General features: G+C 69.1%; 54 protein-coding genes (2 of these 54 only partly in view). 25 read left to right on the top strand and 29 right to left on the bottom strand.

Annotated elements, in window-relative coordinates; all coding sequences use genetic code 11:
- Both trpA and PW734_04770 read right to left on the bottom strand, forming a co-directional pair.
- Positions 1-295: the 5' end (the start) of a tryptophan synthase subunit alpha gene (gene trpA / locus PW734_04775; protein ID MDE1170516.1), read on the bottom strand. Its footprint begins 1253 nt before the window's first position; 295 of the gene's 1548 nt are visible here — the first part of the coding sequence; the start codon lies at positions 293-295; its stop codon lies off the left edge, out of view.
- Entirely contained in the window at positions 292-474 is a 183-nt protein-coding gene (locus PW734_04770; protein ID MDE1170515.1) for a CPXCG motif-containing cysteine-rich protein, read from the bottom strand. Before PW734_04770 ends, trpA begins: the two co-directional genes overlap by 4 nt.
- Before the next feature lie 26 nt (positions 475-500).
- Between PW734_04770 and PW734_04765 the strand changes: the two genes are divergently transcribed.
- The 3 genes from PW734_04765 to PW734_04755 all read left to right on the top strand — a co-directional run bounded on the left by PW734_04765 (position 501) and on the right by PW734_04755 (position 4526).
- The gene (locus tag PW734_04765; protein MDE1170514.1) at positions 501-1775 is read left to right on the top strand and encodes a glycosyltransferase; all 1275 of its coding nucleotides are present in this window, start codon (positions 501-503) and stop codon (positions 1773-1775) included.
- An 884-nt stretch (positions 1776-2659) separates the two neighbouring features.
- Positions 2660-3475 carry a flagellin gene (locus tag PW734_04760; protein ID MDE1170513.1) on the top strand — a complete coding sequence of 272 codons (816 nt, stop codon included), beginning with the start codon at positions 2660-2662 and terminating at the stop codon, positions 3473-3475.
- Between the two features lie 235 nt (positions 3476-3710).
- Positions 3711-4526: a flagellin gene (locus PW734_04755; GenBank protein ID MDE1170512.1), complete on the top strand. Its 816-nt coding sequence runs from the start codon at positions 3711-3713 to the stop codon at positions 4524-4526.
- Between the two features lie 62 nt (positions 4527-4588).
- Here PW734_04755 and PW734_04750 read toward each other — a convergent pair whose 3' ends face one another.
- The 4 genes from PW734_04750 to PW734_04735 are packed head-to-tail and all read right to left on the bottom strand — an operon-like array spanning position 4589 to position 11122.
- Positions 4589-6358 (bottom strand): tetratricopeptide repeat-containing glycosyltransferase family protein, encoded by a 1770-nt coding sequence (locus PW734_04750; GenBank protein MDE1170511.1) that lies wholly within the window; start codon positions 6356-6358, stop codon positions 4589-4591.
- Complete coding sequence (locus tag PW734_04745) at positions 6355-8073, bottom strand: glycosyltransferase (protein ID MDE1170510.1); 1719 nt, start codon at positions 8071-8073, stop codon at positions 6355-6357. The genes PW734_04750 and PW734_04745 overlap by 4 nt, the downstream gene beginning before the upstream one ends.
- Positions 8070-9551, bottom strand: a complete 1482-nt coding sequence (locus tag PW734_04740) for a tetratricopeptide repeat protein (GenBank protein MDE1170509.1) — start codon at positions 9549-9551, stop codon at positions 8070-8072. The genes PW734_04745 and PW734_04740 overlap by 4 nt, the downstream gene beginning before the upstream one ends.
- On the bottom strand, positions 9548-11122 hold the full coding sequence (locus tag PW734_04735; protein ID MDE1170508.1) for a tetratricopeptide repeat-containing glycosyltransferase family protein: 1575 nt from the start codon (positions 11120-11122) through the stop codon (positions 9548-9550). The genes PW734_04740 and PW734_04735 overlap by 4 nt, the downstream gene beginning before the upstream one ends.
- A 48-nt stretch (positions 11123-11170) precedes the next feature.
- On the opposite strand from PW734_04735, the gene PW734_04730 reads away from it, so the two are divergent.
- Both PW734_04730 and PW734_04725 read left to right on the top strand, forming a co-directional pair.
- Positions 11171-11572: a translation initiation factor gene (locus tag PW734_04730; protein MDE1170507.1), complete on the top strand. Its 402-nt coding sequence runs from the start codon at positions 11171-11173 to the stop codon at positions 11570-11572.
- A complete protein-coding gene (locus tag PW734_04725; GenBank protein MDE1170506.1) occupies positions 11569-12030 on the top strand; it encodes a hypothetical protein in 462 nt (153 codons plus the stop codon). The genes PW734_04730 and PW734_04725 overlap by 4 nt, the downstream gene beginning before the upstream one ends.
- A gap of 19 nt (positions 12031-12049) precedes the next feature.
- On the opposite strand, the gene argA is transcribed toward PW734_04725, so the two are convergent.
- Genes argA through PW734_04700 form a run of 5 tightly spaced genes read right to left on the bottom strand, consistent with a single transcriptional unit; the run spans position 12050 to position 19099 of the window.
- Positions 12050-13327 carry an amino-acid N-acetyltransferase gene (gene argA / locus PW734_04720; protein ID MDE1170505.1) on the bottom strand — a complete coding sequence of 426 codons (1278 nt, stop codon included), beginning with the start codon at positions 13325-13327 and terminating at the stop codon, positions 12050-12052.
- Positions 13324-14223 (bottom strand): 4-hydroxythreonine-4-phosphate dehydrogenase PdxA, encoded by a 900-nt coding sequence (locus PW734_04715; GenBank protein MDE1170504.1) that lies wholly within the window; start codon positions 14221-14223, stop codon positions 13324-13326. The genes argA and PW734_04715 overlap by 4 nt, the downstream gene beginning before the upstream one ends.
- A 1-nt stretch (position 14224) precedes the next feature.
- Complete coding sequence (locus PW734_04710) at positions 14225-15211, bottom strand: peptidylprolyl isomerase (protein ID MDE1170503.1); 987 nt, start codon at positions 15209-15211, stop codon at positions 14225-14227.
- Complete coding sequence (gene mfd, locus PW734_04705; GenBank protein MDE1170502.1) at positions 15190-18342, bottom strand: transcription-repair coupling factor; 3153 nt, start codon at positions 18340-18342, stop codon at positions 15190-15192. Before mfd ends, PW734_04710 begins: the two co-directional genes overlap by 22 nt.
- A gap of 22 nt (positions 18343-18364) precedes the next feature.
- Complete coding sequence (locus PW734_04700) at positions 18365-19099, bottom strand: hypothetical protein (GenBank protein ID MDE1170501.1); 735 nt, start codon at positions 19097-19099, stop codon at positions 18365-18367.
- 81 nt (positions 19100-19180) lie between these two features.
- Between PW734_04700 and PW734_04695 the strand changes: the two genes are divergently transcribed.
- A complete protein-coding gene (locus PW734_04695) occupies positions 19181-19837 on the top strand; it encodes a phosphopantothenoylcysteine decarboxylase (GenBank protein MDE1170500.1) in 657 nt (218 codons plus the stop codon).
- Here PW734_04695 and PW734_04690 read toward each other — a convergent pair.
- From PW734_04690 to PW734_04680, 3 genes are all read right to left on the bottom strand, one after another.
- Positions 19834-20187, bottom strand: a complete 354-nt coding sequence (locus PW734_04690; protein MDE1170499.1) for a hypothetical protein — start codon at positions 20185-20187, stop codon at positions 19834-19836. The two genes, PW734_04695 and PW734_04690, sit on opposite strands and share 4 nt — an antisense overlap.
- A 110-nt stretch (positions 20188-20297) precedes the next feature.
- A complete protein-coding gene (locus tag PW734_04685) occupies positions 20298-21041 on the bottom strand; it encodes a hypothetical protein (protein ID MDE1170498.1) in 744 nt (247 codons plus the stop codon).
- Complete coding sequence (locus tag PW734_04680; GenBank protein MDE1170497.1) at positions 21007-22308, bottom strand: response regulator; 1302 nt, start codon at positions 22306-22308, stop codon at positions 21007-21009. Before PW734_04680 ends, PW734_04685 begins: the two co-directional genes overlap by 35 nt.
- Positions 22309-22418: 110 nt before the next feature.
- On the opposite strand from PW734_04680, the gene gltB reads away from it, so the two are divergent.
- From gltB to PW734_04655, 5 genes are read left to right on the top strand one after another with little or no spacing between them, the layout of a single operon-like run.
- Positions 22419-26990 carry a glutamate synthase large subunit gene (gene gltB, locus PW734_04675; protein MDE1170496.1) on the top strand — a complete coding sequence of 1524 codons (4572 nt, stop codon included), beginning with the start codon at positions 22419-22421 and terminating at the stop codon, positions 26988-26990.
- Between the two features lie 6 nt (positions 26991-26996).
- The gene (locus PW734_04670; GenBank protein ID MDE1170495.1) at positions 26997-27743 is read left to right on the top strand and encodes a hypothetical protein; all 747 of its coding nucleotides are present in this window, start codon (positions 26997-26999) and stop codon (positions 27741-27743) included.
- The gene (locus tag PW734_04665) at positions 27740-28171 is read left to right on the top strand and encodes an ACT domain-containing protein (GenBank protein ID MDE1170494.1); all 432 of its coding nucleotides are present in this window, start codon (positions 27740-27742) and stop codon (positions 28169-28171) included. Before PW734_04670 ends, PW734_04665 begins: the two co-directional genes overlap by 4 nt.
- A gap of 32 nt (positions 28172-28203) precedes the next feature.
- Positions 28204-29193 carry an ABC transporter transmembrane domain-containing protein gene (locus tag PW734_04660; protein MDE1170493.1) on the top strand — a complete coding sequence of 330 codons (990 nt, stop codon included), beginning with the start codon at positions 28204-28206 and terminating at the stop codon, positions 29191-29193.
- Complete coding sequence (locus PW734_04655; protein ID MDE1170492.1) at positions 29094-29945, top strand: ATP-binding cassette domain-containing protein; 852 nt, start codon at positions 29094-29096, stop codon at positions 29943-29945. Before PW734_04660 ends, PW734_04655 begins: the two co-directional genes overlap by 100 nt.
- Positions 29946-30480: 535 nt before the next feature.
- Here the strand turns inward: PW734_04655 and lgt are convergent.
- From lgt to rpsT, 4 genes are all read right to left on the bottom strand, one after another.
- Positions 30481-31293 (bottom strand): prolipoprotein diacylglyceryl transferase, encoded by an 813-nt coding sequence (gene lgt / locus PW734_04650; protein MDE1170491.1) that lies wholly within the window; start codon positions 31291-31293, stop codon positions 30481-30483.
- A gap of 46 nt (positions 31294-31339) precedes the next feature.
- Positions 31340-31480 (bottom strand): hypothetical protein, encoded by a 141-nt coding sequence (locus PW734_04645; GenBank protein MDE1170490.1) that lies wholly within the window; start codon positions 31478-31480, stop codon positions 31340-31342.
- Positions 31481-31586: 106 nt separating this feature from the next.
- Positions 31587-31772 (bottom strand): hypothetical protein, encoded by a 186-nt coding sequence (locus PW734_04640; protein MDE1170489.1) that lies wholly within the window; start codon positions 31770-31772, stop codon positions 31587-31589.
- A gap of 4 nt (positions 31773-31776) precedes the next feature.
- Positions 31777-32127: a 30S ribosomal protein S20 gene (gene rpsT / locus PW734_04635; protein ID MDE1170488.1), complete on the bottom strand. Its 351-nt coding sequence runs from the start codon at positions 32125-32127 to the stop codon at positions 31777-31779.
- Positions 32128-32183: 56 nt separating this feature from the next.
- On the opposite strand from rpsT, the gene PW734_04630 reads away from it, so the two are divergent.
- Together PW734_04630 and argS are read left to right on the top strand one after the other, a co-directional pair.
- A complete protein-coding gene (locus PW734_04630; protein ID MDE1170487.1) occupies positions 32184-32930 on the top strand; it encodes a hypothetical protein in 747 nt (248 codons plus the stop codon).
- A complete protein-coding gene (argS, locus tag PW734_04625; GenBank protein MDE1170486.1) occupies positions 32927-34672 on the top strand; it encodes an arginine--tRNA ligase in 1746 nt (581 codons plus the stop codon). The genes PW734_04630 and argS overlap by 4 nt, the downstream gene beginning before the upstream one ends.
- Positions 34673-34690: 18 nt before the next feature.
- Here the strand turns inward: argS and fliS are convergent, their stop codons facing one another.
- From fliS to fliD, 3 genes are all read right to left on the bottom strand, one after another.
- A complete protein-coding gene (gene fliS / locus PW734_04620; protein ID MDE1170485.1) occupies positions 34691-35101 on the bottom strand; it encodes a flagellar export chaperone FliS in 411 nt (136 codons plus the stop codon).
- A gap of 18 nt (positions 35102-35119) precedes the next feature.
- Positions 35120-35728, bottom strand: coding sequence for a hypothetical protein (locus PW734_04615; GenBank protein MDE1170484.1), 609 nt, complete (start codon positions 35726-35728; stop codon positions 35120-35122).
- Between the two features lie 74 nt (positions 35729-35802).
- Entirely contained in the window at positions 35803-37800 is a 1998-nt protein-coding gene (fliD, locus tag PW734_04610; protein MDE1170483.1) for a flagellar filament capping protein FliD, read from the bottom strand.
- A 181-nt stretch (positions 37801-37981) separates the two neighbouring features.
- On the opposite strand from fliD, the gene PW734_04605 reads away from it, so the two are divergent.
- Positions 37982-38344 (top strand): iron-sulfur cluster assembly accessory protein, encoded by a 363-nt coding sequence (locus tag PW734_04605; protein MDE1170482.1) that lies wholly within the window; start codon positions 37982-37984, stop codon positions 38342-38344.
- Here PW734_04605 and PW734_04600 read toward each other — a convergent pair.
- Genes PW734_04600 through PW734_04580 form a run of 5 tightly spaced genes read right to left on the bottom strand, consistent with a single transcriptional unit; the run spans position 38341 to position 42248 of the window.
- Complete coding sequence (locus PW734_04600; protein ID MDE1170481.1) at positions 38341-39744, bottom strand: proton-conducting transporter membrane subunit; 1404 nt, start codon at positions 39742-39744, stop codon at positions 38341-38343. The genes PW734_04605 and PW734_04600 overlap by 4 nt on opposite strands.
- Entirely contained in the window at positions 39741-41216 is a 1476-nt protein-coding gene (locus PW734_04595; GenBank protein ID MDE1170480.1) for a proton-conducting transporter membrane subunit, read from the bottom strand. Before PW734_04595 ends, PW734_04600 begins: the two co-directional genes overlap by 4 nt.
- Positions 41216-41488 (bottom strand): hypothetical protein, encoded by a 273-nt coding sequence (locus tag PW734_04590; GenBank protein MDE1170479.1) that lies wholly within the window; start codon positions 41486-41488, stop codon positions 41216-41218. Before PW734_04590 ends, PW734_04595 begins: the two co-directional genes overlap by 1 nt.
- A 5-nt stretch (positions 41489-41493) precedes the next feature.
- Positions 41494-41790: an NADH-quinone oxidoreductase subunit K gene (locus PW734_04585; protein ID MDE1170478.1), complete on the bottom strand. Its 297-nt coding sequence runs from the start codon at positions 41788-41790 to the stop codon at positions 41494-41496.
- Positions 41787-42248, bottom strand: coding sequence for a hypothetical protein (locus PW734_04580; protein MDE1170477.1), 462 nt, complete (start codon positions 42246-42248; stop codon positions 41787-41789). The genes PW734_04585 and PW734_04580 overlap by 4 nt, the downstream gene beginning before the upstream one ends.
- Positions 42249-42347: 99 nt before the next feature.
- On the opposite strand from PW734_04580, the gene PW734_04575 reads away from it, so the two are divergent.
- The 10 genes from PW734_04575 to PW734_04530 are packed head-to-tail and all read left to right on the top strand — an operon-like array spanning position 42348 to position 53614.
- Positions 42348-43385, top strand: a complete 1038-nt coding sequence (locus PW734_04575; GenBank protein ID MDE1170476.1) for an aldo/keto reductase — start codon at positions 42348-42350, stop codon at positions 43383-43385.
- 37 nt (positions 43386-43422) lie between these two features.
- The gene (locus tag PW734_04570; protein MDE1170475.1) at positions 43423-45309 is read left to right on the top strand and encodes an ATP-binding protein; all 1887 of its coding nucleotides are present in this window, start codon (positions 43423-43425) and stop codon (positions 45307-45309) included.
- Complete coding sequence (locus tag PW734_04565; protein ID MDE1170474.1) at positions 45306-45749, top strand: response regulator; 444 nt, start codon at positions 45306-45308, stop codon at positions 45747-45749. The genes PW734_04570 and PW734_04565 overlap by 4 nt, the downstream gene beginning before the upstream one ends.
- A gap of 20 nt (positions 45750-45769) precedes the next feature.
- The gene (locus PW734_04560; GenBank protein ID MDE1170473.1) at positions 45770-47386 is read left to right on the top strand and encodes a response regulator; all 1617 of its coding nucleotides are present in this window, start codon (positions 45770-45772) and stop codon (positions 47384-47386) included.
- Positions 47383-48792 carry a PilT/PilU family type 4a pilus ATPase gene (locus PW734_04555; protein MDE1170472.1) on the top strand — a complete coding sequence of 470 codons (1410 nt, stop codon included), beginning with the start codon at positions 47383-47385 and terminating at the stop codon, positions 48790-48792. The genes PW734_04560 and PW734_04555 overlap by 4 nt, the downstream gene beginning before the upstream one ends.
- A gap of 1 nt (position 48793) precedes the next feature.
- Complete coding sequence (locus PW734_04550; GenBank protein MDE1170471.1) at positions 48794-49864, top strand: type IV pilus twitching motility protein PilT; 1071 nt, start codon at positions 48794-48796, stop codon at positions 49862-49864.
- Positions 49865-49869: 5 nt separating this feature from the next.
- A complete protein-coding gene (gene trpD, locus PW734_04545; protein ID MDE1170470.1) occupies positions 49870-50877 on the top strand; it encodes an anthranilate phosphoribosyltransferase in 1008 nt (335 codons plus the stop codon).
- 9 nt (positions 50878-50886) lie between these two features.
- Positions 50887-51813: a YihY/virulence factor BrkB family protein gene (locus PW734_04540; GenBank protein MDE1170469.1), complete on the top strand. Its 927-nt coding sequence runs from the start codon at positions 50887-50889 to the stop codon at positions 51811-51813.
- A gap of 36 nt (positions 51814-51849) precedes the next feature.
- A complete protein-coding gene (gene sufT, locus PW734_04535) occupies positions 51850-52386 on the top strand; it encodes a putative Fe-S cluster assembly protein SufT (GenBank protein MDE1170468.1) in 537 nt (178 codons plus the stop codon).
- 4 nt (positions 52387-52390) lie between these two features.
- Complete coding sequence (locus tag PW734_04530) at positions 52391-53614, top strand: tetratricopeptide repeat protein (protein MDE1170467.1); 1224 nt, start codon at positions 52391-52393, stop codon at positions 53612-53614.
- Here PW734_04530 and PW734_04525 read toward each other — a convergent pair.
- Positions 53592-54284, bottom strand: a complete 693-nt coding sequence (locus PW734_04525; GenBank protein ID MDE1170466.1) for a glycosyltransferase family 2 protein — start codon at positions 54282-54284, stop codon at positions 53592-53594. The genes PW734_04530 and PW734_04525 overlap by 23 nt on opposite strands.
- A 68-nt stretch (positions 54285-54352) precedes the next feature.
- On the opposite strand from PW734_04525, the gene PW734_04520 reads away from it, so the two are divergent.
- Positions 54353-54895, top strand: a complete 543-nt coding sequence (locus PW734_04520; GenBank protein MDE1170465.1) for a Fur family transcriptional regulator — start codon at positions 54353-54355, stop codon at positions 54893-54895.
- Between the two features lie 7 nt (positions 54896-54902).
- On the opposite strand, the gene PW734_04515 is transcribed toward PW734_04520, so the two are convergent.
- Positions 54903-55421, bottom strand: a complete 519-nt coding sequence (locus tag PW734_04515; GenBank protein MDE1170464.1) for a YdbL family protein — start codon at positions 55419-55421, stop codon at positions 54903-54905.
- 4 nt (positions 55422-55425) lie between these two features.
- A protein-coding gene (locus PW734_04510; GenBank protein MDE1170463.1) for a hypothetical protein crosses the window boundary here: on the bottom strand, positions 55426-56575 show its 3' portion. 548 nt of this gene lie beyond the right edge of the window; the window shows 1150 of its 1698 coding nt (coding positions 549-1698); the start codon falls outside the window, past its right edge; the stop codon is at positions 55426-55428.

Here is a 56575-nt window from a genome sequence, read left to right as displayed (position 1 = left end):
CCAAGCGGTCGGCCCCCACCTGGTCCCGCCGCCGATAGCGGATGGGGATGCCCAGCTCGGCCCGGCCGCTCAGGACGCGGAGCCGCTTGCCGAAGGCGCGGGCGAAATGGGCCGTCTTCGCCGGGACGACGCTGCTGAGGAGGAGCGGCACCCCCGGATGGCGGCGGGCCAGGGCGCGGGCCCAGGCCAGGGTCAGGCGCGGCGTGGGATGGCTGCGGACAGCCCCCACCTTTTCCGGGGTGGAGAGGGCGTATTTCGTAAAGGAGTTGCTGACGTCGACGACCAGGAACTTCATAGCGGGCGGACCTCCGTCCCGTCCAGGCGGCCCGGCTCCGCGCAGGAAAAGGACAGCTCCATCGGGCGGCAGCAGACGGCGCAGTCCTCCACCGTCGTGTAATCGCCCTCGGACGTGTCGGCCACCGTCGTGAAGACGGCGCCGCAATGGGGGCACTCGATTTGGACTTCGACCAACATGGGGCTTTGATCCTATATATAAACGCGTGACGGCTCAAAAGCCCGAAAAGCTGCGCTTTCTCTCCCTGCAGCCGCTGGAGGGGCTCCGCCACCTGGCTTTGGAGCAGTGGAACACCGCCCTGCGCAAGGCCGGGCACGAGGTGGAGGAACGGGCCCTGCGCCACCCCAACGTCCCGCCGGAGGAAACGGAGGCCGCCCTGGCCGCCTGGATCGCCCGCCACCGCCCGGCGGCCCTCTTCACCGCCAGCGCCCTTTCCTTCACCCGGCCCGGCTTTTTCTCCCGCCCGGAGATCCGGGAGGTGCCGACCGCCGCCTTCTGGTTCGACGACCCCTACCGCCCCGTCCAGCGCTGGGCGGGCTCCCCCGGCTTCCTCGACGCGCTGCGGCTTCCGCAGGTCCGCCACTTCGTCTGGGACGGCTATTGGCGCGCCTGGCTGGCGGACCGGCACGGCGTCCCCTCCCTGCCGGTCCACCTGGCCGCCGATCCGGAGGAGTTCCACCCCCTGCCGCCCCATCCGGGAGAGGAAAACCTGGCCGTCTTCATCGGCACCCTGGCCGATCCGCTCCACCTGGCGGGCCTGGAACGGCGGCTTCCCCCGGTCCTCTCCAAGCTGGCCCGCCAGCTCCGCGCCGCCCTGGCGGAAGCCCCCGGCCTGGGCGGCGGCAACCCTTTCTCCCTCCTGGAACAGCTCGCCGCCGCCCTGCCGGAGCGCCTCCGCGCCGAGGCCGCCGGCCTGGAGGCCCGCGATCCCGACGCCGTCCTGCGCCTGCGGGGTCTGGCCTGGATGCTGGGGAAGAACGAGGTCCGCCTCCGCATGCTCCGGGCGGCCCGGCAGGTCGCCCCCGTCCTCCTGCTCTGCGGCAACGTGGAGAACACCCAGGCGGACGAGGCCGCCCTCCGCTCCCTTTTGCCCGGCGGCCCCCACCCCCTCCACGTGGAAGACACCGCCGCCTGGAACGGCCGGGGCCTGGCCCCCCTTTACGCCCGGGGCGCCGTCCACCTCCAGGCCACCGATCCCCAATCGGTCGACGGCGGCATCCCCTTCCGCGTCTTTCAGACGACGGCCTGCGCCCGCCCCCTTTTGACCGACGTGAAGCCGGAACTCCTCGAATGCTTCGCGGAGGGAACAGAGATCGCCTGCTACCGCTCCCCGGAAGAATTCCAGGCACGCCTGGCCCGCCTGCTGGCCGCGCCCCGGGAGCGGGAGACCCTGGCCCGGGCGGGGCACGCCCGCTTCCGGGCCGCCCACACCTGGAATCACCGGGTCGAACAGGTTCTACCGGCGCTCGGGATTTTTTGAGCCTCTGCGAAATTCTACTCAAGTCGGCCCTCCCGGGGGCCGAAGCAAAATGTAGAACCGACAGGAAGTCGGTGAGGCCGCCGGAGCCCGGAATCCGGCAAAGCCTGGAATGATTCCAGCCTGGCCGAAAGATTCGGACAGAAAGAAAAGGAGGTCTTACGGCAGTTCTTGCCACGAAGCGCGGTTTCCCAAAACCGCCCGCCACCTGAAACGCGTGGCCCCTGCCTCCCCGATGGCATCCCTCTAATCCTGTCATGGCCCAGCCCGGCTCTGCCGCGCTGCCCCATGCCTAAGCCCCCCACCTCGGCCTCCCCGGCCGAAACCTCCTTGTTCCGCCAGGAAAAGGACGGTTCCGCAGGAAGCGGTTGACGCAAGCCCCCCTTAAAAGGCCAGGCGTCCTCCACGCTCCAGGACCTTCGATCCGCGATCCCCGCCGGCGGCGCACCCGCCGCAGGCCTGGGCCGCGCCCTCGCAGGACCTGGCCGCGCTCTAAGAACGCCCGCGCCCCAAAGCCGCCTTGCGCCATGGATGGCACCCCCCGCACCGACTCCCGGTCCGGCGGCGGAAATCCCACCGCACCTCGATCCCGCAGGGGATCGAAACCGGTTCTTCCCGCATAAAAACGGGGAACGGACCGGTTCCGCAGCAGGAACGTGGCAGACGCTCCGGCCCAGCGGCTTCGGCTTAAAATCCGGACGCCGAAGGCCCCGTCGTGCCTTTTTTCATTTTTTTCTAAAGTCTCCCCCCCCGGCCGCCGATGTAAGGAGTAAGCAGTCGATAGGATGTCGGCTGAAGGCGGCCGGAGCCTCGAATCCGGCGAAAGGCCGGGAAGAAATTCCCGGTGCCGCCCGAATGAATCGGACGGAACTTAGGAGTAATAGTATATGGCAGTCATTACGACGAACATCGCGGCCACCCAGGCCACGTATTACCTCAACAAGAACAACACCGCGTTGACCCAGTCGCTGTCCGAGCTTTCCTCGGGCTCCCGCCTGGCGATCCCTAGCAACGACGCGGCGGGCCTGGCGGTCAGCGGCAATCTCACCGCTTCCATCAGCCGCCTCAACGCGGGTGTGAACGGGGTGAACGCCTTGGTGGGCGCCGCGCAGACCCTGGACGGCTTCCTGTCGACCATCCAGACGGAGTTGACCCGCATGTCGGAACTGGCCCAGGAGGCGACCAACGGCGCCTTCGGCACGACCGACCTGGCCAACTACGACGTGGAGTTCCAGAACCTGCAGAGCCAGATCAGCGCCATCGCCTCCAACGCGGGCTTCGACGGCACCGCGCTGTTCACCACGGGCAGCATCGGGGTCTCCATCGACTCCCAAGGCCACATGGACAGCATGGCGCTGACCACGGTGGGTAACGCGACCAGCCTGGGCTTGGGCACCTACTCGGTGAGCACCACGTCCCTGGCCACCGCCGCCCTCACCGCCGTCAACGCGGCCCTGACCTGCATCACGACCCGGCGCGCGAAGGTGAACGCGGACATCTCCAAGTTCAACTTCTACAGCCAGAACATGCAGACGGAAGCGACCAACCTGACCGCGGCCAACAGCGCCATCGCCGACCTTGACGTGGCGGCCGCCTCCACGCAGGTGTCCAAGTACAACATCATGGTCCAGTCCGCCACGGCGGCTCTGTCCCAGGCTAACAGTGTGCAGAAGAATGTGTTAACCCTGATCCAGAACCTCTAATCCCGGGCAGTTCCCCTCGCCGGCCGCCCCTCCCCCTGACGGGGGGAGGGGTGCGGCGGGGTTTCGCGTGGCGTTGAATTTTTGAAAAAAAACCTCAAGTCGCTGCCATCTCCTTCCGAAAAACGTAATACGGACTGACAGGAAGTCGGTCGGGGCTGCCGAAGCCCGGAATTCGGCGAGTCTGGAATGATTCCAGCGCCCGGGGCCCTCCCTGGGAATACGGAAAAGGAGTTCTATGGCAGTTATCTCCACGAATATCGCGGCCACGCAGGCCACGTATTACCTCAACAAGAACAACAACGCGCTGACGCAATCCCTTTCGCAGCTCTCTTCGGGCTCTCGACTGTCGGTTGCCAGCGCGGACGCAGCGGGTCTGGCAGTGAGCGGAAATCTCTCCGCCCAGATCACCCGCCTGAATGCGGGCGTTAATGGCGTGAACGCGGTCGTTTCCGCGGCCCAGACCCTCGACGGCTTCCTCTCGACTATCCAGACCGAGTTGACCCGCATGTCGGAACTGGCCCAAGAGGCGACTAACGGTGCCTTCGGCACGAGCGACCTCGCCAACTACGACGTTGAGTTCCAGAACCTGCAGAGCCAGATCAGCACGATCGCTTCCAATGCGGGCTTCGACGGTACCACGCTGTTCACCTCCGGGAGCATCAGCGTTTCCATCGACTCCCAGGGGCATGCGGACAGCCTCTCGCTGACCACGGTGGGCAATGCGACCAGCCTGGGCTTGGGCACCTACTCGGTGAGCACCACGTCCCTGGCCACCGCCGCCCTCACCGCCGTCAACGCGGCCCTGACCTGCATCACGACCCGGCGCGCGAAGGTGAACGCGGACATCTCCAAGTTCAACTTCTACAGCCAGAACATGCAGACGGAATCGACCAACCTGACCGCCGCCAACAGCGCCATCGCCGATCTCGATGTCGCCCAGGCCTCGACCGAGGTGTCCAAGTACAACATCCTGGTCCAGTCCGCCACGGCAGCTCTGTCCCAGGCGAACTCCGTTCAGAAGAACGTGTTGAGCCTGATCCAGAACCTCTAAGCCTCGCTTAGCGGCTTGAATCGCAAGCCGGCCCCTCGCAAGGGGGGCCGGCTTTTTGGCGTCTATTTCCGGGCCTTTTCGCGCAGCGCCGCCTCCAGCGCCCGGACCAGCCCGGCCCAATCCCCCTCCGCCGGCTGGCGGAAGAGGCGCGCCGTGGGATACCAGGGAGAATCGTCCCTATCCCGCAGCCAGCGCCACTCGGAAGCGTGGGGCAACAGAAACCAAAGAGGCCGCCCCAGCGCCCCCGCCAGATGGCCCGCCGCCGTGTCGACGGAGAGGATCAGGTCCAGCTCCTGCATCCGCAGGGCCGTCTCGTAAAAATCGGCCAGGTCCGCCGGGGCGCCGCGCAGCCAGGGATGGGCGGCGGCCTCCCCGGCCGCCGGGCCGTATTGCAGGCTGTGCCACTCCGTGCCGGGCAGGGCGCCCAGCGGCGCCAGAAGGGAAAGCGGGCAGGAACGCCGCCGGTCGTTCTGGAACTTCGGATTGCCCGACCAGACCAGGCCGATCCGGAGCGGGCCCGGCGCGCGGGGCCCCGCGGGCAGGTCGAAGTAGGGAACCTCCCCCGGGATCGTCGCCGCCTCCGTGCCGAAAACCAGCGGCAGGGACATGAGAGGGATCTGAAAATCGTAAGGCCCCGGATTATCCAGGGGGACGACGGCGTCGATCCCCCGGGCCCTTTGAAAAAGGCGCGTGAGCGCCGGGCCGCAGGCCGCCACCACCCGCCCGTCCGGAGAGAGCGCCTTGGCCCGCACCGCGTAGCGGACAAACTGGATGGCGTCACCGAAACCCTGCTCCGTCTGGAGGAGAAGGGTTTTTCCCGAAAAAGCACCCCCCTCCCAGCGCAGGCCGGAAAGCCGGGGCACGTGCCCCTGGCCGAAGCGTTCCTCGTAGTCCCGGAACCCCTCCCGCAGCCGCCCCAGGGCCAGAAGGGAAAAGGACCGGTTCCAGCGGAGGCGGGCGGAAACCTCCTCATCCGGGTTCCGCTTTTCCGCCCGGGCATAGCAGTCCAGAGCCTCCTGGGGCCGCCCCAGGAAATTGAGCGCCACCCCGTAATTGACCAGCCCGACAGGGTTTTCCGGCTCCAATTCCAGGAGCTTGGCGAAGGTGGCGCGGGCGCGCTCCATCTCGCACTGGTCGAGCCAGAAGTTGCCCTGGCTCAAATAAAGCCCGGCCAAATGGGGATAACGGGCAATCGCCCCCTCGTAAAACGCGCGGGCGCGGTCCGCCGCCCCGGGTGTCTCGTCCTTCCGGTGAGCCTCCCCCTTTTCGAAGAAGAGGCGCTGAAGATTTTCCGCCACCTCCTTCTCCTCCTCCGTGCCGGGAGGCACCAGGGAGGCCGCCTTCTCGAAGCAGGCCAGCGCCTCCTCCATCTGCCCGGCGTCCTCCCGGTGGAGGCCCAGGTTATTCCACGCGGCGAAGGAATCGGGGTCGAGGCGGAGGGCCTCCTCCAACGCGGGGATCGCGCGGGCCGCCGCCGGGCCGCCCGCGGCCTGGAGCGCGGCGGCCAGATTGACCCAAAGCTCCGGGTGGGCGCGCTGGGCCAGCGCCCGCTCGTAATCGGCGGCCGCCTCCGCGGGGCGCCCGGCGGCACGGAGCGCCTCCGCCCGATTCACGCGGGCCATCCAGTGGTCCGGCTGCCGTTGGAGCGCCAGGTCGAGGAGCTGGACCGCCTCCGCCGCCTTCCCCAGCCGCAGCAGGCAGAAGCCGGCCGCGCTCAGCGCCTCCGGCTGCGTCGGGTCCTGGGCCAGGACCGGCTCCAGGCCGCGCAGGACGGCGGCCTCGTCGATCCGGCCCTGCTGGAGGGCCGCCATGAGCGGGGCGACGGCGCTCATCGCCCGCCCGCCTCCTGGGCGAACAAGTCGCGCAGCCGGTGGGTCCACAGATGCTGCCGGGCCGTGCGGCGGCGGGCCCGATCGCCCCACTCCAGCGCCTCGCCGGGATCGGAGAGAAAGCGGCGGACTTGCGCCTCCGCTTCCTCCAGGGAACGGGCGCAGGCCACCTCCCCGTCGGCATAGCAGTGGCGGACGTCGGGGGAAAGGAGGTTGACGGACACGCGGCCGCAGGCGGCGATCTCGAAAAGCTTCTCGTTGGCCGTGGCGTCCCGCAAGGAGTTGTAGCCGTTCAGATGGCAGGCGTGGCGCTGGTAGGCGGCGGGCAGCTGCGGGAAAGGAATATCGGGGGCCGACTTCACGCCGTATTTTTCCCACTCCCCCTGCGCGCTGTAAACGTCCAGGAGTCCCGCCTTCCAAAGGCGGTGGACCAGGGCGGGGCGGTCGAACTGGTTGGTCATCTTCACGAACATCGCGGCGTTGAGAATTTCCCCCGCCTCATTGATCGCCTCCAACGCGCCGGGGTAGTCCCGCCCGGCGCGGACCAGCAGGGCGGTGGCGGAGACATAGGGCTCCGCCGCCCGCATGACCAGGGCCTGCGCGAGGAGGGCCCGCACGGCCGGCTCCTTCGCCAAGGGCTTGTGCAGATAAACCATGGCGTGAGCCATGGCGGCGCGGCGGGCCTCCTCCCGGATCTCCGGCAGCTCCGCCCCCCTTTCCAGCAGGGCCAGGATCTGCGGGGTGGGCGGGATGCGCAGCCCCGGATTGCCGATGAAGGAGGCGCGGGCCGTCACCTCCGGCGCGGCCCGGTGACGGAGATACTCCGGGGCGGCCGCCAGGTAGCTCAGGCGCGTGCCCGTGATGCCCAACGCGTGCAGCTCCTCCCGCTGCCCCTGACCGTAACAGCAGTGCAGAACCTTGGGATGGCGGAGGGCGGCCTGGAAACGGTCGAGCGCGCCCGGAAAACACGTGTTCGGATAGGCGCACCAGGCCTTCGGGTCGTCGAACCAGAAGGAGTAGATGCGGGAGACGGCTGGATCGTCGAGGAAGAGGGCCTCGTCGAAGAACCAGTTAAGGTCGAGCGCCAGGACCGCCGCGCCAGGACCGCCCGGGCGGGCGTGCTCGCGCACCGTGGCGCCGTACAGGCCCCGCACCCGCTCCCGCGCCTCCGCCCACGCCGCCTCCGGGTCGGCGACGAACTGGGACTCGATGTCGGCCATCAGCCGCAGGATCGAGCCGTCCCGCGCCACGGCGGGCAGGCCCAGGGCGCGGCAGGCCCGCAGGATCGCCTCCGAGGTCTTCGTGCTGTGCGGCATCACGTCCTGCGCCACGACCAGGGCGGAGGAGAAGGCCGCAGGCGGCTCCGCCGCCTCGGCCGCAGGAGCGGCGGGCGCGGCCTCCTCCACGCGGAAGCGGAGGCCCTCCACGTCGCTCAGGGCGTGCCGGACCGGATCGGGCAGCGGCGGAACGGCGACGATCTCCGCCATCTCGTAGAAGCGGCCCAGCACCGCGTAGATCGAGCGCAAGATATGGAGATAGGCCTCACGGAAGGGGGCCTCGCCGACGTGGCCGATGAAATCGAGGGGGATTTCCAGCTCCGCCGCGTCGCGCAGGACGGCGCTGCGGCCTTCCCGGCGGGCCGCCTCCTCCAAGGCCAGCGCCTTCTCCCATGAGGCGGGGAGCCGCCGGTCGGCGACGATGAGCAGGCCGTTCTTCACAGCGGGCCCCCGCTCCACTCCCGCAGCCGGGCGGCCAGGGCGGCCAGCGGCGCGTCCCAGGCCCCGGGGAGGCGCTGGCGGAAAAGCCGCACGGAGGGATACCAGGGCGTGCGCTCGTCGTAGGGATCACCCTCCCCGCCCTGCTGCCAGCGCCAATCGGGCGCCGCCATGAGGAGGAGGGCCGTGGGAACGCCAAGGCTCCCGGCCAGATGGGCCAGCGCGGTGTCGCTCGTCACCACCAAGTCGGCCTCCGCCAGCGCCTGGGCCGTCTCGTAAAAATCGGCGAAATGCGGCGGCGGCTCCAGCGGCGGCGCCCCGGCGGGCCAGGCCTCCAGGGAGGCGCCGCCCTGCTGGAAGGCGCGCCAGGAAAAGCGTTCCCCCGCCGCGCGGGCCAGCGCGGCGAATTTTTCCAGCGGCACGCCCCGGCGGGCGTTCTGGGAAAAGGCGGGATTGCCCGTCCAGGCCAGCGCCACGCGGAAAGGCGGGCGTCCCGGGGCGGACCGGGCAACCCCCCGGAACCGCGCGGGCGGCGGGACGCTTTCCAGCCGGGTGCCGCAAAGCCGCGCCGCGGAGACCAGCGGCAAATGAAAGTCGAACGCGCCGGGCGGGACGGCCTCCCCGCGCGGCACGACGGCGGCGACGCCCTCCGCCGCGGCGGCCAGGCGGCGCAGCGGCTCCTCGCACGCCACGGTGACGCGCGCCCCGCGCCCGGCCAGCACCGCCGCGTAACGCAGGAACTGGATCGAGGTGCCCGCCCCCTGCTCCGTCCAAAGGAGCAGCCGCTTTCCCGCCAAATCTTCCCCATGCCACGCGGGCATGGGAAAAGCCGGCGGGGCATACCCCGGCAGCAGCCAGCGGGCCTCGTACTCCGCCCAGCCCCTTTCCCAATCCCCCGTCATGAGGCGGGCCAGGGCCAGGTTGGCCGCGCTTTCCGCATCGTCCGGGGCCAGCGAGCGGGCCCGCTCGTGCGCGCGCACGGCGGCGGGCGGATCCCCCGCCTCCAGAAGGGCAATGCCAAGGTTCATCGCCGCCTTGGGAAACGTGCCGCCGGAAAGGGCCAGCGCCCGCTCAAACAAAGCGGCGGCGGCCGCCGCGCGGCCCGCCTCCAGCTCCACGTTGCCCAGGTTGAAGGCGGCGTGGGCGTAGAGCGGGTCGATTTCCAAGGCGGCGCGAAACGCCGCCGCCGCCTCTTCCGCCAAGCCCCGCTTCTGCAGGACCAGGCCCAGGTTGTTGCGCGCTTCCGCGTAAAGAGGGCGCAGCTCCAGCGCGCGGCGCAACGCCGCCTCCGCCGCCTCGGGACGGTCCAGGGCCAGCTCGCACAGGGCCAGGTTGTTGTGCAATTCCGGGACGGCGTCCAAGGCGGGGGCGGCCTGCCGGTAAAGGGCCAGGGCCGCGGCGGCGTCGCCGGAGGCCTGGGCCTCCAGCCCCCGCTCGGCCAGGACGGCGGCTTCCGCAAAGGAAAAGGCCGGGCCGCTCATGACGGCGAGGCGGGCGGCAGAAGCCCCGCGCCGGTTCGCGCGGCCTCCTCCAGCTCCCGCGCGACGCGGGCAATGAGCCCCACCCAGTCGCCCCGCGCCGGTTGGCGCATCAGGCGGGCCGTGGGGTACCAGGGCGTCGTCTCCCGGTCGATGAGCCAGCGCCATTCCGCGTGGCGGGGCAGGAGGAGCCAGAGCGGCTTGCCCATCGCCCCCGCCAGGTGGCCGACGGCGGTGTCGACCGCCAGCACCAAGTCGAGCCCGGCGACGACGCGCGCCGTGTCGAGGAAATCGCGGCAGGCCCCCACGGCGTCCGGGAAAGGAGGCGGCGGGGCGGAAGGCTCCAGCTTTTGCAGGCTGACGATCTCGACGCCCGGCACGTCCCGCAAGGGCAGAAGCGCCTCCGGCGGACAGGAGCGGGCGCGGTTTTCCGCGTGGTCGCCGCTTCCGGCCCAGACGATGCCGACGCGCAGCGGCCCGGTGCGCGGGGAGCCGGAAAGGGAGGCCCCCAGGTAAGGAACGGACGCGGGGACCGCCTCCGGGGCGGGGCAAAAGAAGCGGGCCAGACTCATGAGCGGCGACCAAGCCTGGAAGGGAGGCCGGGGCGTGCCGCGGATGATGACCTGGTCGATCCCCTCCACGCCCCGCAGCAGCCGGGCCAGGACAGCCTGCGTTTCCACGATGATCCGCCCCCCGCCCAGCCGTTCCTTGGCCTGGCGGGCCAGGCGGATGAACTGGATGGTGTCTCCCAGCCCCTGCTCCGCCAGGAGAAGGAGGGCGCTTCCCTCCCCCAGCGGCTGCCCCTCCCACCGGGGCATGGTCAGCTCCTTGTGCCCGTAGAGGAGGTGGTAGGTGACGAAACGCCAGTCGAACTCCTTCCATCCCTCCGCGTAGTCGCCCTGCAGGAGGCGGACGGTGGCGCGGTTGATGTGGCTCTCCGCGTGGTTGGGGTCGATGGCCAAGGCGCGGTCGAAGAGCTCCACCGCCTCGTCGATCCGCCCCAGCAGGCGGACGGTGACGCCCAGATTATTCAGCACCTCCAGCAGCTTCGGCTCGATCTCCAGCGTGCGGCGAAAGTGGGGCTCCGCCTCCTCCAGCCGGTTCAGGCGCAGCAGCGCAGTGCCGCGCAGAAAGGAGTAGTCCCCCCGGAGATGCGGAACGGCGTGCTCCGCGTAGTGGGGGGCCACCTCGTCGAGGAGGGGGAGGACCTCCTCGAACTTAAGCTGGTGCAGAAGGGCGCGGACCAGGGAAAACTTGGCGATGGGCAGGTCCGGCGCGAAGCGCAGGGCGTTGCGCAGGCAGGTTTCGGAATCGGCCCAGCGGCGCTGGTGGGCCATGACCAGGCCGAAGTTGTTCCACAGCTCCGGATTCTGGGGGTCGAGGCGGAGGCCCGCCTCAAACGCGCCGATCGCGGCGGGCCAGTCCCGCTTCTCCAGGGCGACGAGACCCAGAAGGTTGTAGACCTGCAATTCCCCCGGCATCCGGCGGCGGCACTCCTGCAGGAGGGCGGCGGCTTCGTCCCAGCGCCGCTGGTGATACAGGCGGCTTGCCTTCTCTAAGATTGCATGCGCCATCGCAATACAGTAACCGTAGGCGCTATCGAGGCATCCCTCAAACCTTTCGTGAAGCCGAAACGCAAACTGGACGTCGCCCCCAGCGACACGCCCGCCGCGCCCCTCGGCGGCCTTTCCGACTCCCTCCTGCAAAGCCTCTCCTCCGTGGAGGGCCGCGCCTACGAGGCCCCCGCCTCCCCGGAACCCCCCGCCGCCCCAGGCAAGGCCAAGGCCGAACGGCTCGTCCTGCGCCGGGAGACGAAGGAGCGGGGAGGGAAGACAGTCGTCGTCGTCGCCGGGTTCTCCGGCGCGCCGGAAGCCCGGGAGGAAACGGCCCGCGCCCTGCGGCGGACGCTGGGCTGCGGCGGCACGGTGGAGGGGGAGGAAATCGTCCTCCAGGGGGACCGGCCCGAGGCGGTCGCCGCCGCGCTGCGCAAACTGGGCCACCACGTCCGGGGAGTGGGCGCGTGAGCCGGCTTTCCCTTTTGGCCGCCCTCCTCGGCTGCCTTCTCTGCGCCTGCCAGCCGGTCGACACCACCGGCCTGGACGAGGCGATGCAGGGCTACCTCGACTCCATCCACGACCTGAACCCCGGCCTGACCCTGCGCTACATGCCGCGCACGGACAAATGGCATTTCATCTCCTATCGGAAAGGGAATTCCAAAATCGTCAGCGCCCCCTTCTTCACCTACCAGGAGACGCAGACCCAGTTCGACAGGCGGGGCGGCCTCTGGACGGCCCTCTTCAGCGGCACCGACGACTACCACTACACCGACCGCATCGCCGCCCATCCGACCGTCCGCTACTGGGACCATGACCCGGGCGACCTGACCTACCGCATCCCGGCCCGGGACGGCGTGAGCTACGTCACCTGGCGCAAGGAAGGGGACGGCTGGGTCATCTCCGCGATCGGCGACGACGCGCCTTAGGGCGCTCCGCGCCCGCCCACTACGCCAAGGCCTTGATGAGAACCTTGGAATTGCGGCCGCTCTGCTCGTAGCGCTCGCGCCGCGCGGCGGGCAGGAAGTCAGGGCCGACCTCCCGGAAACCGCCCTTTTGCTGGAAGAAATTGAACGTCCGCGTGGAGAGGGCGAAGAGCTCCCGCACCCCCTTTTCCTTCGCCCGCTCGTGGACGAAGTGGATGAGCTTCCGGCCGATGCCCTGATTCTCATGGTTGCGGCTGACGTGGAGGCAGGCCAGCTCCGCCTTCCCCTCCGCGAAGACGTGCAGGGCGACGCAGGCGACGATGTTCCCGTCGATCTCGAAGACGTAGTAGTCCCCCAGCTGCTGGAGGATGGAGGCCCGCGTCCGTTTCACCAGCTCCTCCGCCTCCACCGACTCCTTGATGAGGGAGAGGATGTGCCGCACGTCCTTCTTCAACGCGGGGCGGATGGCGGTGTATTCGTTGGCGTAGATCATGGTGCCCACGCCGACCTTGGAGAAAACCTCGCCCAGGATCGCCTCGTCCAGGCGGCCGTCGATCAGGTGGGCGCGGCTGACCGCGCCGCTCTTGCAGGCGCGCACGGCGTGCTCGACCTTGGAGATGAGGGTTTGCGGGACCTCCGCGTGGGATTTCTTGAGGTAGTCCTCCGCCTCCGCCACCGCCATCTGGCTGATGAGGGAGCTGCCGCGGAAGAGGCCCGGCTCCGGGGTGAGGTAGATCAGCTTGGCCGCGCGCATGGACTCCGCCACCGCCTGGGCCACGCCGTCCGAGTTGACGCGGTAGGTCCGCCCCTCCCCGTCGAAGCCGAGGGGGGGGAGCACCGGGATGATCTCCCGCTCCAAGAGCTCGTTCAGGAAGGCGGTGTCGACCCGCTCCACCCGGCCGGTGAGCTGCCGGTCAACCCCGCCGACGATGCCGAAGGGGTGGGCGATGACCGCGTTGGCGTAGACGGCGCGCAGGTCGCTGGAGGAGAGGCCCTCCATGATCTCGTGCGTCGTCCGGTTGGCGGCGGTCAGCGCGGCGGCCAGGGTCGGCGCGTCGGTCACGCCGGTGCCGTGCAGGTCGGAAATGGGCGCGCCCATGCGGGACATCTCCTGCAGCTGGTGGCCGATGCCGTGCACCACGATGAGGCGGATGCGCAGGCTGTGGAGGACCGCCAGGTCCAGGAGGATGTTGGAGAAGTTGTCCTGGGAGACGATCGCCCCGTCGATGGAGACGACGAAGAGCTTGTCCCGGAATTGGGGGACGTAGGTGAGGATGCCGCGCAGGTCGGAAACGTTCATGGCTTCGGAGAGCCTTCACGTTGGGCGGCGCGGGCCCGCCCGGCAACGATTTTTGCGGCCAGCCGGAGGGCGGCAACCATGCTGCGCGGGTCGGCCCGGCCGGTCCCCGCCAGGGCCAGGGCGGTGCCGTGATCCGGGCTGGTGCGGACCAGGGGAAGGCCCAGGGTCACGTTCACCCCGTCGTGGAAGGCGGCCATCTTGAAGGGGGCCAGGCCCTGGTCGTGGTTGGCGGCGACGACCCCGTCGAACTCCCCGTGCGCGGCGCGCCAAAAGACCGTGTCGGCGGGATAGGGCCCGGAGAGCTCCGCGCCCGGAATGCCCGCCCGGAAAACCGGGGCGAAGCGGGCCTCTTCCCGGCCGAAGAGGCCGTTTTCCCCCGCGTGGGGATTGATCCCCGCCACGGCCAGCCGGGGCCGGACGATCCCCAGCTCCCGCAGGAAGCGCGCGGTCTCCCCCGCCACGTGGCGGAGGCGGGCGGCGGTGGCCCGGGCGATCGATTCCTTCAGGCTGCAATGGGCGGACAGGAGGGAGACGCGGAGCCGGGGGGACCAGAAGGCCATCACCGCGCGCTCTTCCGGCAGGCCGCAGGCGGCGGCGAGGAACTCCGTCTGGCCCGGATAGGGGAAGCCGATCTCCGCCAGGGTTTCCTTCCGCACCGGGCCGGTGACGACGGCGGCGTAGCGCCCCGCGCGGCAGCCCTCCGCCGCGCGCTCCAGGGCGTCCCAGGCCGCCCGGGCGGAACGGCGGGTGGAACGGCCCGGCTTTGCCGCGCCCGCCTTGCCGACGACCTCGTAGCGGAACCCTTTGGGCAGCGGGCCGCGCAAGGCGGCGGCGGCGACTTCCGGCCCGACGCCGGCGGGATCGCCCAGGGTGACGGCGATGACGGGGGCTTTCACCCTAAAACGCCGTCTTGATGAAGGCCTTGGCCCGCAGGCGGTCGAGCCATTCCAGCTGGAGCCGCTGGCGGTCCTCCTCGACGAGGGCCTGCTCGATCTGGGCGCGCACCTCGCTCATCGGCTGGACCTGGGGCCGTTTCCGGTCCTCGACGCGGACGATGTAGTAGCCGTCGGAAGAGGTGATGACGCGGCTGGTCTGGCCGGGCTGGAGGTCGAAGGCGACGTCGGAGATCTCCGCCCGCAGATCGCCCCGCTTCACCCAGCCGATGTCGCCGCCTTCCTGCCGCTTGGGCCCCTCCGAATAGGAGCGGGCCAGGTCGGCGAAGTTGGCGCCGGTGTCGAGCTTGAAGAGGAGCTCCTTGGCGATCTCCGCCGTGGGGTCGACCTCCTGGCCGGAGGCGTCCTTCTTCGGGAAAAGCGACTTCCGCAGGTAGATGATGCCCAGGCGGACCTGGCCCTCCTGGGTGAACTGGGCCGCGTTGTCCTGGTAATACTGCTCCACCTTGTAGGGGGAGATGACGACGTTTTCCGAGACGTTCTTCGACCGCATCGCCTGGACGATGACCGAGTTGCGCAGCTCGTCCTTGAACTGGTCCAGGGAAAGGCCCTGGGCCTGGATGGTGCGGATGAAGGCGGTGCGGTCCCCCTCGTACTGGGTCTGGATCGTGTTGTGGAGGCGGTCCTCGATGATGGTGTCCGGGATGAAGTAGCCCTGCTTCTTGAAGTCCTGGATGATGAGCTCCCGCTCGATGAGCGCGCGCAGGGCGTTGAGGCGGGCCTCCTTGATGCGGCTGACCAGCTCGGGGCCGTTGTAGGTCTCGCGCAGGATGCGCTCGGTATCCTCCACGCGCTTGGTCACCTCGGAATAGGGGATGACCTTGTCGTTGACCACCGCCGCGATGCCGTCGGCGATGTGGGCGGCGCGGACCGTCCCGGCCGCGACCAAAAATAGGAGGAGGCCGCTGGCTAGGCGATGGAAAGGAGCCATGAACGGATTTCGGTCAACTTATTTTCAGCGCCCGAAGCCGTCAAGCGGGGAAACTTCCCGCCGATCATGATGTAGTCCCCCCGGCGCTTGAGAACCAGCTTCTCCCCCTGGGTTTCGATCCGCTCGATCCGGCGCTGGCGGCCCAGGATGCGGATCTCATGCAGGAGGAGAAGCCGCTCCACCGGCGCGGGCCACGGGCCGTGGCGGTCCCGCCAGTCCTGGCGCAGCGCCTCCAGCTCCTCCGTCCGCGCCGCCTCGTTCAGGCGGCGGTAACCCTCCACCCGCCAGCGGCTCTCCGCCAGGTAGGAAGAGGGGAGCAGCGCCGGGGGCCGCGCGTCCCCGGCCTCCCGCTGGTGCAGGGCCAGGAAGTCGAGCGCGACGCGGCAATCGGTTTCCGGCAGGGGCGGGATCTGCCCGTCCGGCCCGGCCTGCGCCTTGAGCTGGGAGACCGCCCCCTGGAGGAGGTGGCAGTAGAGGTCGAAGCCGATGGAGGTGATGTGGCCGCTCTGCGCCGTGCCCAGCATGCTGCCCGCGCCGCGGATCTCCAGATCCCGCATCGCCAGCTTGAAGCCGGAGCCCAGGGCGGCGTACTGCCGCATGGCCCCCAGGCGCTTCCGCGCGTCGCCGCCGCTGCCCAGCATCTCCCGGGGCAGGAGGAGGTAGGCGTGCGCCTTGGAATGGGAGCGGCCCACCCGGCCGCGCAGCTGGTAAAGGTCGGCCAGGCCGAAGCGGTCGGCGCGGTCGATGAGGATCGTGTTGGCGTTGGGAATATCCAGGCCGTTCTCGATGATCGAGGTGGCCAAAAGGACCTGCGTCCGCCCTTCCACGAAGCGGCGCATGACGTCCTCCAGGTCCCCCTTGTCCATCTGCCCGTGGCCGATGTCGACGCGCAGGCCGGGGACCAGCTCCCGCAGCCGCTCCGCCATCCGCTCGATCGACTGGACCCGGTTGTGCAGGAAATAGACCTGGCCGTCGCGGGCCAGTTCCCGCTCGATCGCGCCGCGGATGACCCGCTCGTCGTAGGGGCTGATGATCGTCTCCACCGTCTGGCGGCTGGGCGGCGGCGTCTCGATCGTGGAAAGGTCCCGCGCGCCGGTCATGGCCAGGTAGAGGGTGCGGGGAATCGGCGTGGCGGAGAGGGTCAATACGTCGACCAGGCGGAAGAGCTGCTTGAACTTCTCCTTCTGCACGACGCCGAAGCGCTGCTCCTCGTCGATGACGACGAGGCCGAGGTCCTTGAAGACGACGTCCTTCGACAAAAGCCGGTGCGTGCCGACGACGACGTCGACGCTGCCGTCCGCCAGCCCCTCCAGGACCTTCTTTTGCTCCGCCGGGGTGCGGTAGCGGGAGAGGATCTCCACCCGCACGGGATAGTCGGCGTAGCGCTCCCGCAGGTTCTGGAAATGCTGCTGGGCCAGGACGGTGGTGGGGACCAGGAAGGAGGCCTGCTTGCCCCCCATGACCGCCTTGAAAATCGCGCGGATGGCCACCTCCGTCTTGCCGAAGCCGACGTCGCCGCAGACGAGGCGGTCCATCGGCTTGGGGGATTCCATGTCCCGCTTCGCCTCGGCGATCGCCTTGAGCTGGTCGGGCGTCTCCTCATAGACGAAGGCCTCCTCGAACTCCGCCTGCCAGGCGTTGTCCGGCGGGAAGGCGAAGCCCTGCAGGGTCTCCCGCTCCGCCTGGACGCGCACCAGCTTCAGCGCGTAATCCCGCACCGCCTTCTGCGCCTGGGCCCGCGCCTTTTCCCAGCGCGGCCCGCCCAGCTGGTCCAGGGCCGGGGCCTTCTTCGTCGCCCCCAGGTAGCGGGAGATGAGGTAGGACTCCTCCAGCGGGACGTAGAGCCGCGCCTGCTCGGCGAACTGGAGGACCAGCACGTCGGTCTCCCCCTTTTCCCCGGGCAGCTTCTGCATCCCCCGGTAGCGGGCGATGCCGTGATGGAGGTGGACGACGTAGTCCCCCTCCGCCCAGTCGGAAAGGGCGGCGGCGCTGATGGAGGCGGCGCGGGAAAGCGGCGCGTGGAGCGCCCGCTCCCGCCGCCGCAGGGCGCGCAGCGTCTGGTAGCGGCCAAAGATCTCCGCGTCCGCCAGGATGACGCGCCGCGCCGCGGGCCAGGAAAAGCCGCGCAGGAGCCGCCGCTGGGCAAAGGAGACCTTCTCCAGGTCGATCCCCTGCTCGCCCAAAATCTCCCGCAGGCGGCGCTCCTCCCCTTCGTTATTGGCGGCCAGGACGATCTCCCACTCGTCATCCATCCAGTCGCGCAGGTGGGAGAGGAAAAGGTCCCGCCGCCGCTCCTGGGCGATCCAGTCCCCCGCGCGGCCGTGGAGGAACTCGTGGCCGAAGAACTCGAGCGACACCGGCTCCGCCTCCGCGTCGTCCCCCAGGGAAAAGGCGACGGTGCCGGGCGGCAGATAATCGGCCAGGGCGGCCTCTCCCTCCCCCTCCGCGGCGGCCTTCAGCAGGCTCACCTCCGCGCGGGGCACGTTTTCCAGGGAGCGCTGGAGCGCGGGATCGAAAAGGCGCAGGGAGACGACCTCGTCCCCGTCCCACTCACTGCGGACCGGCTGGGCGGACGCCCAGGAAAAGACGTCGACGATGCCGCCGCGCACGCTGAACTGGCCCGGCCCGCTCACCTCCAGCTCCCGCTGGTAGCCCGCCTCCGCCAAGAGCGCCAGGAAAGCGTCCCGGCCCTGCGCCTTCCCCGCTTCCAGGTGGGCCACGCGGCCCAGGGCCTCGGGATTCGGCAGCGGCTGGTCGAGCGCCGCCTGCGTCGTGACGATCACGGGGGCCGCGCCCGCGCCCGCCGCCCCCTGCAGCCGCCGGACGACGGCGAGCCGCTCGGCGGCCAAGGCGGGATCGGGCAGGGCGTCGCCGACGGGCGGCTCCGCCTCCGGGAAAAAGAGGAAGGAAAGGCCGGGCGCCCAGGCCTCCAACTCACTGGCGAACTCCTCCTGCGCCTTCACCCCGGGCGCGACGACGAGAGCCGGGGCCTTCCCGCCGTGCAGGAGCCCGGCGACGGCGAAGGCCTGCGCGGCGGCGGGCAGCGCGGCCAGGCCGCAGGGGCGCTTCGGAGTGAGCGCGGCGCGGGGTTTCCGCCAGGCGGGATCGTCGAACCAGGAAAGGGCGCTCATCGCAAACGCCCCACTCTAACCGCTAAATCGTCCGCCCGCGATCCCCGTCGTCGGACTTTTCCTTCCCGGGGCGGGGGCGGTTCATGTCGGAGGCGGCCTCCGAAATGGCGGAAAGCCGCAGCGGCCCTGCGGCGTAGCGGTTGTCCCGGACGACCTGGTGCCGGATCTCCACCGCCCGGTCGGCCCGGACGCCGGCGGCCAGCACGCCGTCGAGCAGCCGCGCGCCGCCGCCCAGGAAAGAGCCCGGGTCGAGGGCGGCGTAGGCCGCCCGCGTCTCCGGGCCGGAAACGGCGGCCTCGTCCGCCACCGTCCAGGCGATGGCGGCGTCGCCCGTCACCGCCGTGCGGAAAAGGTGGGAAGCCCGCACGGTGGCGTCCTCCACCCGGCTCTCCGCCAGCGTGACGATGCCGACCATGCGCTGCACGCCCGGATTCGGCTGCACGCGCCGGTCGCCGGTGATGGCGGCGTCGCGCAGGGCGGACTGGTCGATAAGGACCGGCCCCTCCACGCGGGTGTTGCCGGAAAGGGTGTTCGTGGCGGAGATGAGCAGCTCCCCCGCGCGGTTGTAGATCACCACGTCGGGCCCGATTTGGGCCTCCGGGGCGATACCCTCCAGGGAGCCCTGCACCCAGGCGCTGGGGGTGCCGTCCAGGTTCGTGCGGCGGCGCCAGCCTTCCCGCTCCGCGTAGGCCGCGTCGGCCAGCCGCGCCCGCACCGCGTCGTTCTCCGCCTTCAGCCGCTCCGCCGTCGCGCTCATAAGGACGCCTAGGCTCCCCCCATTCGGCGGCAAATGCAATATCTCGCCTTCCCCCCGGGCGGAGAGTAAGACCGGGGAACGATGAACCTGATCGTCACCTGCGGCCCGGCTTACGCGCCGATCGACGGCACCCGGCGCCTGACCAACCACTCCACCGGCGGCCTGGGCGCCTTTCTCTGCGCCCACTTCGCGGCGGCAGGCCACCGCGTCCTCTGCCTGCGCGGCAGCGGGGCCACGGAACGGCAGGCCGCGCCCGGAGTGGAGGTGCGGGAATTCGGCACGAACGAGGACCTGGCCGCCCTCCTGGCGGAGGCGGCGCGGGAACCCGTGGACGCCGTCCTGCACGCCGCCGCCCTCTGCGACTTCGGCGCGGGCGTCATTCGCGACCTGGAGGGCAACGCCGTCCTCTCCGGCAAGATCCCCAGCCGCGCCCCCGGCTACCTGCTGACGCTGCTGCCCCTGCCGAAGGTCATCGTCTCCCTGCGCCGCCTCTTTCCCCAGGCGTTTCTGGCGGGCTGGAAATACGGCACCGAGGGGGGGGAGGAAAAGATGGCCGCGCAGGGCCGCCGCCAGCTGGAAGAGGCCCGCACCGATCTCTGCGTCCTCAACGGCCCCGGCTTCGGCGACGGCTACGGCCTGCTCACTCCCGCGGGAGAAATGGAAAAGGCCCCGACGCGCCAGGATCTGGCGGGGGGCCTTTTGCAAAGGATCAAGCAGCGGATCGAAAAACGGCCTTAGGAATCCTGCTGCGCCACCAGGCTGGTGCCGATCAGGCTCAGGAGCCCGGCGGTCAGCGCCTGCGGAGGGTATTCCCCCTTGGCGATGGCGGCGCGCCATTGCTGGATTTGGTCGGCAGTGAAGCCGGCGCTGTTGCTTTGGGAGAAGGTGGACCGCGCTTCCTGAATGAACCGGGCCGCGCGCTCGCCATCGGAAGAGATGCTGACCTTGTCGCTCGGCAGGGAGACGGAGGCCGTCTCGGAAGTCGTCGTCTGGGAGGTCGTGGCGGCCGAGGAAGCGGCGGACGTAGAGCTGGCGGTCTTCACCCCCTGCAGCGACACCGCTGCGTTGGTGGAATTAATTGCATCCATGCTCATGATATAGGATTCGGCTTTCCCGCGCCGGAGTTTAGAATTTTTTGCCGATTTCTTAAAAGTTTTTTAAAACCCCTAAAAAAATATTAATCCTTGTTAAGCGAAAATCACTTCGTATCGGCACTTTTTGCCGGAGGCGACTGAAAATAAGTTCCGCCGGAAGAAGGTGCCGGTTGGGCTTTGCTGACGCGGTTGGACTGCTTTACGAAGGAGTCGGCGATCAGTTTGGCCGTTTCATAGCCGCTGAAACGGAGGAATTCCTGATAGCTGGTCAGGATCGTCAGGCTGCGTTCCGGCAGGTGGCGGGACTGGAGCTGGCTCTGATAATAACGGCGGGCCGTGGTGGCCACCTTTTCGTCCCGGGCGTCGAGGTCGGCGGTCATCTTATAAAAGATGGTCCGGGATTCGACGCTCTCCATCCGCGCGTCGGCGACGATCCGCAGCGGGGCGTAGATCGCCTGCTGGCTTAAGTCGACCTGAAGGATCGAATCGGCCCCCAGGGCGCGCGCCCGGTCGAGGGCCTGGTCCTCCGTAACGGCCATGTCCGCGGAGGTCGAGTTGGCGTCGTCATAGGTGAAAAGGACCCACGGGAGAGCCTGCCGCAGTTCCGCCAAGAACTTGAGCTCGAACTGGTTGCGCGCCTCGTCCTCCACCTGGCCGGAGATGGGCAGGACCAGGACCCGGGTGGGCCACACATCCGGCTGGCGGGCCACGGTGGGGGCGTAATCGGGCCCTAGGGGCCGATCGAAATACATGCTCGATTCGTCGGCCGCGATGCATCCGGCCAACAGGAGGGAGGCGGCCAGAAGGGCCGGCTTAAACTTCGACGAGGATTTTTTGGGTGATGGCATTGGATTCGGAATGTTGCAGCAGGCGGTCGATCATGGCCTTGTTCAGAACCTGGCCCTGCTTGATGAGCAACATCCCTGTCGCGGTGTAAATGGAACTGGAAAGCTTCATGCCGGGGATCAGCTCATGGAGGAGCACTTGCCGTTCCCGCGGCAGCTCCAAACCTTTGGAAACGGCCCGTTCCAGGGCGTGGACGATCTCCGGGGCGTAGAGCCGGCCGGAGTGGTTCATGATCCGGGTCAGGACGTGGTCGCTGCTGGAGGCCAGCTCGTCGTAGGAATCGGCCACCGCCAGGACCTGGGCCAGGAAGGAGATGCGGTTGCCCGCCAGGCCGTCCGGATAGCCGCTGCCGTCCAGGTATTCATGGTGCTGCTCGACGGCCTCCAGGACGTCCGGCAGGGGGAGGAATTTCACCAGCTGGGCGGCCAGCCGGGGGTGGTTCTCTATCTGTTCCCGCTCCTGGGGGTTGTTGATCTGGTTGAGAGACCGTTGATTGGAGCGCAGGGTGACGTTGCAGCCCAGCAGGGCGATGTCGTGCAGCTGGGCGGCGATCTCGATCCGGTTGACGACGTCCTCGTCGCACTGCAGCTCGCGGGCGATGGCGCAGGCCAGGACGGCGACGCGCTGGCTGTGCTTGAAGAGGAGGGGGTCGATCCGCTGGAGGATCTCCAGGCAGAGGTCGATCATGCCGTGGGAGGCGCCCCGCCAGTTGCTGCTCTCCACCGTCAGCCCGCGGGAGCGGGCCTCCTCCTCCGCCACGCGCTGGGCCAGCTGGGCGTTGACCCGGCGCAGCTCCTCGTTCTGAAGGGCCAGGCGGGACTGGAGGCGGGTGTTCTCCGCCTGGAGGTCGTGGCGGTCGAAGCTTTGGGAAAGGGTGGAAAGGAGGTCGTCGACCGTGAAGGGCTTAAGGAGGAAGCGGTATATCTCGCCGGAGTTGATGGCGTCCATCGCCAGCGCCTTGTCATAGGCGCCGGTCATCAGCACGCGGACGATGAGCGGGTGGTGGGTGCGCAGGTCGCGCAGGAACTCGACGCCCAGGCCGTCCGGCAAAAGATGGTCGCACAGGACGACGGAGAAATCCGGCAGTTTCGCGAGGATCTCGTGGGCCTGGGCCAGGTTCGTCGCCACGACGGAGCCGATGCCCTTGGAGGTCAGCAGCGTCTCGATCAGCTTGAGGATGGCCGGATCGTCCTCGATGACGAGGACCTGCGGGCGGAACGCGTCTTCGCCGCGCGCGGCGGGAGGAGGAGTGAAAGGTTCCGAAAACACAGTAAAAAGCGGCGGCTGGGGGTAAGGCTAGGACCAATCGCCGATTAAGGCAAGGCGCTGGGAATGACGCCTTGTTATTATAAGGAGTTCGCCTAGCCTTAAGGGCGGAAATGGCTCTCAACCAAGCGATCCTCGACCGTGTCGGCTCCTTCCAGGGGCTCTACGACCCCTCCCAGGAACACGACGCCTGCGGCGTCGGCTTCGTCGCCGGGATCGACGGGGAGCGCTCCCACCAGATCCTCCAGGCGGCCCTCCGCTGCGTCCGCGCCCTTTCCCACCGCGGCGCCATGGACGCCGACGCCAAGACGGGCGACGGCGCCGGGGTCCAGACCCAGCTCCCCTACGACCTCTTCCGGGGAGAGATCGAAAAGATGGGCCAGCGCCTCTTTTCCGACGACGACCTGGCCGTCGGCTTCCTCTTCCTGCCGAAGGACAACGCCTACGAGCAGGCCTTCTGCCGGAAGGTGGTGGAGGAGACCCTCCTCAAGCGCAAGCTCTGCCTCTTCGGCTGGCGGAAGGTGCCCGTCCGCATGGAGGTCCTGGGGGACAAGGCCCTGGCCACCTGCCCCCACATGGAGCAGGCCCTCATCGGCAAGCCCGCCGACTCCCGCATGGGCGCGGAAGAATACGAGCAGCTCCTCTACCTCTGCCGCTCGGAGATCGAATACCGGGTCGCCCAGGGCGGGATCAAAAACTTCTACGTCCCCTCCTTCTCCAGCCGGACCATCGTCTACAAGGGCCTCCTCGTCTCCCCCCAGCTGGACAAATTCTACCTGGACCTGCGCAACCCGGACTACAAGACCGCCCTGGCCGTCTACCACCAGCGCTACAGCACCAACACCTTCCCCACCTGGCCCCTGGCCCAGCCCTTCCGCTTCCTGGGGCACAACGGGGAGATCAACACCGTCCAGGGCAACCGCATCTGGATGCGCGCCCGGGAGGCCCGCATGGAGTGGCCGTTCTGGGGGAAGGACGTCGAGTTCCTCCGCCCCGTCATCCAGCCGGGCGGGAGCGATTCCGCCTCCCTGGACAACACCCTGGAGCTGCTCTGCATGTCCGGCCGCGACCTGCTGCACAGCATCATGATGCTGGTGCCCGCCGCCTGGCGCGCCGACGCCAAGATCACCCCGGAAAAGAAAGCCTTCTACGAATACCACGCCTGCGTCACCGAGCCGTGGGACGGCCCCGCCGCCCTCGTCCTCTCCGACGGGCGGACCGTCGCCGCCTGCCTGGACCGCAACGGCCTGCGCCCCGCCCGCTACGTGGTCACGCGCGGGGGCCTCGTCTTCCTCGGCTCGGAAGTCGGCGTCGCCGCCTTCGACGACAAGGACGTGGTCGAGAAAGGCCGCCTGGCCCCCGGCGAGATCCTGGCCGTCGACACCGTGGCCAAGAAGCTCTGGCACAACGACGAGATCAAGGCCCACTACGCCTCCCGCCAGCCCTACGGGCAGTGGCTGAAGGAAAGCCTCAAGGAACTCCGGACGGAGCCCGCCCTGGGCGAGGCCGAGGCCGAACCCCTCCCCCCGCGGCAGCTCGCCTTCGGCTACAACGAGGAAGAGATCAAAGTCATCCTCAAGCCGATGGCGGAAACCGGCGAGGAAGCCATCGGCTCCATGGGCGACGACACCCCCCTGGCCGTCCTCTCCCTCAAGCCCCGGCTCCTCTACACCTATTTCAAGCAGCTCTTCGCCCAGGTCACCAACCCGCCGATCGACCCGATCCGCGAGAAGCTGGTCATGTCCCTGGAAATCCACTGCGGCCGCAGCGGCAACCTCCTGGACCAGGCCCCCGGCCACGCCGACTGCCTGCGCCTGCAAAGCCCCGTCCTCTCCGGCGCCGAGCTGGAGGAACTGCGCAGCCGCCCGGAGCCCAGCCTGCGCGCCAAGACCCTCTCCTGCCTCTTCCCCGTGGGGGCCGACGCGGAGCAGAACGTCCGCGCCTTCGCCCACCGGCTCCAGGAACTGCGCGAGGAGGCGGAAAAAGCCGCCGACGCCGACGTCGCCCTCCTGATCCTCAGCGACCGGGGCGTCTCCGCCGGCCAGGCCGCCCTGCCGATGCTCCTCTGCGTCTCCGCCATCCACCACCACCTCATCCGCAAGGGCAAGCGCATGCAGCTCTCCCTCGTCGCGGAGACGGGCGAGTGCCGGGACGTCCACCAGTTCGCCTGCCTCATCGGCTTCGGCGCCTCCGCCGTCCATCCCTACCTGGCCGCCGCCACCTACCGCGACCTCCTCGCCCAGGGGCAGCTCAACGTCGACGCCGCCGCGGCCTGGAAAAACTACCGCGCCGCCATCGAGAAGGGCCTCCTCAAGATCATGTCCAAGATGGGCATCTCCACCCTGGAGAGCTACCACGGGGCCCAGGTCTTCCAGGCCATCGGCATCGACCGCGCCGTCGCCGCCGAATACTTCTCCGGCGTCTCCACCCCCCTTTCCGGCATCGGCCTCAAGGAAATCGCCCAGGAAACCCTGGCCCGCCACCACGCCGGCTTCGCGGAGGAAAACCCCAAGCTGGCCGACGCGGGCTACTACCGCTTCCGCCGGGACGGGGAAGCCCACGCCGTCACCCCGCAGGTCATCCAGAACCTCCACACCTTCAGCGGCATCAAGGGCGCCGACAAGGCCGGCAAGCTCGAGGACTACCGCAAATACGTCGAGGCCGTCCTGGAAACCCAGCCCCTCGACCTCCGCCACTGCCTCTCCATCAAGCCCGGCACCCCCATCCCCCTGGAAGAGGTCGAGCCCGTGGAGGAAATCCGCAAGCGCTTCACCACCGCCGGCATGTCCCTGGGCGCCCTCTCCCCGGAGGCGCACGAGACGCTCGCCGTGGCGATGAACCGCATCGGCGGCAAGTCCAACTCCGGCGAGGGCGGCGAGGACCGCGAGCGCTTCATCCCCCTCGACAACGGCGACTCGAAGAACAGCGCCATCAAGCAGATCGCCTCCGGCCGCTTCGGCGTCACGGCGGAATACCTGGCCAGCGCGGCGGAGATCGAGATCAAGATGGCCCAGGGCTCCAAGCCCGGCGAGGGCGGCCAGATCCCCGGCCACAAAGTCTCCGCCCTCATCGCGCGGCTGCGCCACTCCACCCCCGGAGTGATGCTCATCTCCCCGCCGCCCCACCACGACATCTACAGCATCGAGGACCTGGCCCAGCTCATCTACGACCTCAAGCAGGTCAACCCGCGCGCCAAGATCTGCGTCAAGCTCGTCGCGGAAGCGGGCGTCGGCACCATCGCCGCGGGCGTGGCCAAGGCCCACGCCGACGTCATCCTCATCAGCGGCCACGACGGCGGCACCGGCGCCAGCCCCCTTTCCTCCATCAAAAACTGCGGCGCGCCGTGGGAGATGGGCGTCTCGGAAGCCCAGCAGGTCCTCCTCTGGAACGGCCTGCGCAACCGCGTCACCCTGCGGACGGACGGCGGCATGCGCACCGGCTTCGACATCGTCGTCGCCGCCCTCCTCGGCGCGGAGGAATACAACTTCGGCACCGTCGCCCTCATCGCGGCGGGCTGCGTCTACGTCCGCCAGTGCCACCTCAACAACTGCCCCGTGGGCGTCGCCACCCAGGACGAGAAGCTGCGGGCCAAGTTCAAGGGCTCGCCGGAGAACGTCATCCGCTTCTTCGACGCCGTCGCCCAGGAAGTCCGGGAAATCATGGCCGGCATGGGCGTCCGCACCATGAACGAGCTGATCGGCCACGCCGAATGGCTGGAACAGCGGAACATCCCCGGCCACCCGAAGGCCAACACCCTCGACCTCAAGTCCCTCATCGCCGTCCCGCCCGTCCACGAGACCGTCCCGCGCCACCACACCTGGGACACCAACACCAAGCTGGAAGACCGCCCCCTGGACAACGACATCCTGCAGGCCGCGCGCAGCGCCCTGCAGAACCGCCGCCCGCTCAAGCTCCGCTACAAAGTCACCAACGTGAACCGCAGCGTGGGCACCCAGCTCTCCGGCGCCATCGCCTACGCCACCGGCATGCACCACCTGCCGGAAGGGACCATCGAGATCGCCCTCTCCGGCAGCGCCGGGCAGAGCCTGGGCGCCTTCCTGGTCCCCGGCATCCGCCTCCTCCTCTCCGGGGAGGCCAACGACTACGTGGGCAAGGGCATGTCCGGCGGGGAAATCGCCCTCAAGCCCCACAGCCGCCACGGCTTCGCCCCGCACGAGAACTCGATCTGCGGCAACACCGTCCTCTACGGCGCCACCGGCGGCCTCCTCTTCGCCAACGGGCGGGCGGGCGAGCGCTTCGCCGTCCGCAACAGCGGCGCCACCGCCGTCGTCGAGGGCATCGGCGACCACGGCTGCGAATACATGACGCGCGGCACCGTCGTCGTCCTCGGCCCCACGGGGAAAAACTTCGGCGCGGGCATGTCCGGCGGCGTCGCCTACGTCTGGGACCCCGCCGGCGCGTTCGAAACCCTCTACAACCCCGCCATCGTCGGCATCGAGCGCCTGGAAAAGGGCGGGGAAGCCGACGCCCTGCGCGCCCTCGTCGAGCGCCATCAGAAGGCCACCGGCAGCACCCACGCCGCCGGGCTCCTGGCGGAATGGGAGGCCGCCCGCGCCGCCTTCTGGAAGGTCGTCCCCCATCCCACCGTCAGCACCGCCGCGCCCGTCCCCGCCAAGGCCGCCCTCTCCGAGGGCAAGCCCGCCGAACCCGCCGCCACGCCCTAACCCATCGTGAGCGAGATCGACGTCCTCCACCAGCGCCTCCGGCAGCTCGCCGGGCCGGACGTCCACTTCGCCCCCGCCGAGTGGCGGCGTCACGTGAACCCGGACCAAAGCCCCGGCGCGTGGGTCCACCAGTCGGCCTCCGTCGGCCCCGGCGTCCACGCCGACGCCGAGGCGATCATCTGCGGCGAGGAAACCTACCTTTCCGAGGACGCCCGCGTCGAAGGCCCCTCCTTCGTCGGGCCCGGCGTCATCGCCCGGCAGGGCACCGTCATCGCCTCCTCCCACGTCTCCGTCCTGCCCGCCAAGCACCTTTACGGGGCCGTCGGCACCACGGAGAGCCTCGGCCTGGAACGGGCCAAACTGCGCGAGGCCGACGTGACCGCCCGGGGCCACATCTGGCAGTCCACCCTGGGCGAGGGCGTCCGCGTCCGCGGCCTGATGCGGATCTCCAAGTCGGCCCTCGACCACGCCGCCGAAGTCATCGGCGACACGGACAGCGAATACCTGACCGAGGTCCACCAGTCCGTCGTCACCGACGGCGCCCGCATCGCGGGCCGCGCCCGGTTCCTCAACTCGCGCGCCGACAGCGGCGCGGTCGTCGACCTCCCCCGCGTCATCCGCGGCGAGCGCGTCTCCGACAACCGCCACGCCGCCCCGCCGTCGCAGCCGAAGGTCCCCTGGAACGAGGCCCCCTTCCCCGACCGGCGCGGCTCCGCCACCCCCCTCTCCCCCCAACCCGAAAAAATCAAATGACCCACATCGGCACCCAGCTGGCGATCTTCCTGGCCAACCGCCCCGGCGCGCTCTGCGACGTCTGCGACCTTTTGGCCAAGGCCGGAATCAACATCCACGCCCTCACCACCTCCGACACCGTCGACCACGTCGTCATCCGCCTGATCGTCGACAAGCCGCAGGCCGCCCTCCGCGCGCTGGAAGCCCACGGCACCCTGGTCGTGGAGAACGAGGTCATCCTCTTCGAAGGGCAGAACCGCCCCGGCAGCCTCTCCCAGATCGCCAACACCCTGGCCAAGGGCGGCGTGAACATCGAATACGTCTACTGCGCCACCCCGCCCTCCTCCAAGAACGGCCTCCTGGTCCTCCGCCCCTCCAACGTGGCCAAAGCCCTCAAGCTCCTCAACGAGTCCCCGGCCAAGAAGAGCGCGCCCGCCAAGAAAAAGTAGCGGCCCCCGCGCGTTCCCGTAGATTAGGCGGAATGTCCTCCGTCCTGCGGGTCTTCCGCTACCTCCGCCGTTATCCGGGCCTGGCCGCGGCGACCTTCCTCTGCGCCGTCCTCACCACCCTGGCCGCCTTCGTCTTTCCGAAGGCGACGGGCCTCATCGTCGACCGCGTCCTGGTCGCCCACCACCCAGGGAAGCTCTGGCCCTACGTCCTGGCCATCGCCGCCGCCTTCTTCGCCCGCGACGCCTTCAACAGCCTGCGCATCCGGCTGAACAATTCCTACGAGCAGAACGTCGTCCGCGACCTGCGCTGCCAGCTCTACGACGCCCTCCAGCGCCTCCCCCTCCCGTGGTTCGAGCAGCGCGCCACCGGCGACCTGGTCACCCGCGTGAGCGAGGACGTCATCAGCGTGGAGCGGGTCCTCATCGACGGCATCGAGCAGGGGGCCATCTCCCTGCTCCAAATCGGCGGCATCGGCTTCCTTCTCTTCCGCCAGAACCCGGCCCTGGCCGCCTGGATGCTCCTGCCGCTCCCCCTCATCGGCCTGGGCGCGTGGCTCTACTCCTCCACCCCGGACCGCTACCGGGCGCAGCGCCGCGCGGCCAGCGCGATGAACTCCCTCCTCCTGGACAACCTCCAGGGCATCCGCCAGATCAAGTCCTACGCCCGCGAGGACGAGGAGGGCCGCCGCTTCGCCGCCGCCGCGGAGGAAGTCCGCACCACGCAGCTCTGGGTCATGCACGTCTGGGCGCTCTACAACCCGGCGATGAATTTCCTGGGCGCGCTGGGCACCCTCATCGTCCTGGCCGTCGGCGGGCGGGACGTCCTGGCCGGGCAGTTCACCGCCGGCCAGCTCGTCGAGTTCCTCCTCTACGTCGGCATGTTCTACGACCCGGTGGGGAAGCTCCATCAGCTCAACCAGACATGTGGCAGTCGGCCCGGCCCGCCGCCGAGCGCGTCTTCCAGATCATCGACACGCCGGAGGAGCCCTACGCCGCGCGGCTGGAACCCGCGCCGCGCCTGAAAGGCCGCATCGTTTTCAAGAACGTCGGCTTCTCCTACCAAACCGGGCGGCCGGTCCTGCACGGCATCGACCTGGAAGTGGAGCCCGGCATGACTGTCGCCCTCGTCGGTCCCACCGGCGCGGGGAAGACGACCCTGGTCAGCCTCTTGCCCCGCTTCTACGAGGCGACGGAAGGGACGGTCGAGATCGACGGGAAGGACGCCCACTCCTACTCCCTGGCCGCGCTGCGCGCGCAGATCGGCCTGGTCACGCAGGAGAGCTTCCTCTTCAACACCACCGTCCGGCACAACCTGCAAATCGGCCGCGCCGAGGCGGACGACACCTCCCTGCGCGCCGCCGCGCAGGCCGCCCACGCCGACCTCTTCATCGACAAGCTGCCCCAGGGCTACGACACCGAGGTGGGCGAGCGCGGCGTGAAACTGAGCGTGGGGGAAAAGCAGCGCCTGGCCATCGCCCGCGCGCTGCTCAAGGACCCGCCGATCCTCATCCTCGACGAGGCGACGGCGAGCGTCGACACCGTGACGGAGAAGCTGATCCAGGACGCCTTGGAGCACCTGCTCCAGGGGCGGACCTCCTTCATCATCGCCCACCGCCTTTCGACCGTCCGCCGGGCCGACCTCATCGTCGTCCTCAAGGAAGGGCGCATCCTGGAAAAGGGGACCCACGCCGAACTCCTGGCGCAAGGCGGCCTCTACGCGCGCCTGGCCACCGCCCAGCGCGCCGACCTGCTGGAAGACGCGGCGTTCGCTTAGAACCCTCCGGGCGCACCCGGACCGATTGGCCATCCTTCCGGGGCGACTCAACGTCGTCCCGGAAGGAGCGGGGATCCAAGGGGGGCTGCGCCCCCCTTGCGTCTGTGAAACCTCCGTCCTGCAGGCGGCGCGCTGGCGCTGGCGCGGTAAATTTGGGTCCCTAGTTCGCTTCCTGACTCCTTGGGTGGCCTGGGCCTTGGGACACCGTCTCCGGTCTGCGGGTCGGGGCACGCCGGTCCGTAGGAGGTGAGTCCGCCCCGGCAGCGGCCCGCCGGGCGAAAAAGAAGCCGGAAGGACGACACCTATTCCAGGGGAAAGAGCCGACGCACTCAACTGAGCCGGAACGGAACGCGGCGGCCATAAGTCCTGTCCTACGACAGGAAGCCACCGAAGGGACTCCCATTTCCCGCGCCAGCGCCAACGCGTTGCCCACCGGAAGCGGGATGTTTACAGACGCATGAGGGGGCGGGCGCCCCCTCCTGGACCTCCCCGCCTCGTCGGCCCGGCCCTTGCGCGATGGCCAGTCCGTCCGGCTCTAGCGGCGCCGCTTGAATTCGAGCAGCGCGAGAATTCCCGCCGCGGCGATCATGCCGACCGACAGCAGCTGGCCCTGGGTGATAAAGCCGAAGTAGTACCCGATCGGCGCGTCAGGCTCGCGGAAGCACTCCCCGACGATGCGGACGATGCCGTAAATCGCCATGAAGGCCAGCGCGACGGCGCCCTCCCGCCGCGTCGCGCGGCGGACGAGGAAGAGCACGGTGAACAGGACGACGCCCTCCAGCAGCGCCTCGTAGATCTGCGAGGGGTGGCGCGGCACCGGCACGCCGCCGACCCACGGGGCCTTCGGAAAAATGACGGCCCACGGCACGGTCGCCGGACGGCCCCACAGTTCCCCGTTGAAGAAATTGGCGATCCGCCCCAGCCCCAGGCCGACCGGCGTGCAGAGCGCCGCCGCGTCGGCCAGCGTGTAGAAGCGGATGTGGTGCTTCCGGGCGAAAACGAGCATGACGAGGATCACCCCGATCACCCCGCCGTGGCTGGCCATGCCGCCGCGCCAGAGCTCGAAGATCGTCCACGGCTCCCGCCACGTGGTCCCAAAGTCGTAGAAGAGGCAATAGCCCAGCCGCCCGCCCCCGATCACCCCGGCCAGGGCCAGCCAGACCACCAGGTCGTCCACCTCCGCCGCCTTCAGCGGCAGGTAACCGCGCCGGGCCTGGAAGTGGAGCCCGGCGTAGAGAAAAAGAAAGCCCAGCAGGTAGGCCAGGCTGTAGTAACGAAGCCCCAGGCCATGGCCGAATTCGACCAGGAAGGGGCTTAAGGTATCGACGTAATAGGCGAGGAAGGGCACGTCCCCTCCAAGGGACCACATTCCCCGCCCGCCGCCGACTTAAAAATCAATCGGTGATCGAGATGCCGCGCCGGTCGTAAGACCGGGACTCCCACTCCGCCCGCCGTTGGGCGCGCCGGGAAGGAAATCCGCGCAGGCTGTCCCGCTTGGCCAGGGCGGCCCGCGCCGCCTCCGGGGTGGAGGGCACTTCACGCTGCGGTTGAGGATAAGCCGAAGGGGTTTCCATAGTTCGATAGATTTAGTAGACTATTTCTCCAAAGAAAAGCCGTTTTTTGAGAAAAACGGCAAAAACTTTAGGAAACCCGTTCCTGGGAGGGAGCGGGAGAGGCGGGACGATGGGCAAAGACTTCCCGGACGCGCTTGGCGTCGGCCAGGATGCCCTTGAAGTCTTTCTTCGCCGCGGCCTCGCTGGCACCGGCTTCCCGAGCTTCCCGAGCCTGACGCTGCTGGTCCCAGAAAGTGAAAAAGGTGCCGTGCATGGCCTTACTTCTTTTTGGGAGCCAGCTTCTTCTTGGCAGCGGGCTTCTTCGCGGCGGCCTTTTTCGGCGCGGCGGGAGCGGGAGCGGCGGCTTCCTTCTTCGGGGAGAAGAGGCGGGCCAGACGGCTCTTGCGGCGGGAAGCGGTGTTGCCCTTCAGGCGGCCCACCTTGGCGGCGCGGTCGACCTGGGACTGGTAATCGGAGAGGAGGCCCTTGGCCTCGTCTTGCTTGCCCTCTTTGACGAGGTTCTTGATCTTCTTGGCGGCCTGACGAATGAGGTCATGGGCCTGCCGGTTAAGGGAGCGGCGACGGGTCGCTTTTCGAGCTTGTTTTGCCGCCGAACGGATATTAGCCATAGGGCGCTAACGCTAGGTCCGCCATAGATCAAGTCAAGCCTTCGCTCCCTCCCCCCATGCCCCTTTCTCTTCGCCTCCTCCGCTGGGGCATCGCCCTGCTCCTTTTGCCCCTGACGGCGGCGGCGGGATGGAGCCTCGTCGAGCTTTTCCAGGCGCTCTGGAACTCGGGGGAGTGGAAGCTGGCGTGGTGCTGGTCGGTCGGCGGCGGGCTGGCGGCCTGGCTCCTCCTCTACGCGGCGCTGCCCCGGCCGCTCTGGATTTACGTCTTCGGCCACGAGCTGACGCACGCCCTGGCCGTCTACCTCCACGCGGGGCGCGTCCACCGCTTCCAGGTCTCCAGCCGGGGCGGCATGGTGGTGAGCGACCGGAGCAATTGGATCATCGCCCTGGCCCCCTACTTCATCCCCGTCTACACCCTCCTCCTCATCGGCCTCTGGTGGACGGCGGATTTCTACCATCCGCTGGCGGCCTACACGCCGTGGTTCTACGCCGGCATCGGGCTGACGTGGGGGTTTCACCTGACCTTCACGGTGAGCATGATCGGCGCGGGGCAGAGCGACCTGACTGGCCAGGGGGTTTTCTTTTCCCTGGTCGTCATCGTCCTGCTCAATCTCCTGGCGGTGGAGATCAGCCTCCTCTCCGTCCTGCACGGGGTTTCCTGGGGCCACTTCTTCCGCCAGCTGGGCGGCCACGCGTGGGACGCCTACGCCGCCACGGGCCGGACTCTTTGGCACGGCGCGCGATGGACCGCCTCGTTTCTCTCTGGCCTCCTGGCCGATCCGCACGCTAAACCTGCGCGGTGAAATCGCCGCAACAGCATTTGGAAGAGCGCGTCCTGGCCGCCGCCGGGGCCCTCCTCCCCCCCGAAGCCTTCGCCGCCGCCACGGTCAAGCCGTGCGCCGATCCCCGCCACGGCGATTTTCAGGCCAACGTGGCGATGATCGCCGGAAAGGCCCTGGGCCGCCCGCCGCGGGACGTCGCCGCGGAGCTGGCCGCCGCCCTGGGAGAAGACGCGGTGGCCGCCGCGCCGCAGATCGCCGGGCCCGGCTTCCTCAACTTTACCCTGAAGGAAAGCTACCTGGACCGGGCGGTGGCCCAGGCCCGCGCCGAAGGGCGGCTCGGCCTCGACCCCGTCCCGGCCGCCGCCGCGCGCCGCGTCGTCATCGACTACGGCGGCCCGAACATCGCCAAGGAGATGCACGTCGGCCACCTCCGCACCCACGTCCTGGGCGCGGCCCTGGCCCGCATCCACCGCTTCCTGGGCCACCACGTCGTCACGGACAACCACCTGGGCGACTGGGGCACCCAGTTCGGCAAGATCCTTTCCGGCTACAAAGAGGCCCTGGCCAAGGACCCCGCCGGGACCGCCGCCGCCATGGCGGAGCACCCCATCGGCTTTTTGGAGGAGCTCTACCAGGCCTTCACGGAGCAGGCGAAGACCGATCCCGCCCTGGACGAGGCGGCCCGCCGCGAGCTGGCCGCCCTCCAGCGGGGCGACGCGGAGAACCTGGCCCTCTGGCGCCAGTTCGTCGCCGCCACGCGCGCGGAGCTGGACAAGATTTACGCCCGCCTGGACATCTCCTTCGACGAGACGCTGGGGGAAAGCGCCTACAACGAGCGGCTGGAGCCGATGGTCGCCGAGCTTTTGTCCAAGGGCATCGCCCGCGAGAGCGAGGGGGCGACGGTCGTCTTCTTCGACGGCGACGCGCAGCTGGAGGACAAGCCCTTCCTCATCCGCAAGTCGGACGGGGCCTTCCTCTACAGCACCACCGACCTGGCCACCGCCCAGTTCCGCGCGGAGCGGGGCGTCGACGCCATGATCTACGTCACCGACGGGCGCCAGCAGCTCCACTTCCAGCAGGTCTTCGCCACCGTCCGCCGCTGGGGCATCCTGCCGGAGTGCGCCCTGGAGCACGCCTGGTTCGGCGCCATCCTGGGGGAGGACAAGAAGCCGCTGAAGACCCGGGAGGGGCGCCCCATCAAGCTGCGCGAGCTGCTGGACGAGGCGGAGTCCCGCGCCCTGGCCCTCATCACGGAAAAGCGGCCGGAGCTGCCGGAGGCGCGGCGGCGGGAGATCGCCCGCGTCGTCGGCCTGGGCGCGCTCAAATACGCCGATCTGGGCCAGAACCGGAACCTCGACTACGTCTTCAACTGGTCGAAGCTCCTCTCCTTCGACGGCCACACCGCCCCTTACCTGCAGAACGCCTACGTCCGCATCCGCTCCATCTTCCGCAAGGGGGAGGTCCGCCCCCCCGCCCCGGAGACGCCCGTCACCCTGGCGGAACCCGCCGAGCGGGCGCTGGCCAAGAAGCTCCTGGCCCTGGGGGAGACGCTGCGCCTGGCGGCGGCGGAGAACCGCCCGCACTTCCTCTGCATCTACCTTTACGAGCTGGCGACGGCTTTCCACGCCTTCTACGAGGCCTGCCCCGTCCTCAAGGCGGAGGAACCCGCGCGGACCAGCCGCCTGGCCCTCTGCGACCTGACGGCGCAGGCCCTGGCCCTGGGGCTGGAGCTCCTGGGCATCGGCGTGCTGGAAGAAATGTAAGGGAAAAGCCCGCGCCGGCTATGCGGCGGGCGGCGCGGAAGGAGGCGGGGCGTCGCCCGTCTCGTTGCCGCTGTTCTTGTCCTCGGCGACCTGCCAGGCGTCCCGCAACTCCTGGATGAGGGGAATAATCTTGTCGATCCGCTCCGGCTTCTGCTCGTGCATCGCCTTGGACAGCTCGACGGTGTAGAACTGGTAGAGGTTGGCCAGGTTCCGGCAGAGCTCCGGGGAGGCATCCGGCCGCAGGCAGCGGCTCAGCTCGGTCAGGATGCGGATGGCGCGGCTGATCGGTTCCGCGCCGGTCCGGCCCGCCACCAGCTCGTCCCGGGCGTCCCCCGCAAAGCGCATGAGGCCGTCGTAAAGCATGACGATCAGCTGGCCCGGCGTGGCGGAATTGACGGTGTTGGAAACGTAGGCGCGGCCGGGGTTCATGGCGGGAGGAGGCTGGCTCTAAGGCTGTTTGGCGATAAGGGCGTCCACCCGTTCCACCTGCCCTTCCAGGAATTTCCGGAAGTCGGCCAGCCAGGGAAGGAGCTGCATTTCCAGCTGGTCGGAGAAGCCCACCACATCGCCCTTGGCCATGATGGCGGCGATCTCCTTCATGACCTGGCCCAGCTTGGCCAGCTTGTCGTCGACGATCAGGTCGACCTCCTCCTTCGTGAGGAGGCCTTCCAGGACGCGCAGGAACTCGACGCCGCCCTTGATCGCCTCGCACAGGACGTTCCAGGCGGCGGCCACCTTGACGGGCTCCACCAGGAGGCTGTCGGTGATGAGAGTCTCGCACTCCCCCTCCATGCGGCGGAGGGCGTTGCATTGGAAGGCGATGTTGGCCTGCAGGGCGACCAGCAGGGGGACCGACTCCACCTGCATCTCCTTCCCCCCGGCAAAGAGGCGCTGCCCCTGGGCATCGAGGGTGACAGCCTGGCCGTCGATGAGGCAGGTGCCGATGCTTCTGTGTTCTTTGATAAGCAGATCGGCCACGCGGTCCAGGTAGGCCGTGAGGGCCTCGTCCGGCTGACGGGGAAGATCGACCGTTTTCGAGTCAATCGTAAGAATCATCCGCCGGGAAGTCTGGAAGGAAAGGGCGCGAAGCGCAAGCGCGGATCAGCCGCCGCCCGTCAAGGGCTCATGGGCTAGCCCAGGACGCTGCCGGAAGAACTGCTGCTGCTGCTCGAGCTGGAGCTGGAGCTGGTCAGGCTGTTGAGATAGGAGGTCGTCGTCTGCGCGGTCTGGTAGGCCGACTCGTAGCGCGCGTAGGCCGCCTGCAGCTGGGTGAGCTTCAGGTCCGCGTTGGCGTTGATCTGGTCGATGCGGTTGTCCAGGTCCTTGACCTGCTGGTTGTTGGCCGTGATCTTCAACCCCAGCGTGCTGGCGCCGCCCGCCGCCTGGGAGGTCATCAACTTGCCCATCTTCGCGTAGAGGCCGCTGGCCGGATTGGCGAAGATGTTCATGATGTCCGTCAGGTGGTTGGTAAGCGCGTCGGTGAGCAGCGTGGTGTTGCTGGCGGTGGCCAGGTTGTTGGAGGAATTTCCCCCGATGCCCAGGTCTTCCAGCGTCTGGTATTTGCCGCTGGCGTAGAACTGGGTGCCCAGGATGGCGCGCAGCTGCTGGGACATGGTGCTGACCGTGGGATCGTTGTAGAGGACGCCTTCCAGGCTGTCGGAGCCGGTGCTGGTCGTCAGCGTCGTATAGGTGGCCAGCGTGGTCTGGGCCGCGTCGTAGGCGGCGACGAAGGCGTCGATGGCGGACTGGATGGTGGCGACGTCCGGGGTGATGCTCAGGGTCGTCTCGCCGACGCCGGTGGCGTTGAAGGTCACCCCCGCGATGCCGAGCATGTCGCCGGTGAAGGTGTTGCTGTCGGAAGTGACGATCGAGCCGCCGTTGACCTGCACCATGGCCGACTGGCCAATGACCGACTGGGGGCTGCCGTTGGAGTTAGCCGTCAGGCCGTAATCGGCCAGGGGGCCGGTGACGTCGCTCACCTCGATCTCGCTGGGCCCCGGGTTATTGGAGATCAGCTCGACCTGGTCCGTGAAGGAGTTGTAGACCGCCACGACCCCCGCCGCGCTGTTGGTGATGCTGGTCAGCAGGGAGCTGAGAGTGTCGGAAGTGGTGTAAGAGATCGTCGTCCCGTTGATGACCAGGGAGCCGCCGTCGGTGAAATTGGCGGAGGTGTCGAGCGTGCCGAGGGCGTTGGTGGACGTCGTCGAGGTGGAGGAGCTGAGCGCCAGGCCGGCCTGCTTGAAGAAGCTGCCCGTCCCGTTGGCGACGCTCATGGTGGAGGTCGACTCAAAGGTGAGCCGCCCGCCGACGATCGATGCCTGGACGTCGGGGATCTGGGCGTTGATCTGGTCGACGAGCTGCTGGAAAGTCTCCGTGCCGGTGACGTTGATGGAGACGCCGTTGAGGGAGAAGGTGCCGTCGACGAAGTTGGAATAGGCGGAGCCGACCGTCTGGCTGGCCGTGATGGTGGTGGAGGCGGAGGAGCGGACCGAGTAGTTGCTGTAGAGCTGGGCCTGCTGGAGGAAGTCGCTGGTGCCGTTGCTCAAAACCAGGGAGTCGGAGGCGGCGAAGGTGAACTTGCCGGTCGTCGTGTCGTAGCTGGCGGTCACGCCGGAGCCCGCGCCCGCGCCGGTGTTGATATCGTCCAGCAGCTGCTGGATCGTTTCCCCGGCGGTGATGGTGATCTTCTTGGTCGTGCCCCCGGCGGTGCCCAGGGTGAAAGTGCCGTCGACGGAAGTGCCCAGGACCGTGTCGACCGCCGTGGAGGTGTCGGTGACGACGGCGCTGGCCTTCGCCCCCACGAGGACGGAGGAGGTGGCCACCTGCAGAACGTTGATGTCATACGCGCCGGCGGCGGCGGTGCCGTCGGCCGTGGCGGTGCCCAGGGCGGTGTTGGCCATCGTCGCCAGCTTGGTCTTGTAGAGGGCCGACTTGCCGAGGGCCTGGAGCGCGGTGTAGGCGTCGTTGATGCTGCTTTGGATGGCCTGCAGCGCCAGGGTCTGATTGTTGATCGTCGTCTCCTGGGCCTGGAGACGGGTGGCGCCCTGGCGATTCACCGCGTCCTGGGACGAGATGAGGTCGGAGATCTGAACTCCGCCGATAGAGCCTGTTAAGGAGGTGCTCGCCATGGCCTGGGACCTGAATGAGTTTAGGGTAGAAGGACTTCCCTGATACGTTTATCGACCCGACGGAAAAGGGACTTTAGCGCTTTTTTCTCCGCAACGTTTCGAATGAAAAGGGGTCTATCATCCCCTTGACCTTCTGTACACCTCTTTTAGCCTGATCCTAGCCCACTTTGGCCCCGATTCTATGGGTATTTCCACCCCCACCACCTCCGGCAACGAAAACCTTTGCCGCCTGACCGACGCCGCCGCCCGCAAACTGGAGTCCCTCCTGGCCCAGAGCGCCAAGCCCCGGGGGGCCCTCCGCATCGCCGTCGTCGGCGGGGGATGCTCCGGCCTGCAGTATCAAATGGACCTGGTGGAAGAACCCCGGGCGAAGGACATCGTCATCGAAGCGCGCAACGTCCGCCTCTTCATCGACCCGAAAAGCGCCCTCTACGTCAGCGGCTCGACCCTCGACTACAGCGAGGACCTCCAAAGCACCGGCTTCACCGTCACCAACCCGAACGCCAGCGCCCACTGCTCCTGCGGGAAGAGCTTCACCGTCTAAAAGAGACGGCCCAGCCAAGCCAGCAGCGGCCCCGGCCAGAGGCCGCAAAAGAGGGTCACCCCCACCCCGCCCGCCAGGAAGGCGCGCATCCCCGGCTCCAGCCGGAGAGGGGCCTCCTCCGCCGGCTCCTCGACGAAGATCGCCCGGATGAGCGCCAGCGCCCCATAGAGGAGCGGCACGGAAAACAGGACGGCCGCGGCCGCCACGCCGTATTGTCCCCCCTGCCACGCGGCCGCCACGATAAGAAAACGGGCGAAAAAGCCGGGCAGGGGAGGAATCCCGGCCAGGGAGGCAAGCCCCAGCGCGGCGGCCCAGGCCAGGAGCGGCGCGCGGCGGCCCAGCCCCGCGAAGGCGGCCAGGGTCCCCGGCTGGGGACGGCCGCCGGTCGGCGAGGCGGAAAGGGCGATCGCCGCCAGGACGGGGAAAACGGCCAGGAAATAGGAAACCAAAAGAAAACAAAGCGCGTGGGAGCCCGCCCGGCTATTGGCCGCCAGGGCGGCCAGGAAAAATCCCGCGTGGGCAATGCCCGCATAGCCCAAAAGGCGCTTGCCGTTGCGCTGCGGCAGGCCGGCCAGGCTCCCCAGCGCCAGGGAAAGGACCGCCGTCAGCGCCAGGGCGGCCAGAGCCACCCCTTCCACCGCCACCCCGCCGAAGGGCAGGTCGAGCACGCGCAAGAGCGCCGCGCAGCCCGCCCCCTTGAACGCGACCGCCAGAAAGGCAGAAAGGGGAATGGAGGCCCCTTGCTGCGCGTCGGGCGCCCAAAAATGGAACGGCACCGCCCCGATGGTGAAGCCCAGGCCCGCCAAGACCAGAAGAAGCCCGGCCGCCAGCGCGGGCGTCAGATCATGGGTCTCCAGCACCCCCGCAACGACGTCGAACCGCGTGCTCCCCGCGACGCCGAAAATCAAGGCGATCCCCAAGGCCAGGAGCACCCCGCCCACCATCGCCAGGAAGAGAGTCTTCACCGAGGCCTCCTCCTCCGCGGCGGAAGCCTCCCGCCCGCCCGCCAAGGCCAGCGCGGCGGGAAGGAAGGAAGCCGTCCAGGCGAGGAAAAGGAGGAGAAAATCGTTCACCGCCGCCTGCAGAACCAGGCCCGCCGCGGAAAAAAGAAGGAACGGCCAGCGCGGCCGCGCCCCGGTCAAAAGGCCCAGGAGGGCGCAACAGGCCGTCGCCGCCAGGACAAAGACCTGGAAGAAAAGCGCCGTCCCGTCCCAAAGATAAAGGCCGAAGCCGTAAAAGCCCGACTGCCGGGGCAGGACAAACTCCAGGAGGAGCGCCGCCAGCGTTCCCGCCACCACCAGCCCGCCCCCCCGCCGCGCCGCGCGCCAGCGGCGGCCCAAAAGGAAAAGACCCAGGACGACGAGGATCGTCTCCGGCAACGGCAACAGGAGCCCGTTCATCGCGCCCCCCCGAAGAACGGCCCCGCCGCCACGGAAGCCGCGCGCAGGACCGACCCGGCCAGGAGGGCCAGAAGCAGAAGGCCGCCCGCCAAAAGATAGAACGGCCGCCGTTCCGGGCCCGGGGCCAAGTCGGCCCCCGGCGGCCCGGCGGGCGCGCCCAGATAAAGGGGGGCCAGCGCCTTCGCCAGAAAAACCGCGGCGGCGAAAAAGCCGCCCGCCATCCAGAGCGTCGCGCGGGGGTGAACCGCCCACGCGCCGAGGAAGAGCGCCTCCTGGCCGCCCAGGTTGGGCAGGCCGGGGAAGCCCAGGAGGGCCAGCGCCCCCAGGCCGAACATCCCCGCCAGCCAGGGCGCGCGGCGGGCCAGGCCCGCCAGGTGGGCGATCCGCGCCTCCCCCGTCCGGCGGACAATCTCCCCCGCCGCGCCGAAGAGGAGGGCGAAGGCGACGGCATCCGCCGCCATCCAAAGAACCGCGCCGGAAAGGGCCACCCGATTCCAGGCCGCCAGCCCCAGCAGGAGGCCGCCCGTCCGCATCGCGCTCCAGGAAGCGGCCAAAAGCGGCAGCTCCCGCTGCGCCAGCGCCACCAAGCCGAGGCCGAAGGCCTGCGCCAGCGCCAGACCCAGGAGCCACGCCTCCCCGTGCCGCGCCGTTTCCGGGAAAAGCGGCCACGCCACACGCAGGAGAAGATAGAGTCCGGCATTCTTGAAAAGCGCGCCGTGGAGCATCGCCACCGGGGGCGGCTCCGCCGCCTGCGCGGCAGGGAACCAGCTATGAAAGGGAAAAAGCGGGACCAACAGCCCCGCGCCCAAAAGCAGGAGGCCGAAGAGGAGCGGCGCCACCTGCGGGCCGACGAGCCCCCGCGCGCCCGCCAGGACCGTCACGTCAAACGTCCGGGCCGAGGGCGGCAGCGCGGAGACGAGGGCGACCAAGGCCAGGAGCAGGGCCAGGCTCCCCAGCGCCAGGCAGAGCGCCGCCTGAAGGGAGGCAAAGCGCCGATTGCGCCCGCCCCAACGGCCCGTCAGAAGGAAAAGAGGCAGGATCGTCAACGTGGCGAAGAGGGAGAGGAAAAAAAGATCGAGCGAGACAAAAACCCCCACCAGCCCCTCCGCCAGGACCAGGAGGAGCCCATAAAACGTCGCCGTGCCCTGCGCCAGCCGCTTGGGAGTAAGAAGGACCGCGGCCAGCGTCACCAGCGTCGCCGCCAGAAGAAGGGGCAAGCTCAGGCCGTCGATGCCCAGGTGGCAGACAATCGGCGGCAGCGTCGGGGAAAGGCTCCCGGTCCCGTCGAAAGCGGCCCAGACCGCCCGCTGCTCGAACTGGAAGCCGGGCGTTCCCGGGACGAAGCGGACCGCAAGGGCCGCGCTCAGGAGGAAATTGCCCAGGGCGGCCAGGAAGGCCGCAAGCTTCGCCGGAGCGCCCAGGAGGATCGCCGCCAGCGCCGCCAGGGGCAGGAGGAGGAGAAGGGCCAACATCAGAGGAAAAGGGCGACGAGCCCCGCGCCGCCCAGGATCAGGAAGAAAAGGCCGCCCCGCACATTGCCGACCTGGAGAAGCCGCCCGCACTCCCCCGCCAGACTGGCCGCCAGCCCGGCGCCGCGCACCAAGAGAAAGGCGACGCCCCAGCGGTCGACGGCGGAAACAAACGCCGCCAGGCCAAGGGAAGGCAAACCGCGCAAGAGCCAGGCCAGCCCCAGGGCAAGGGGGGCCAGGAACGGCGCCAAATAGAGAAAGCGGGGAAGGGCCATTGGAACTAAAACTTGAGGGTCGTGAAATCCTCGCTCCGGATCGTCCGCCGGCGGCGCTGCAGAAAGCCGAGGAGCGCCGCGGCCGCCGCCGTCCAGACAGCCGCCACCATCAGGACAAAAACGGCCAACACCGCCCCGTCCCGGTCCCGGAAGCGGCTGAAGGCGGCCAGAAGCAGGGCTGCCCCGGCAAAGAGAAGCTGAAGGGAAAGCAGCTGGGCAAAGAGATTGCGCCGGGCGACCATCCCAAAAATTCCCAGGAAAAAGAGGAAGGCGGCCGCCGCCGCGTAGGCGTGGAAAGTCACGCCGCCCCCTTCCGCCCCAGCCAAGCCCCGGCCACCACCGCTACCAGGACCAGAATGACCAGCGCCTGAGCGGGCAAAAAATAACTGCCGTCGACGGCGGCGGAGACATCCCCCGGCAGAGAGCCGCTTAGCGACCGGGCCGCGCGGAAAAAGACCGTGGCGAAAAAGAGAGCCGCCGCCAGGCCGCAGAGCAGGCCGAAGGGGCGCAGCCGCATTCCCTCCTCCGGCTCCAGCCCGGCGCCGCGGGCATAGGGAATCAGGCCGCCCCAGGCCGCCCCCGCCAGAACGGCCGCCACGGAGGCCGGCCCGGAAGCATGCAGGGAAAGGAAAAGCCCGGCCAACCCGGCCAGGACCGCCGCCAAACCGGCGGCGTTCGTCACGGGGCGCCGCCCCAGGACAACCGCCAGCCCCCCCGCCCCGAGGGGCAGCAGGCTGACGCAAAAGATAAAGGCGTCCATAGCGGGGCGGTGGGGAAGCTACCCGGTCTCCCCCCACGGGGCAACTTTTCATCGTTGCCCCGCCCCGGTCCGGTACGCGAGACTCAAAGCCCTCTCCCCATGAAGTACCGCCCCCTTCCCCGCACCGACCTCCTGCTTTCCGAAATCGGCTTCGGTCTCTGGACCGTTTCGACCGGATGGTGGGGCCAGTTCACCGACGAGGAAGCCGTCGCCCTCATGCACAAGGCCCTCGACCTGGGGATCACCCTCTTTGACGCCGCCGACACCTACGGCAACGGCCGCAGCGAGGAACTGCTGGCCAAGGCCTTCCCCACCCCGGCCGACCGGGACAAAGTCGTCATCGCCACCAAGGTTGGTTATAACTTTTACGACCATGGCGAGGAGCGCCGGGGCCAGCGGGAAATCCCGCACGACTTCTCCCTGCCCTTCATCCGCCAGGCCACCGACCTGGCCCTCCAGCGCCTGAAGACCGACCGGATCGACATCCTCCAGCTCCACAACATCCGCATGGAACAAGTCCAGGACGACGGCCTCTGGGAACTGCTGGCCGCCCTGCAGAAAGAGGGGAAGATCCGCTCCTACGGCGCCGCCCTGGGGCCCGCCATCGGCTGGCTCTACGAAGGGATCGAAACCCTCCGCCAGCGCCGCCCCCACATCCTGCAGCACATCTACAACCTGCTGGAGCCCCACCCCGGCCGGCAGATGATGGACGACGGCGAGAGCCCCGACACCCGCTTCCTGGTCCGCGTCCCCCACTCCAGCGGCATGCTGGAGGGGAAATACACCGCCGAGACGACCTTCCCCCCCACCGACCACCGCAGCCACCGCCCCCGCTCCTGGCTGCTGAGCGGCATCCAGAAAGTCGACCAGCTCCGCTTCCTGGAAGGCCCCGGCCGCACCCTGGGCCAGGCCGCCCTCCAATGGCTCCTGGCCGACCCGCGCACCGGCTGCTGCCTGCCGAACATCTACAACGCCGAACAGCTGGAAGAATTCGCCGCCGCGCCGGAGACCCCCGCCCTCACGGCGGAGGAACTGGCCCGCATCGACACCCTCGTCGCGGCCAACTTCGGCCTGCCGCCGGAAGAGCCCCGCTTCAAGGGAACCATGACGCCGCCCCTGGCCGGGGCCGCCGCCTGATTTGGCGCGCCCCCGGTCCGGTGCTAAGCTGACGCGCATGCCTTTCTCCTCCGCCTCCGCTGCCCGCCGGACCGGCTACGCCCAGGTGGCGGAGTGGTTTTCGGAGCTGCCCTCCGGGCTGAAGCGGGCGATCCTCGTCATCCTCGGCCTCGTCGTCGTCGTCCTGCCCGCCCTGCTTTACGACACGGCGACACGCGCCGCCTACGACGCCGCCCGCTGGGTCTCCCACACCTACCTGGTGGAGGCGCGGTGCTACCGGCTCCTCTTCGACATGCGGGACACGGAAAGCATCCTGCGCACCCGGATCGTGGGCCTTCAAGGCGCGGAGAAACCCCCCGCCTCCCCCGCCGACGCCCTCCACGAGGATCTCTTGGAGATCCAGCAGCTGACCCTCGACAACCCCCGCCAGCAGGAGCGCCTGGGCCAGCTTCGCGTCATCCTGGACACCCGGCTGGACACCCTCCAGGACGGCGTCCGCCTCGCCCAAACGGGCCACCCCAAGGAAGGCCTGGACAAGATCAACGAGGTCATCCGCAATTATCCCTTCCGCGCCCTGACCGACCAGATCCTCGCCGAGGAGCGCGGCCTCCTGGAGGGGCGCCTTCGGACGACCTCCCACCGCCAGCACCTGGCCAGCACCCTGATTTGGGGCGCGGTCTTCGCCCAGTTCCTCCTCGGCGGCACCCTCTACCTGGCCTCGGAGCGGGATCTGGCCCGCCGCCGGGCGGCGGAAGACCTCTCCCGGGAAGCCTCCGCCCACGCGGAGACGATCGTGGAGATCAACCCCGACCCCCTGGCCGTCCTCGACCGCCACGGCCGCGTCCGCCACGTCAACCGCGCCTTCACCAACCTCTACGGCGTCCCCGCCGCCACGGCGCGCGGCCTCTTCCTGCGGGACCTGGGCCAGGGCGCCTGGGACCTGCCGGAGCTCCAGCAGCGCCTGGCCGACCTGGTCCCCCAGAACCGGGAAATCTGGGACTGGGAAGTCACGCAGCCCGTCCCCGGCGGCGAGACGCGCGTCATGCTGCTGAACGCCCGCACCTTTCCCGGCATGGGCGGCCAGCGGCTGATCCTCCTTTCCGCCAAGGACGTCACCGGCCGCAAGAAGACGGAGGAACAGATCACCCGCCTCAACCAGGAACTCTCCCTGCGCGTCGACCAGACCCAGGCCATCAACCAGGAGCTGGAAGCCTTCAGCTATTCCGTCTCCCACGACCTGCGCGCCCCGCTGCGCCACATCACCGGCTTCGGCGACCTCCTCAAGACCCACCTGGGCAAGGCCGCCCCCGACCCCAAGACGGAGCGCTACCTCGGCTACATCCTGGAATCCTCCACCCAGATGGGCGCGCTCATCGACGACCTTCTGGTCTTCTCCCGCATGGGGCGCGCGGAGATGACGCAGGAGGAGGTCGACATGGCGGCCCTCGTCCAGGAAGTCGTCCGCTACCACCAACTGGAAACGGAGGGACGGAAAGTCCGCTTCAACATCGCCCCCCTGCCGCCCATCCGCGGAGACGCCGCCATGCTCCGCCAGGTCTGGGCGAACCTGGTCGGCAACGCCATCAAGTACAGCCGCACGCGGGAGGAGGCCGTCGTCGAGATCGGCTGCCAGGCCGCCGAGGCGGAGAGGGTCTACTTCGTGAAGGACAACGGCGTCGGCTTCAACATGAAGTACGCCCACAAGCTCTTCGGCGTCTTCCAGCGCCTCCACCAGGCGGATGAGTACGAGGGCACCGGCATCGGCCTGGCCAACGTCCGCCGCATCGTGCTGCGGCACGGCGGCAAAGTCTGGGCGGAAAGCGCCCTCGACCAAGGCGCCGCCTTCTTCTTCTCCCTTCCCCTGAACCCGCCGGCCGCCGCCGCCCAGGTCACGCCCACCGGCGTGCCGATCAACGGCCCGGTCCCCACCCCAGCCATCGCATGAGAGAAATACGCACCATCCTCCTCGCCGAAGACAACCCGAAAGACGTCGAGCTGACCCTCGAGGCCCTGAGCGACTACAACCTGGCCAACGAGGTCGTCGTCGTGAAGGACGGCGAGGCCGCCCTCGACTACCTCCACCGCCGCGGCGCCTACGCCAACCGCCCGCCGGAAAACCCCGCCCTCATCCTCCTGGACATCAAGATGCCGAAGGTCGACGGGCTGGAAGTGCTCAAGGAAATCAAGTCCCACGACTCCCTCCGCGTCATCCCCGTCGTCATCCTCTCCTCCTCCCGCGAAGAGCGCGACCTGCTGGCCAGCTACGGCATGGGCGTCAACGCCTACGTCGTCAAGCCGGTCAAGTTCCACGACTTCATCGAGGCCGTGAAGGCCCTGGGCCTCTTCTGGGCCTTCTTCAACGAGCCGCCCCGCCCCGCCGCCTGACACCCCGCCCGCGCACGCCCATGGCCTCCAACCTCCCCAAGACCGGCCCGCTCCGCGTCCTCCACGTCGAGGACAACGAGCGCGACGCCGCGCTCATCCGGGAGATCCTGGAGAGCGACGGCCTCCCCTGCCGCTACACGCGCGTGGAGACGGAAGAAGCCCTGCGGCACGCCCTGAAGGAGGAAGGCGCGGACGTCGTCCTGGCCGACCTGAGCCTGCCCGCCTTCGACGGGCGCACCGCGCTGGAAATCGTCAACCGCGCCGCCCCGGACGTCCCCTTCCTCTTCGTCTCCGGCACCATCGGCGAAGAGGCCGCCATCGAATCGATCAAGCTCGGGGCGACCGACTACGTCCTCAAAAGCCGCCTCAGCCGGCTGCCCCTGGCCGTCCAGCGCGCCCTGGACGAGGCGCGCAACCGCGCGGAGAAGCGCCAGCTGGAACAGCAGCTCCTCTGCATCCAGCGGCTGGAGGGCTTCGGCCCCATCGCCGCGGGCCTGACCCACGACCTCAAGAACCTCCTTCACCCCATCAAATTCACCAGCCACCTGGTGGAGGAACGCTACCAGGACCCCAAGCTGCAGGAGCTGATGCACCTCATCCGGGACTCCGCCGACCGGGGCCTGGACATGATCAACCAGATGATGGACCTCTTCCGGGTCTCCGAGCAGTCACTCGAGCCCCTGGACGTCCCCCGTCTCCTGGGCGACCTGGCCAACCTCGTCCACGGCGCCTTTCCCGGCATCGACGTCCGCCTCACCCTGGCGGAAAACCTTCCCCTGACCTGCGGCCATCCCAACGAGATCCACCAGGCCCTCCTCAACCTGGCCATGAACGCGCGGGACGCCATGCAAAACCAGGGGGCCCTCCACCTGGAAGCCGCGCCCGCCCACCTCGACGCCGGCTTCTTCCTGCCGGAAGAAAACGGCGGCACCCCGGGCGACTACCTGCGCCTGACCGTATGGGACACCGGCCCCGGCATCCCGGAACATCTCCTGGGCCGCATCTTCGAGCCCCTCTTCACCACCAAGGAAAAAGGCGGCACCGGCCTGGGCCTCGTTTCCGTCTCCACCATCGTGCGCAATCACCGCGGCTACCTCCGCGTGGCCAACGCCGCCGCGCCGGAGACAGGCGCCCGCTTCGACCTCTACCTGCCGCCCAACATTTCCCCGCGCGCCGTCGGCACGGAGGCTCCCGCCCCCGCCGTCGCCGGCAAGCACGAGATCCACTCCCACATCCCGACCGGCAAGGGCCAGGTCATCGGCCTGGCCACGGAGGAAGCCGCCCTGCGCGCCGCCGCGCGCGACGTGCTGGAAACCTGCGGCTACCGCGTCCGCACCGCGGAGCACAGCGGCTCCGCCCTCACCCAGTTCGCCGGGGAGGAAGGCCACGTCGACCTCCTCATCCTCGACCGGGAACTCTCCGTGGTGAACGGCGTGGAAACCGCCCGCGCCATCCACCAGCACCACTCCGCCATGCCGATCCTCTTGGTCACCAGCCATCCGGAAGTGACCCTGACCGCGCAGAAAAAGGAAGCGGGCGTCCGCGCCATCCTCCACCGCCCCTTCAACGCCTCCCAGCTTCTCCAGGCCGTTTCCCAGGCCCTCGACACCGGGGAGGTGATCTCCATCCGCGCATGACCGCCGCCGCCCTCCAGCAAAGCGCCGAAAACGACCTCGTGCTCCGCCTGGCCCTGGAGCACTCCCTCATCAACAGCGACCAATACCACGCCACCTCCTCCATGCTGGCGGGGCAGCCCAGCCTTCCCGCCGTCGAGCTGCTCTACGAGCAGCAGCTGATCGACGGGCCGCAGCGGGACTGGTTCCACCAGGTCCTGGCCTCCGGCCTGGCCCAGCAGGCCGCCCGGCAGGCCATCGCCGCGCAGGCGGCGGAGCCGGAGCCCCGGCAGGCCGCCGCGCCGCCCCCCTTGGCCGCCGCCGGCGGGGCCGGCCCCTTCGCCCACGTCGACGACTACCTGCGGGAAGCCCTGGCCGCCGGCGTTTCCGACGTCCACCTGGCGCCAAGCAACACACCCGCCGGGCGGCGCCACGGCCAGCTTCGCATTCTGCGGGAGGGCCTGGCCTCCCTCTCCGCCGCCGACACGGAACGGCTGGCCCACGGCTTCCTGGACCCCCGGATGGCCGCCCGCGTGCGGGAAACCGGCGCGGCCGAATTCTGCCACGAACTGGAAACGGGCCCCGGCCAGCCCCCCGCGCGCTTCCGCACCAGCGTCATCCGCCAGCGGCGCGGCTGGGAAATGGTCTTCCGCGTCATCCCGGGCCGCGTCCCCACCCTGGCGGAGCTGGGCATGCCGGAGACCCTCCGCACCCTCACCCGCTACCACAACGGCCTGGTCCTCGTCACCGGCCCCAGCGGCTCCGGCAAGTCGACCACCCTGGCCGCCATGGTGGAACAGATCAACGCGGAGCGGCGGGACCACATCATCACCCTGGAGGAGCCGATCGAGTACGTCTTCTCCCCGCGCGGCTGCCAGATCTCCCAGCGGGAAGTCGGCGCCCACACAAAGACCTACGGCAGCGCCCTGCGCGCCGCCCTGCGCGAGGACCCGGACGTCATCGTCGTCGGCGAGATGCGGGACCTGGAAACCATCTCCCTGGCCATCACCGCCGCGGAGACCGGCCACCTCGTCCTGGGCACCCTCCACACGAACAGCGCGCCCCGCACCCTCAACCGGCTCCTGGACGCCTTCCCCATCTCCCAGCAGGCGCAGATCCGCACCATGGTCTCCGAGTCGATCCGGGGCATCGTCTGCCAGCAGCTCGTCCCGCGCGCCGACGGCCAGGGCCGCGCCATGGCCATGGAGATCATGACCAACACCCCCGCCGTCGCCGCCCTCATCCGGGACGGCAAGACCTTCATGCTCCCCGGCATCATCCAGACCGGCGTCCGGCAGGGGATGGTCCTCATGGACGACTCCCTCCTCTCCCTCGTCGACCAAAACCTCATCACGGCAGAGGAGGCCTACCGCCGCAGCGAGAACAAGAAGACCTTCGCCCAGGAACTGGCCCGCCGCCACCGTTCATGACATGAGCGCCATCGCCCCCCTCTTCCAGGCCCTGATCGACCAGGGCGGCTCCGACCTCCACCTCCTGGAAGGCGCCCCGCCGAAAATCCGCCTCCATGGCGACCTGCGCCCCCTGCGGGAGGAGCCCCTCACCCAGGCGGAGATGGCCGCCCTCCTCCAGCCCCTGGCGGGGGAGGAAAACTGGCGCCACTACCTGGAGGCGGGGGACCTCGACTTCGCCCACGAGTTCGGCGAGGCGGCCCGCTTCCGCTGCAACTACTACCGCCAGCTTCACGGCATGGGCGCGGTCTTCCGCATCATCCCCTCCCGCATCAAGACCATCGCCGAGCTGGGCGTCCCCCCGGCCATCCAGGCCTTCGGCGACCTGCAAAGCGGCCTGGTCCTGGTCACCGGGCCGACCGGCTCCGGCAAGTCGACCACCCTGGCCGCCGTCATCGACTACATCAACTCCACCTACGCCCGGCACATCGTGACCATCGAGGAGCCGATCGAGTTCGTCCACGCCGACAAGCAGAGCCGCCTCACCCAGCGGGAAGTGCCCCAGGAGACCCCCACCTTCGCCTCCGGCCTGCGCGCCGCGCTGCGGGAAGACGCGGACGTCGTCCTCGTCGGCGAAATGCGGGACCTGGAAACCATCTCCCTGGCCCTCACCGCCGCGGAAACCGGCCTCCTCGTCTTCGGCACCCTCCACACGAACAACGCGCGCAAGACCATCGACCGCATCATCGACGCCTTCCCCGCCGACCAGCAGGAACAGATCCGCGTCATGCTGGCCAACTCCCTGCGCGGCGTCTGCGCCCAGCTCCTCTTCAAGCGCGCCGACGGCAAGGGCCGCCTGGCCCTCAACGAGATCCTCGTCGCCACCCCGGCGGTCGGCGCGATCGTCCGGGAAGGCGCCACGGCCAAGCTGGTCGACGTCCTCAAGAGCGGCCGCGCCGAGGGCATGCAGCTGATGGACGACGCCATCGAGGGCGCGCTGCGCCAGGGCCTCATCACGGCGGAGGAGGCCTACATGAAGGCCATCGACAAGCAGCGGTTCGAGGCCGGCGCGCCCGCCCCGGCGACGGCCTAGCGCCCATGTCGATCCTCCTCTCCCTCGCCCACACGCTGAAGGGCGGCGCGCCCCTCGACGCCGACCAGGCCGGGGCGGCGGCGGAAACCCTCTTCGATCCCACCATCGGCGACGCCGACCGCGCCGCCTTCCTGTCCGCCCTCGCGGAAAAGGGGGAGACGGCGGAGGAGCTCGCCGCCTTCGCCCGCGCGCTCCTGCCCCGCGCGGCCGCGGTGGAGACGGCCGACCTGGGCCTCCCCGGCCCCGTCCTGGACTGCTGCGGCACCGGCGGCGGCGGGCTCCCCCTCTTCAACGTCTCCACCGCCATCGCCTTCGTCGTCGCCGCTTGCGGCGCGCCGGTGGCCAAGCACGGCAACCGGGGCGTCACGAAACCCTCCGGCAGCATCGACGTCGTCGAGGCCCTGGGCCTGCGCCCCGCCCTGACGCCGCAGGCGGCGCGGGAAAGCCTGCGGGCCTGCGGCCTGGCCTTCCTCCACGCGCCCGCCTTCCATCCGGGCCTGGCCGTCGTCGGCCCCGTCCGCAAAAGCCTGGGCAGCCGGACGATCTTCAACCTCCTGGGCCCCCTCCTCAACCCCTGCTACCCCGGCGCGCGGCTCGTCGGCGTCTTCCGCCCCGCCCACGTCCCGCTCTACGCGGAGGCGCTGAAAAAGCTGGGGGCGCCGCGCTGCCTCGTCGCCTACGGGGAAGTCGGCGGGCAGCCGGTCGGCGAAGCGAGCCCCACGGGCGAAAACCGCCTGGCCCCCGCGCTGCCCGCCGCCGCGCCATGGGCGGGAGAAGCCTCCCTTGAGGGCCTCCTCGTCGCCGACGCGGCGGAGAGCGCCGCCCTGGTGGAAGCCGTCCTGCGCGGGGAAGGGCCGCCCTTCGGCCGCGCCCTGGTCGCCTGGAACGCCGCCCTGGCCTTGGCGGCCCAGGGCCGCGCCGCCTCCGTCGCGGAAGGACTGGCCCTGGCGGAAGAGGCCCTGCGCTCCGGCGCCGCGCGCGCGAAGCTGGAGCAGATGCGCGCTTTGCCCTAGCATATCCGCATGCCCCCTTCGTTCCGCTGGCGCCCGCGCAAGGGCTCCTTCCCCGCCGAGGCCTGGGCCGTCCTCCGGGAGACGGCCCGCAAATGGATCGCCGACGACGCGCCGACCCACGCCGCCGCGATCTCCTACTACGCCATCTTCGCCGTCGCCCCCGTCCTTATCGTCGCCATCGCCATCGCCATCCCCATCCTGGGCCAGCGGGAGGCGGAGCGCGGGGTCTTTTCCCAGGCCCAGCAATGGATGGGGACGGCCGGGGACACCCGCCTTTTCCACACCGCGGTAAAACACGCCAGCCACCCGGGGGCCAACTTCGTCGCCGCCGCCCTGGGCGTCGGCGCGCTGCTCTTCGGCTCCAACGGAATCTTCCTTCAACTTCACCGCTCCCTCAACCGCATCTGGAACGTCCCCCGGGAGGACGCGGCGGGCCTGGGCCAGTCCCTGCGGCGGCGCGGCCTGGCGCTGCTCATGGTCATCGTCATCGGCTTCCTTTTCCTGGCCTCCCTCCTCATCAGCACCGGCCTCTCCGCCTCCCGCGTCTACGGCGTCCCCCTTCTGGGCAGCCAGGCATGGCACACCTTCGCCGGGGTGGCGGAAAGCATCACCGCCCTGGGCACCTTCACCCTCCTCTTCGGCCTCCTCTTCAAGATGCTGCCGGACGTGGCCCTGGAATGGCGGGACGTCCTGCCCGGCGCCTTCCTGGCCGCCCTCCTCTTCGACGTGGGCAAGCTCGCCATCGGCGCCTGGCTGGGGCGCAGCCCCATCGGCTCCAGCTTCGGCGCGGCGGGCTCGATGGCCCTCTTCCTCCTTTGGTTCTTCTACGGCGCGCTCATCGCCCTCTTCGGCGCGGAGTTCACCTGCGTCGACTCCACCCGCCGGAGGAAACACCGCGGGGACCCCCCCCCGGCCCTCCGGAAACGCGCCAAGTAGCCTTGTGGAATCCGCAATTGGAAGTAAGGTGAAGGCATGAGCGACGCCACCATCACCCTTTCCCGCGACGTCACCGCCACCCGCATTCCCCAGGGGGAGGCGTGGTCCCTTTCCAAGGGGACCCACGTCCTCATCACCCAGGAGCTGGGCGGCTCCTTCACCGTCGTCATCCCCACCCAGCCCGGCCTCTACCGGATCGAGAACGAGTTCGCCGACGCGCTGGGGAAGGAAAAGGTCGAGGCCGCGTCCGCCGCCCAGGGCCCGCTGACGGAAGAAGCCGTTTGGGAAACCCTCAAGACCTGCTTCGACCCGGAGATCCCGGTGAACATCGTCGACCTCGGCCTCGTCTACGACCTCGACCTGGACGCCAAGCCCGAAGGGGCCTCCATAAAGGTGGCCATGACACTCACCGCGCCCGGCTGCGGCATGGGCCCCGTCATCGCCCGCGAGGCGCAGCAGAAAATCGCCAAGCTCCCCGGCGTCTCCAGCGCCGACGTCAACCTGGTCTGGGACCCGCCCTGGTCCCCGGAACGCATCTCCGAAGACGGCAAGAAGAAGCTGGGGATGGTGTAATCCCGTGGACCTGGACGGTCCCCTTCACGCCCGCCTCGACCAGGCCAGCCTCCTCCTCTCCCAGGGCAGGCTCGCCGAGATGCTCGACGTCCTGGAGCCGCTCCTCCCCCTCCTGGGGAACGACGCGTCCTTCCAGTGCGCCCGGGGCATCGCCCTCCTGACCCTGGACGAGCCGGAGGCGGGCGAGCTGGCGCTGCGCCGCGCCGTGGCGCTCAATCCGCGCCTCTCCCGCGCCCGCGTCTACCACGCCGCCGCGCTGGCCGACCTGGGCCAGACGCAGGAAGCCCTCAACGCGTACGAAGAGGCGCTCCGCCTGGAGCCCGAAAATCCGGAAGCCCGCACCCATCGGGCCCTGCTCTGGCTTTCCCGGGGCCGCCTGGCCGAGGGCTGGGAGGAATACGAGTGGCGCTTCCGCCTCTCCTCCCATCTTTTAGGCGGGCCGCCGCCCCACACGCCGCGCTGGAGCGGGGAGCCGCTGGAAGGCCGCACCCTGCTCCTGCTGGCCGAACAGGGCCTGGGAGACACCCTTCAATTCGCCCGCTTCGCCGCGCGGGCCAAGGAAGCCCACCCGCGCGCCACAGTCATCCTGGAATGCCAGCCGGAACTGGTCCGGCTCCTGCAGGGCGCTCCCGGCTTTGACGCCGTCGTCCGGCGCGGCCCCGCGCCGCCGCCGCACGACGTCCACCTGCCGCTCCTCTCCCTGCCCCGCTTCTTCTGCCCCGATCCGGCGGCGATCCCCCCGCCCCTTTTCCTGCCCGCCGTGGAAATCCCCGCCGCGCCGCCTCCGGGAAGCCCGCGGCGGATCGGCGTCGCCTGGGCGGGCGGCCGGGCCAACACCAAGGACCGCAGCCGCTCCTGCCCGCCGGAGGCGCTGGCCCCGCTGCGGAACGCGGCAAACGTGGAGTGGATCAACCTGCAAAAGGAAGCCCCCGGCGCGGCGTGGCTCCCCTTCGCCTCCGACCTTTCCGCGTGCGAGGACTTCCTCGACACCGCGCGCGTCGTCGCGGGCCTCGACCTGGTGATCACCGTCGACACCGCCGTGGCCCACCTGGCGGGCAGCCTGGGGAAGCCGGTCTGGATTCTCCTGCCGGAACCCTCCTGCTGGCGCTGGATGACGGAGGCGGAGGCGACGCCGTGGTACCCCTCCGCGCGGCTCTTCCGCCAGGCGCGGCACGGGGATTGGGACGGGCTGCTTGCGCGCGTGGCTACCGAATTAGCCCGTATTTAACGATGCAGTAGAGGGCGCGGACGCCGTCCCGCCAATTGATCTTCTTCCCCTCCGCGTAGGTGCGGCCGTGGTAGGAGATGCCCACCTCATAGATGCGGACCTTCATCCGCGCGACCTTCGCCGTGATCTCCGGCTCGAAGCCGAAGCGGTTCTCCTCGATCCGCACCGCCTGGATAATTTCCCGGCGGAAGGCCTTGTAGCACGTCTCCATGTCGGAAAGGTTCAAGTTGGTGAACATGTTCGACAGGAGGGTGAGGAACCCGTTGCCAACGCGGTGCCAGAAGTAGAGCACCCGGTGCGGGCCGCCGCAGAAGCGGGAGCCGAAGACGACGTCGGCCTTGTCCGCCCGGATCGGCTCGATCAGGAGGGGGTATTCCTCCGGGTCGTACTCCAAATCGGCGTCCTGCGCCACCACCACATCCCCAGTGGCCGCGGCAAAGCCGGTGCGCAGCGCCGCCCCCTTGCCCTGATTGGCCTCATGGTAGAAAATCTTGTCGGCCAGGCCGGAACCCTCGATCTCCCCGCGCAGGATTTCCCGCGTCCCGTCGGTCGAGCCGTCGTCGACGACGATGATCTCCTTGTCCGGGTAGGGCGCCCGGCGGACCGCTTCCAGGAGCCGGCGGAGGGTCGCCCGCTCGTTGTAGCAGGGGATGACGACGGAGAGCTTCACGCGCGGGCAAGATGCCGGGAGTCCCGGGCCAAAGGCAAAGCTTTTCCGCCCCTCCCGATTGTGGCAGAATGGCCGTCCCCATGAAGACCGACGCCCCCGCCGCCGACCGCCTCGCCTGGGCCCGCGGGCTTTGCGAGGAGATGGGCCTACGCCGGACCCCCGCGCGGGAGGCCGTCCTGGAATTCTTCTCCACCCAATCCCAGCCCGTCACCCTGGCCCAAGTGTGCGAGGGGAAAGCCGTGAAGGCCCAGTGCGATCCGGCCACCGTCTTCCGCACCCTCCAGACACTGGAGGGGATGGGACTGCTGCGGCGCATCTGGCTGCACGAGCGGACGCCCTTCTTCGTCCTCCTCTTCCCCGGCGACCACCGGGACTACGTCCTCTGCACCGGCTGCGGCAAGGTGGAGGAAACCCAGCTGGAATGCCCCGTCGGCAAATTGGAAAAGGAAGTGGCCGACAAGCTCGGCTACACCGGGCTGCGGCACGAGCTGGGCTTCTACGGCGTCTGCCCGGACTGCCAGAAGCGCCACCCGGCGGAGCCCCACGTCCACCGGCCCGATTTCTCCTGCTGCGCCCCGGCGCCCCGCCGCCGGAAGAAGAAGGCCGACTAGGGCCGGCCTACTTCCCCTTCTTCTGCTGCCAGGAGCCGTCGGCGGCCTGGATCCACTCGCCCGGATAGGCGGCGTCCTGCCAGCGCTCGCCCGACTCCTTCTGGACGGTGTCCAGGGGCGTGCCCTGCTTGGTGGCCGCCTGCATGTAGATGGCCTTGCGGGCGTCGTTCTCCTCCTTGACGATGCGGCCGACGTAAGCGGCGTAGTCCTCCCCGGTGGGGAGCTTGCCCTGCGGCGCGTTGCGGACGGCCAGGTAGCCGTCCTTCCCTTCCCCGACCAGGCCGGAGTTCTTCAGCTCCTGCACCTCGCCCATCAGGCGGGTGTGGTCGGCGGCGGCCGCGTCCCCGCTGGGGGCGGCGGGCTTGGCCTGGGACTGGCTCTTGGAGGCGGAGCCCTCCTCGCGCGTCGTCACGTCGACTTTCATGTTCACGTCGATGACAACCGGCTTCGGCACCGCCACATGGACGGTCGGCGCGCAGGAGCAGAGGAGCAGGGCCGGGGCGAGGCAGAGGAGGTGGGCTTTCATAAAATTAGTCGATGTGGACCGAAACCTTGGGCGGGGCTTTTTCCGGGAGGGTGATTCCCTTCCCCTCCTGGTTCCATCGGATTTGGAAGTTACGCCGTCCGGCGTCGCCCGCAAGGTCCAGTTTCAGGGTGCTGACGGGGAGGCCATAGGCGAAGTCGAGGGTCCCGGTCTTGAAGGGATAGTCGGCGAAGCTGTCGATGATCCGCTCGACCATCTGGGACTGCAGCTCCTGGCGCCAGACAGGCCCGTCCGCGGAGGCCTGGAGGGACTTGCCCGCCTCCCGCGCGGAGGGAATCTGCAGGAACCCGCCCTGCGGGAAGAAGAAACTGCCCTGGCACCTCTCGATGTCGCGGCTCTTCGCATCGACGGTCAGGTTGAAGCCGGCCTTCCCCTGCAGCCGGAAATCGCCGTGGGCCAGCTTTTCCACCGGCTCTTTCACCTCGGCATGGTCCAGGTAGAGCCCGGCGTGCCAGGGGAACCCCTCGCCAAAACCGACCGAATAGTTTCCGCTCATGTAGCCGCCGTAGACCTTGCCCCCCAGCCGCCCGTAGATCCCCGTGCGGTCGAAGGTGACGGTGGCGTAAACGTCCCGCGCCTTGAGCCCCTTCCAGCTCAGCTCCTCCAGGTTGATCCACTGCACCACGTTCCGCCCGCGGCCGGGCGGCAGGTTGAAGTCGAGCTTCCCCTGGAAGCCCGTGAGGGAGATGCCGTAGCTCGGGTAGTCGAAGCTGCGCTGGTTGATCTCGATCCGGTTCTGCAGCCGCAGAGTGTCCAGGTCTGCCAGGTTGATGTTCTGCCCGGAAGAACGGAAGGTGAACGGCAGGACGACGCCCGGCTCGCCGAAGGCGGTGATATGCAGCGTGCCCTGGGTGAGGGCCAGATTCTGGATGACCCAGGGGGAGGCGGGAGGCGGCGTCTTTGCCGCGGGCGCGTCGCCCTTTCCCTGCACGGCGTCGAAGAAGGCGAAGAGGTTCGGCCCAATGTAGAGCGTCGGCGCGACGACGGAGACGCTGGCGATCTCATGCCGCTCCAGGCCGCGCCAGGTGAAGGTGATGCGCAGCGTGCCCAGGTCCAGCACCGGCGCGATGGGGTTGATGGGGGAGTAGAGGCGGATGTCGCTCGTCTCCGCCACCTGCAGCGGCTCGTGCGCGTCG

Origin of the sequence: Verrucomicrobium sp., from assembly GCA_028283855.1 — a bacterium.
Lineage (GTDB): Bacteria > Verrucomicrobiota > Verrucomicrobiia > Methylacidiphilales > GAS474 > GAS474.
This window is presented reverse-complemented; position numbering and strand designations above follow the sequence as displayed.

Coding starts and splice junctions, on each gene's coding strand:
- PW734_04770 (MDE1170515.1), bottom strand. CDS start 474: ATGTTGGTCGAAGTCCAAATCGAGTGCCCCCATTGCGGCGCCGTCTTC.
- PW734_04760 (MDE1170513.1), top strand. CDS start 2,660: ATGGCAGTCATTACGACGAACATCGCGGCCACCCAGGCCACGTATTAC.
- PW734_04755 (MDE1170512.1), top strand. CDS start 3,711: ATGGCAGTTATCTCCACGAATATCGCGGCCACGCAGGCCACGTATTAC.
- PW734_04750 (MDE1170511.1), bottom strand. CDS start 6,358: ATGAGCGCCGTCGCCCCGCTCATGGCGGCCCTCCAGCAGGGCCGGATC.
- PW734_04740 (MDE1170509.1), bottom strand. CDS start 9,551: ATGAGCGGCCCGGCCTTTTCCTTTGCGGAAGCCGCCGTCCTGGCCGAG.
- PW734_04735 (MDE1170508.1), bottom strand. CDS start 11,122: ATGGCGCATGCAATCTTAGAGAAGGCAAGCCGCCTGTATCACCAGCGG.
- argA (MDE1170505.1), bottom strand. CDS start 13,327: ATGAACGTTTCCGACCTGCGCGGCATCCTCACCTACGTCCCCCAATTC.
- PW734_04710 (MDE1170503.1), bottom strand. CDS start 15,211: ATGGCTCCTTTCCATCGCCTAGCCAGCGGCCTCCTCCTATTTTTGGTC.
- mfd (MDE1170502.1), bottom strand. CDS start 18,342: ATGAGCGCCCTTTCCTGGTTCGACGATCCCGCCTGGCGGAAACCCCGC.
- PW734_04700 (MDE1170501.1), bottom strand. CDS start 19,099: ATGAGCGCGACGGCGGAGCGGCTGAAGGCGGAGAACGACGCGGTGCGG.
- PW734_04695 (MDE1170500.1), top strand. CDS start 19,181: ATGAACCTGATCGTCACCTGCGGCCCGGCTTACGCGCCGATCGACGGC.
- PW734_04690 (MDE1170499.1), bottom strand. CDS start 20,187: ATGGATGCAATTAATTCCACCAACGCAGCGGTGTCGCTGCAGGGGGTG.
- PW734_04685 (MDE1170498.1), bottom strand. CDS start 21,041: ATGCCATCACCCAAAAAATCCTCGTCGAAGTTTAAGCCGGCCCTTCTG.
- gltB (MDE1170496.1), top strand. CDS start 22,419: ATGGCTCTCAACCAAGCGATCCTCGACCGTGTCGGCTCCTTCCAGGGG.
- PW734_04665 (MDE1170494.1), top strand. CDS start 27,740: ATGACCCACATCGGCACCCAGCTGGCGATCTTCCTGGCCAACCGCCCC.
- PW734_04660 (MDE1170493.1), top strand. CDS start 28,204: ATGTCCTCCGTCCTGCGGGTCTTCCGCTACCTCCGCCGTTATCCGGGC.
- PW734_04655 (MDE1170492.1), top strand. CDS start 29,094: ATGTGGCAGTCGGCCCGGCCCGCCGCCGAGCGCGTCTTCCAGATCATC.
- PW734_04640 (MDE1170489.1), bottom strand. CDS start 31,772: ATGCACGGCACCTTTTTCACTTTCTGGGACCAGCAGCGTCAGGCTCGG.
- rpsT (MDE1170488.1), bottom strand. CDS start 32,127: ATGGCTAATATCCGTTCGGCGGCAAAACAAGCTCGAAAAGCGACCCGT.
- PW734_04630 (MDE1170487.1), top strand. CDS start 32,184: ATGCCCCTTTCTCTTCGCCTCCTCCGCTGGGGCATCGCCCTGCTCCTT.
- fliS (MDE1170485.1), bottom strand. CDS start 35,101: ATGAACCCCGGCCGCGCCTACGTTTCCAACACCGTCAATTCCGCCACG.
- PW734_04615 (MDE1170484.1), bottom strand. CDS start 35,728: ATGATTCTTACGATTGACTCGAAAACGGTCGATCTTCCCCGTCAGCCG.
- fliD (MDE1170483.1), bottom strand. CDS start 37,800: ATGGCGAGCACCTCCTTAACAGGCTCTATCGGCGGAGTTCAGATCTCC.
- PW734_04605 (MDE1170482.1), top strand. CDS start 37,982: ATGGGTATTTCCACCCCCACCACCTCCGGCAACGAAAACCTTTGCCGC.
- PW734_04600 (MDE1170481.1), bottom strand. CDS start 39,744: ATGAACGGGCTCCTGTTGCCGTTGCCGGAGACGATCCTCGTCGTCCTG.
- PW734_04595 (MDE1170480.1), bottom strand. CDS start 41,216: ATGTTGGCCCTTCTCCTCCTCCTGCCCCTGGCGGCGCTGGCGGCGATC.
- PW734_04590 (MDE1170479.1), bottom strand. CDS start 41,488: ATGGCCCTTCCCCGCTTTCTCTATTTGGCGCCGTTCCTGGCCCCCCTT.
- PW734_04580 (MDE1170477.1), bottom strand. CDS start 42,248: ATGGACGCCTTTATCTTTTGCGTCAGCCTGCTGCCCCTCGGGGCGGGG.
- PW734_04575 (MDE1170476.1), top strand. CDS start 42,348: ATGAAGTACCGCCCCCTTCCCCGCACCGACCTCCTGCTTTCCGAAATC.
- PW734_04570 (MDE1170475.1), top strand. CDS start 43,423: ATGCCTTTCTCCTCCGCCTCCGCTGCCCGCCGGACCGGCTACGCCCAG.
- PW734_04565 (MDE1170474.1), top strand. CDS start 45,306: ATGAGAGAAATACGCACCATCCTCCTCGCCGAAGACAACCCGAAAGAC.
- PW734_04560 (MDE1170473.1), top strand. CDS start 45,770: ATGGCCTCCAACCTCCCCAAGACCGGCCCGCTCCGCGTCCTCCACGTC.
- PW734_04555 (MDE1170472.1), top strand. CDS start 47,383: ATGACCGCCGCCGCCCTCCAGCAAAGCGCCGAAAACGACCTCGTGCTC.
- PW734_04550 (MDE1170471.1), top strand. CDS start 48,794: ATGAGCGCCATCGCCCCCCTCTTCCAGGCCCTGATCGACCAGGGCGGC.
- trpD (MDE1170470.1), top strand. CDS start 49,870: ATGTCGATCCTCCTCTCCCTCGCCCACACGCTGAAGGGCGGCGCGCCC.
- PW734_04540 (MDE1170469.1), top strand. CDS start 50,887: ATGCCCCCTTCGTTCCGCTGGCGCCCGCGCAAGGGCTCCTTCCCCGCC.
- sufT (MDE1170468.1), top strand. CDS start 51,850: ATGAGCGACGCCACCATCACCCTTTCCCGCGACGTCACCGCCACCCGC.
- PW734_04520 (MDE1170465.1), top strand. CDS start 54,353: ATGGCCGTCCCCATGAAGACCGACGCCCCCGCCGCCGACCGCCTCGCC.
- PW734_04515 (MDE1170464.1), bottom strand. CDS start 55,421: ATGAAAGCCCACCTCCTCTGCCTCGCCCCGGCCCTGCTCCTCTGCTCC.